At 59.4% G+C, this 57,671-nt stretch carries 48 protein-coding genes and 1 pseudogene (2 of these 49 cut by a window edge); 8 read left to right on the forward strand and 41 right to left on the reverse strand.

Annotation, left to right across the window (positions count from 1 at the left end; all coding sequences use genetic code 11):
• From infB to ABD112_RS10150, 17 genes and pseudogenes are all read right to left on the reverse strand, one after another.
• A pseudogene (gene infB / locus ABD112_RS10070) lies at positions 1-375 on the reverse strand (translation initiation factor IF-2) (its annotated part extends 2,445 nt beyond the left edge of the window); the annotation flags it as partial.
• A 90-nt stretch (positions 376-465) separates the two neighbouring features.
• Positions 466-756, reverse strand: a complete 291-nt coding sequence (locus ABD112_RS10075; RefSeq protein ID WP_343925513.1) for a YlxR family protein — start codon at positions 754-756, stop codon at positions 466-468.
• A 126-nt stretch (positions 757-882) separates the two neighbouring features.
• Positions 883-1,884, reverse strand: a complete 1,002-nt coding sequence (nusA, locus tag ABD112_RS10080; RefSeq protein WP_343925515.1) for a transcription termination factor NusA — start codon at positions 1,882-1,884, stop codon at positions 883-885.
• A gap of 74 nt (positions 1,885-1,958) precedes the next feature.
• Entirely contained in the window at positions 1,959-3,740 is a 1,782-nt protein-coding gene (locus ABD112_RS10085) for a proline--tRNA ligase (protein ID WP_343925516.1), read from the reverse strand.
• An 18-nt stretch (positions 3,741-3,758) separates the two neighbouring features.
• Positions 3,759-4,907: a flavodoxin-dependent (E)-4-hydroxy-3-methylbut-2-enyl-diphosphate synthase gene (gene ispG, locus ABD112_RS10090; RefSeq protein ID WP_343925517.1), complete on the reverse strand. Its 1,149-nt coding sequence runs from the start codon at positions 4,905-4,907 to the stop codon at positions 3,759-3,761.
• Positions 4,908-4,947: 40 nt separating this feature from the next.
• Positions 4,948-6,006: an alpha/beta fold hydrolase gene (locus ABD112_RS10095; RefSeq protein WP_343925519.1), complete on the reverse strand. Its 1,059-nt coding sequence runs from the start codon at positions 6,004-6,006 to the stop codon at positions 4,948-4,950.
• 49 nt (positions 6,007-6,055) lie between these two features.
• Positions 6,056-6,703 carry a CoA transferase subunit B gene (locus tag ABD112_RS10100; RefSeq protein ID WP_343925520.1) on the reverse strand — a complete coding sequence of 216 codons (648 nt, stop codon included), beginning with the start codon at positions 6,701-6,703 and terminating at the stop codon, positions 6,056-6,058.
• Positions 6,703-7,479 carry a CoA transferase subunit A gene (locus ABD112_RS10105; protein WP_343925521.1) on the reverse strand — a complete coding sequence of 259 codons (777 nt, stop codon included), beginning with the start codon at positions 7,477-7,479 and terminating at the stop codon, positions 6,703-6,705. Before ABD112_RS10105 ends, ABD112_RS10100 begins: the two co-directional genes overlap by 1 nt.
• Entirely contained in the window at positions 7,476-8,384 is a 909-nt protein-coding gene (locus ABD112_RS10110) for an alpha/beta hydrolase (protein WP_343925522.1), read from the reverse strand. The genes ABD112_RS10105 and ABD112_RS10110 overlap by 4 nt, the downstream gene beginning before the upstream one ends.
• A complete protein-coding gene (locus ABD112_RS10115) occupies positions 8,381-9,127 on the reverse strand; it encodes a 3-hydroxybutyrate dehydrogenase (RefSeq protein ID WP_343925523.1) in 747 nt (248 codons plus the stop codon). Before ABD112_RS10115 ends, ABD112_RS10110 begins: the two co-directional genes overlap by 4 nt.
• The gene (locus ABD112_RS10120; RefSeq protein ID WP_343925524.1) at positions 9,124-9,780 is read right to left on the reverse strand and encodes a TetR/AcrR family transcriptional regulator; all 657 of its coding nucleotides are present in this window, start codon (positions 9,778-9,780) and stop codon (positions 9,124-9,126) included. The genes ABD112_RS10115 and ABD112_RS10120 overlap by 4 nt, the downstream gene beginning before the upstream one ends.
• Positions 9,777-11,339 carry a class I adenylate-forming enzyme family protein gene (locus ABD112_RS10125; RefSeq protein WP_343925525.1) on the reverse strand — a complete coding sequence of 521 codons (1,563 nt, stop codon included), beginning with the start codon at positions 11,337-11,339 and terminating at the stop codon, positions 9,777-9,779. The genes ABD112_RS10120 and ABD112_RS10125 overlap by 4 nt, the downstream gene beginning before the upstream one ends.
• Positions 11,336-12,415 (reverse strand): branched-chain amino acid ABC transporter permease, encoded by a 1,080-nt coding sequence (locus tag ABD112_RS10130; protein WP_343925526.1) that lies wholly within the window; start codon positions 12,413-12,415, stop codon positions 11,336-11,338. Before ABD112_RS10130 ends, ABD112_RS10125 begins: the two co-directional genes overlap by 4 nt.
• Complete coding sequence (locus ABD112_RS10135; protein ID WP_343925527.1) at positions 12,412-13,287, reverse strand: branched-chain amino acid ABC transporter permease; 876 nt, start codon at positions 13,285-13,287, stop codon at positions 12,412-12,414. The genes ABD112_RS10130 and ABD112_RS10135 overlap by 4 nt, the downstream gene beginning before the upstream one ends.
• Positions 13,284-14,009, reverse strand: coding sequence for an ABC transporter ATP-binding protein (locus ABD112_RS10140; protein ID WP_343925529.1), 726 nt, complete (start codon positions 14,007-14,009; stop codon positions 13,284-13,286). The genes ABD112_RS10135 and ABD112_RS10140 overlap by 4 nt, the downstream gene beginning before the upstream one ends.
• Positions 14,006-14,761, reverse strand: coding sequence for an ABC transporter ATP-binding protein (locus ABD112_RS10145; RefSeq protein WP_343925531.1), 756 nt, complete (start codon positions 14,759-14,761; stop codon positions 14,006-14,008). Before ABD112_RS10145 ends, ABD112_RS10140 begins: the two co-directional genes overlap by 4 nt.
• A gap of 14 nt (positions 14,762-14,775) precedes the next feature.
• Positions 14,776-15,966, reverse strand: a complete 1,191-nt coding sequence (locus tag ABD112_RS10150; protein ID WP_343925533.1) for a substrate-binding domain-containing protein — start codon at positions 15,964-15,966, stop codon at positions 14,776-14,778.
• A 127-nt stretch (positions 15,967-16,093) separates the two neighbouring features.
• On the opposite strand from ABD112_RS10150, the gene ABD112_RS10155 reads away from it, so the two are divergent.
• Entirely contained in the window at positions 16,094-17,290 is a 1,197-nt protein-coding gene (locus ABD112_RS10155; protein WP_343925535.1) for an acetyl-CoA C-acetyltransferase, read from the forward strand.
• Between the two features lie 95 nt (positions 17,291-17,385).
• On the opposite strand, the gene ABD112_RS10160 is transcribed toward ABD112_RS10155, so the two are convergent.
• The 4 genes from ABD112_RS10160 to ABD112_RS10175 form a co-directional block, all read right to left on the reverse strand.
• Positions 17,386-18,714 carry a M50 family metallopeptidase gene (locus tag ABD112_RS10160; RefSeq protein WP_343925537.1) on the reverse strand — a complete coding sequence of 443 codons (1,329 nt, stop codon included), beginning with the start codon at positions 18,712-18,714 and terminating at the stop codon, positions 17,386-17,388.
• A gap of 89 nt (positions 18,715-18,803) precedes the next feature.
• Positions 18,804-19,886: a 1-deoxy-D-xylulose-5-phosphate reductoisomerase gene (locus tag ABD112_RS10165; RefSeq protein WP_343925538.1), complete on the reverse strand. Its 1,083-nt coding sequence runs from the start codon at positions 19,884-19,886 to the stop codon at positions 18,804-18,806.
• Between the two features lie 50 nt (positions 19,887-19,936).
• The gene (locus tag ABD112_RS10170; protein ID WP_343925539.1) at positions 19,937-20,920 is read right to left on the reverse strand and encodes an FKBP-type peptidyl-prolyl cis-trans isomerase; all 984 of its coding nucleotides are present in this window, start codon (positions 20,918-20,920) and stop codon (positions 19,937-19,939) included.
• Between the two features lie 132 nt (positions 20,921-21,052).
• Positions 21,053-21,523, reverse strand: coding sequence for an OsmC family protein (locus tag ABD112_RS10175; RefSeq protein WP_343925541.1), 471 nt, complete (start codon positions 21,521-21,523; stop codon positions 21,053-21,055).
• A 164-nt stretch (positions 21,524-21,687) separates the two neighbouring features.
• Between ABD112_RS10175 and ABD112_RS10180 the strand changes: the two genes are divergently transcribed.
• Complete coding sequence (locus ABD112_RS10180) at positions 21,688-22,671, forward strand: asparaginase (RefSeq protein WP_343925543.1); 984 nt, start codon at positions 21,688-21,690, stop codon at positions 22,669-22,671.
• A gap of 24 nt (positions 22,672-22,695) precedes the next feature.
• On the opposite strand, the gene ABD112_RS10185 is transcribed toward ABD112_RS10180, so the two are convergent.
• Positions 22,696-23,901: an ABC transporter substrate-binding protein gene (locus ABD112_RS10185; RefSeq protein WP_343925545.1), complete on the reverse strand. Its 1,206-nt coding sequence runs from the start codon at positions 23,899-23,901 to the stop codon at positions 22,696-22,698.
• Positions 23,902-24,071: 170 nt separating this feature from the next.
• On the opposite strand from ABD112_RS10185, the gene ald reads away from it, so the two are divergent.
• Positions 24,072-25,187, forward strand: coding sequence for an alanine dehydrogenase (gene ald, locus ABD112_RS10190; protein WP_343925547.1), 1,116 nt, complete (start codon positions 24,072-24,074; stop codon positions 25,185-25,187).
• Here ald and ABD112_RS10195 read toward each other — a convergent pair.
• From ABD112_RS10195 to ABD112_RS10240, 10 genes are all read right to left on the reverse strand, one after another.
• Positions 25,153-28,242: an FtsK/SpoIIIE domain-containing protein gene (locus ABD112_RS10195; protein WP_343925548.1), complete on the reverse strand. Its 3,090-nt coding sequence runs from the start codon at positions 28,240-28,242 to the stop codon at positions 25,153-25,155. The two genes, ald and ABD112_RS10195, sit on opposite strands and share 35 nt — an antisense overlap.
• Before the next feature lie 133 nt (positions 28,243-28,375).
• The gene (locus tag ABD112_RS10200; protein WP_343925549.1) at positions 28,376-31,051 is read right to left on the reverse strand and encodes an FHA domain-containing protein; all 2,676 of its coding nucleotides are present in this window, start codon (positions 31,049-31,051) and stop codon (positions 28,376-28,378) included.
• 82 nt (positions 31,052-31,133) lie between these two features.
• Positions 31,134-33,425, reverse strand: coding sequence for a transglutaminase-like domain-containing protein (locus ABD112_RS10205; RefSeq protein ID WP_343925551.1), 2,292 nt, complete (start codon positions 33,423-33,425; stop codon positions 31,134-31,136).
• Positions 33,422-34,855 (reverse strand): DUF58 domain-containing protein, encoded by a 1,434-nt coding sequence (locus tag ABD112_RS10210; protein WP_343925553.1) that lies wholly within the window; start codon positions 34,853-34,855, stop codon positions 33,422-33,424. The genes ABD112_RS10205 and ABD112_RS10210 overlap by 4 nt, the downstream gene beginning before the upstream one ends.
• A complete protein-coding gene (locus tag ABD112_RS10215) occupies positions 34,852-35,823 on the reverse strand; it encodes an AAA family ATPase (protein ID WP_343925555.1) in 972 nt (323 codons plus the stop codon). The genes ABD112_RS10210 and ABD112_RS10215 overlap by 4 nt, the downstream gene beginning before the upstream one ends.
• Before the next feature lie 9 nt (positions 35,824-35,832).
• Positions 35,833-41,745: an Ig-like domain-containing protein gene (locus tag ABD112_RS10220; RefSeq protein ID WP_343925556.1), complete on the reverse strand. Its 5,913-nt coding sequence runs from the start codon at positions 41,743-41,745 to the stop codon at positions 35,833-35,835.
• A gap of 18 nt (positions 41,746-41,763) precedes the next feature.
• Positions 41,764-43,191, reverse strand: coding sequence for a serine/threonine-protein kinase (locus tag ABD112_RS10225; protein ID WP_343925558.1), 1,428 nt, complete (start codon positions 43,189-43,191; stop codon positions 41,764-41,766).
• A 119-nt stretch (positions 43,192-43,310) separates the two neighbouring features.
• Positions 43,311-44,105, reverse strand: a complete 795-nt coding sequence (locus ABD112_RS10230) for a PP2C family protein-serine/threonine phosphatase (RefSeq protein WP_343925559.1) — start codon at positions 44,103-44,105, stop codon at positions 43,311-43,313.
• Positions 44,106-44,124: 19 nt separating this feature from the next.
• Positions 44,125-44,730: an FHA domain-containing protein gene (locus ABD112_RS10235; RefSeq protein ID WP_343925561.1), complete on the reverse strand. Its 606-nt coding sequence runs from the start codon at positions 44,728-44,730 to the stop codon at positions 44,125-44,127.
• 43 nt (positions 44,731-44,773) lie between these two features.
• Entirely contained in the window at positions 44,774-46,210 is a 1,437-nt protein-coding gene (locus tag ABD112_RS10240) for a gamma-aminobutyraldehyde dehydrogenase (RefSeq protein ID WP_343925562.1), read from the reverse strand.
• A gap of 122 nt (positions 46,211-46,332) precedes the next feature.
• Here ABD112_RS10240 and ABD112_RS10245 point away from each other — a divergent pair, with 122 nt between their 5' ends.
• From ABD112_RS10245 to ABD112_RS10265, 5 genes are all read left to right on the forward strand, one after another.
• Entirely contained in the window at positions 46,333-46,815 is a 483-nt protein-coding gene (locus ABD112_RS10245; protein ID WP_343925564.1) for an Lrp/AsnC family transcriptional regulator, read from the forward strand.
• 35 nt (positions 46,816-46,850) lie between these two features.
• Positions 46,851-48,233, forward strand: a complete 1,383-nt coding sequence (locus tag ABD112_RS10250; protein ID WP_343925565.1) for an aspartate aminotransferase family protein — start codon at positions 46,851-46,853, stop codon at positions 48,231-48,233.
• 49 nt (positions 48,234-48,282) lie between these two features.
• On the forward strand, positions 48,283-49,335 hold the full coding sequence (locus tag ABD112_RS10255) for a hypothetical protein (protein WP_343925566.1): 1,053 nt from the start codon (positions 48,283-48,285) through the stop codon (positions 49,333-49,335).
• Positions 49,336-49,428: 93 nt separating this feature from the next.
• Positions 49,429-49,941, forward strand: a complete 513-nt coding sequence (locus tag ABD112_RS10260; RefSeq protein ID WP_343925567.1) for a methylated-DNA--[protein]-cysteine S-methyltransferase — start codon at positions 49,429-49,431, stop codon at positions 49,939-49,941.
• Positions 49,938-50,540, forward strand: coding sequence for a DNA-3-methyladenine glycosylase I (locus ABD112_RS10265; protein WP_343925568.1), 603 nt, complete (start codon positions 49,938-49,940; stop codon positions 50,538-50,540). Before ABD112_RS10260 ends, ABD112_RS10265 begins: the two co-directional genes overlap by 4 nt.
• Here ABD112_RS10265 and ABD112_RS10270 read toward each other — a convergent pair.
• The 9 genes from ABD112_RS10270 to atpE form a co-directional block, all read right to left on the reverse strand.
• Positions 50,525-51,280, reverse strand: a complete 756-nt coding sequence (locus ABD112_RS10270; RefSeq protein WP_343925569.1) for a YaaA family protein — start codon at positions 51,278-51,280, stop codon at positions 50,525-50,527. The genes ABD112_RS10265 and ABD112_RS10270 overlap by 16 nt on opposite strands.
• On the reverse strand, positions 51,277-51,798 hold the full coding sequence (locus ABD112_RS10275; RefSeq protein WP_343925571.1) for a P-loop nucleotide/nucleoside kinase family protein: 522 nt from the start codon (positions 51,796-51,798) through the stop codon (positions 51,277-51,279). The genes ABD112_RS10270 and ABD112_RS10275 overlap by 4 nt, the downstream gene beginning before the upstream one ends.
• Positions 51,799-51,807: 9 nt before the next feature.
• Entirely contained in the window at positions 51,808-52,068 is a 261-nt protein-coding gene (locus ABD112_RS10280) for a F0F1 ATP synthase subunit epsilon (RefSeq protein ID WP_343925573.1), read from the reverse strand.
• A gap of 2 nt (positions 52,069-52,070) precedes the next feature.
• Positions 52,071-53,609 (reverse strand): F0F1 ATP synthase subunit beta, encoded by a 1,539-nt coding sequence (atpD, locus tag ABD112_RS10285; RefSeq protein ID WP_343925575.1) that lies wholly within the window; start codon positions 53,607-53,609, stop codon positions 52,071-52,073.
• A gap of 20 nt (positions 53,610-53,629) precedes the next feature.
• Positions 53,630-54,529, reverse strand: a complete 900-nt coding sequence (locus ABD112_RS10290; RefSeq protein ID WP_343925577.1) for a F0F1 ATP synthase subunit gamma — start codon at positions 54,527-54,529, stop codon at positions 53,630-53,632.
• Positions 54,530-54,594: 65 nt separating this feature from the next.
• Entirely contained in the window at positions 54,595-56,232 is a 1,638-nt protein-coding gene (gene atpA / locus ABD112_RS10295; protein ID WP_343925579.1) for a F0F1 ATP synthase subunit alpha, read from the reverse strand.
• 37 nt (positions 56,233-56,269) lie between these two features.
• Positions 56,270-57,064: a F0F1 ATP synthase subunit delta gene (locus tag ABD112_RS10300; protein WP_343925581.1), complete on the reverse strand. Its 795-nt coding sequence runs from the start codon at positions 57,062-57,064 to the stop codon at positions 56,270-56,272.
• The gene (locus tag ABD112_RS10305) at positions 57,064-57,621 is read right to left on the reverse strand and encodes a F0F1 ATP synthase subunit B (RefSeq protein WP_343925583.1); all 558 of its coding nucleotides are present in this window, start codon (positions 57,619-57,621) and stop codon (positions 57,064-57,066) included. The genes ABD112_RS10300 and ABD112_RS10305 overlap by 1 nt, the downstream gene beginning before the upstream one ends.
• Before the next feature lie 28 nt (positions 57,622-57,649).
• Positions 57,650-57,671 carry the 3' portion of an ATP synthase F0 subunit C gene (gene atpE, locus ABD112_RS10310; RefSeq protein ID WP_343925585.1) on the reverse strand. Its footprint extends 206 nt past the window's final position, so only the last 22 of its 228 coding nucleotides appear in the window; the start codon falls outside the window, past its right edge — the gene reads right to left on this strand; its stop codon occupies positions 57,650-57,652.

Here is a 57,671-nt window from a genome sequence, read left to right on the forward strand (position 1 = left end):
ACGCTCTGCAACTGTCAAGGGTGCGGGAGCCGCGCCCTCTTCTGGTTCGTGAGCAGGCCCTGAAACTGGCTCGGGTGCAGCAGCCGGAGCTTCGGCAGCATCGACTGCAGGAGTTGGAGCGCTGGGCATCGGGGTCTTCGGTTTCGGCGCAGCTTTAGGCGCGGCCTTGGGAGCAGCCTTGGGCTTCTCTGGCTCTGCTGGGGCTTTCGCGGCGTCTGCTTCTAGGGCAGCCTTTAGCCGACGTGCAACGGGTGGTTCAATACTTGACGAAGGGCCTTTAACGAATTCGCCCATTTCTTTGAGCTTCGCTAGTGCAGCCTTGCTATCGACGCCTGCTTCGGCGGCGACTTCGTGTACGCGTGGTTTTGCAGCCACTTTTCTCCTGTCTGGGTCTGCTCCCAGACAGGGGCAGACCACTAATTACGGACGGAACTCATTTAGAGCCGCTCATTAGTTGTCCATAGGTCAATCAGCCTGTTCGTTAGGGGACATCGGTTGATGTCCCGCCTCATATTCAGCTAACACTGAAAGAAGTGCTCCGGTATCTAGCGGTGATCCCACCTTCAACGCACGTGCGAAAGCTCTGCGTTTGACTGCAGACTCATAACACGTGGATGTGGGGTGGAGCCACGCACCGCGCCCCGGAAGTGCGGCCGAATGGTCGGCCACAACCGCACCGTTAGATGCGATAACCCTCAGTAACGAAGATCTGCTGCCGCTTGCACGACAGCCGATACACGTTCTTACTGCATCCATGATACCCCTACTCTCCGGTCATGCACTCCCCTCGCCTAACGTCGGCGTGTAAGCAGCACGTGTGAGCGGCGCGTGACCGCGGTCAACACTGTCTCGCTGGGAGCAGAGCCGGCCGCGGTCGTGCGACTACTCGTCGTCGAGAATAGAGTCTGGCTGAATGTCGATGCGTGCGCCGGTCAGCTTGGCTGCCAGGCGCGCATTCTGGCCTTCTTTGCCGATCGCCAGCGAGAGCTGGTAGTCGGGAACAAGGGCACGGACTGCTTTGGTCGCTTCGTCGATGACAAAAGAGCTTGAGACCTTGGCCGGTGAGAGCGCATTCGCAACAAACACGGCAAGATTCTCTGAGTAGTCGACGATGTCGATTTTCTCGTTGTTGAGCTCTGCTGTTACGGCGCGCACACGTTGGCCAAGCTCGCCAATGCACGAACCCTTAGCGTTGACGCCCGGCTCGGTTGCCCGAACAGCCATCTTGGTGCGGTGACCGGCTTCGCGAGCCACCGAAGTGATCTCAACAATGCCGCTAGCGATCTCAGGAACTTCAAGTGCAAAGAGTTTGCGTACGAGCGAAGGATGGGTGCGGCTGACCGTGATTTGAGGACCCTTGTCACCCTTATTCACAGCAGTGACATAGACGCGCAGTCGTGAACCGTGCTTGTACTCTTCGGTAGGCACCTGCTCCTCGGGAGGCATAATCGCCTCCACGGTACCCAGATCGATGTGGATCATCCGAGGGTTAGGACCCTGCTGGATGACGCCGGCAACGATGTCGCCTTCGCGGCCTTTGAATTCGCCGAGAACTTTGTCGTCACCGATGTCGCGAAGACGCTGGTTGATTACCTGTTTCGCTGCGAAAGCTGCGATGCGACCAAAATCACTGGGGCTGTCTTCAGCCTCACCAACGATTGCACCTTCGTCGTCGTATTCAGGAACCCACACACTGACGTGGCCGGTCTGGCGATCGAGGACGACGCGAGCCGTCGGCGCAATCTCTGCAGCCTTACCTTCAGGAGCCTCAACGTGCTTGAGATAGGCACTCATGATTGCCTGCTCAATGATTTGCACCAGTTCTTCGAACGGTATCTCTCGCTCGCGCTCCATCATGCGCAGCACGCTCAAGTCGATATCCATTGAGGGCCTCCGATATTCATTTAGGGGTGATAAACCGGAGCCTCACTGGCTCCGAATAGGCTAGTTTAGCCGCCTTATCCCAACAGCATCGCACCAACCTCATCGAGGCTTGTGCTGGTGCGCTCGTTTGTGATGCGATCCCAGACCTCGACCATTCCGCTGGCAGCATCGCGGCCAACGATCACGATCTTTGGCACGCCAAGCAGCTCCGCATCGCCGAACTTTACGCCGGGCGAGACCTTGAGTCGGTCGTCGAAGAGCACGTCGAGTCCCGCACTCTCGAGCGAGGCAACCAGGTTCTCTGCGGTTTCGAAAATGACCGGGTCTTTGCCCGCGGCCACGATGTGTACATCAAACGGGCTGATGTTCTTGGGCCACAAGAGACCCTTACCATCGTTTGTCGTTTCAGCAATTGCCGCCATCAGTCGCGTAACGCCGATGCCGTACGACCCCATCGTGACGGTGACGAGCTTGCCGTTCTCGTCGAGAACCTTGAGGCCGAGGACCTCTGCGTATTTGCGACCGAGCTGGAAGACGTGACCAATCTCCATCCCGCGAGCAGTCTCAATGGGGCCGCTGCCGTCGGGGGCGGGATCACCCTCGCGTACATCCGAAACCTCGACGGTGCCATCAGCCACAAAATCACGACCGGCTACGAGACCAAGCACATGCTTTTCATGGATGTTGGCTCCGGTGATCCACTGAGTGCCGTCAACAACACGAGGGTCGAGCACGAAGCGAACACCGGTTGCAGACTTCTCACCGATCACAGCGCCTTCAGGCGACCACGGACCGATGTAGCCCTTCACAAAGCCGGGGTTTCCCTCCAGCTTGGCAAGCGCTGCGAAGTCCTCTGCTGTTGCCGCTTCGACCTCTGCTGGCGCGAAGGCGACCTCGGCGCGCTTGAGATCAACATCGCGGTCACCGGGAAGACCCACGACGACGAGCTCACGGGATCCGTCGAGCGAACTCAATGCAAGAACCACGTTCTTGAGCGTGTCGGCGGCATTCCAGGCGCGGTCAGCACGCGGGTGCTGCTCGTTAGCCAGCGCGACAAGCGTGTCGATGGTTGGCGTGTTCGGCGAATCGAAAATCAGTGGCTCGGGCAGGCCCTCAGTCGACTGCACCTCAGGCGGGGTCGTGCGGTAGGCCTCAACGTTCGCGGCATAGCCTCCAGCCGAGCGCACAAAGGTGTCTTCGCCGATCGGGGTGGGGTGCAAGAACTCTTCGCTCTTCGAGCCACCCATGGCTCCCGCATCCGCCGCAACCACGACGTACTCCAGGCCCAAGCGAGTGAAAATTCGCTCGTAGGCGTCACGGTGCTGCTGGTACGAAACGTCGAGTCCGGCATCCGTGTAATCGAAGGAGTAGCTGTCTTTCATCGAGAACTCGCGCCCCCGCAGTAGGCCAGCACGCGGACGAGCTTCGTCGCGGTACTTGTCTTGGATTTGGTACAGCGCCAGCGGCAAGTCTTTGTAGCTCGAGTAGAGGTCTTTTACGAGCAGTGTGAAGACCTCTTCGTGCGTTGGCGCCAATAGGTAGTCAACGTCGCGGCGGTCCTTGAGGCGAAAGATTCCGTCACCGTATTCTGCCCAGCGACCGGTTAGCTCATAAGGCTCGCGCGGCAGTAGCGCCGGAAAGTGCACCTCTTGCGCGCCGAACGATTCGAGCTCGTCGCGGATGATCGCCTCAATCTTGCGACGGACCTTAAGCCCAAGTGGCAACCACGCAAACACCCCTGGCGCTTGACGACGGATGTAGCCGGCGCGCACCAAAAGGCGGTGGCTGGCTACCTCGGCATCGACGGGATCTTCGCGGAGCGTGCGGACAAAGAGTTGAGAGAGACGTGTAGACACGCCTCAATGTTAGTGCGGCTACGGGGTGAGCACTTGCGGGCTGCCGATCTCGCCAGCAGGCATCTCCGCAGCGATGCGGTTCGCCTCCTCGATCAGCGTGGCAACGATCTCCGATTCGGGCACAGTCTTGATGACTTCACCCTTGACAAAGATCTGGCCCTTGCCGTTACCACTGGCAACACCGAGGTCAGCTTCACGGGCCTCACCCGGCCCGTTGACGACACAACCCATCACCGCAACGCGCAGCGGCACTGTCATGCCTTCGAGGCCCTCAGTGACGTCGTTGGCCAGCTTGTAAACATCGACCTGTGCGCGACCACAGCTGGGGCACGACACAATTTCCAGCTTGCGCTCGCGCAGGTTGAGCGACTGCAAAATCTGCAGACCAACCTTGACTTCTTGGGCTGGCGGGGCGGAAAGCGACACGCGAATGGTGTCACCGATGCCCTCGGAGAGCAGGATGCCGAACGCCGTAGCGCTCTTAATCGTGCCTTGGAACTCGGGACCAGCTTCGGTGACGCCCAAGTGCAGCGGCCAGTCACCGCGCTCAGCGAGCATCCGGTAAGCCTTGACCATCACGATGGGGTCGTTGTGCTTGACAGAAATCTTAAAGTCGTGGAAGTCGTGCTCTTCGAAGAGACTTGCCTCCCAAACTGCGCTCTCCACGAGCGCCTCTGCTGTGGCCTTGCCGTATTTTTGCAGCAGGCTGGGCTCAAGCGAACCAGCGTTAATTCCGATTCGCAGGCTTACACCAGCGTCCTTAGCCGCCTTGGCAATATCGCCGACCTTGTCGTCGAATTTGCGAATGTTTCCCGGGTTTACGCGAACAGCGCCAACTCCGGCATCAATCGCCGAAAAAACATAGCGCGGCTGAAAGTGGATGTCGGCAATAACCGGAATCTGGCTCTTCTTCGCGATGATGTGCAAGACATCCGCGTCATCCTGGTGGGGAACAGCGACTCGAACAATGTCGCAACCCGACGCGGTCAATTCGGCGATCTGTTGAAGCGTTCCGTCGATGTTCGTGGTCTGCGTAGTAGTCATCGACTGCACGCTGACCTGCGAATTGCTGCCGACTCCGACCGAACCGACCTTGATCTGCCGGGTCTTGCGACGGGGAGCGAGGACTTCAGGAACTTTCGGCATTCCAAGATTGATTGCTGGCACGATTCCAGTCTAGAGCCGACTCCTGAACAACACCGGAACGCTAGCTCGCGGCGAGGTGCGCGCCCAGTGCCTCGACGAACTCCTTCGGGTGCTCGAGGTGGGCCGAATGACCGCAGTTCTCCCACGCCAACTCGGTGTATTCGCCGCCATTGGCCGCGTAGCTGTCGAAGACGGCTCTGGTCTGCTCGATCATCGGCTGCGGCGGAGCAACCTCCGCACCTGGCCAACCAGGAATCACGCCCAGCTGTCCCAAGAAGTTGAGATCGAAGCCCGAAGCATCCGAAACTATTGCGTCGCTGAGACCACGAATCCATAGCACTGGCGGCTTGCTCGCCAACTCGGTGATGCCACTGACGTTGTAGTGGTCGGGAGTCATGGTGTTGAGCACCCCGCGACCGCCAGGGCCGAAGCCAGGCCACGCATCCACAGCAACAGAATCTCCGGGGTAGTTGTCTTCGCCCGTTGCCGTCATGAGCATCGACTCCACCCACAGATCTTCGTGCTCGGCATGAGCTTCAGGGTTCGCGACGTAAGCAGTGCGGAACACCATGCGAGCGGATGCCGGAGAATCATTGCCACCATTGCCTGCGTTCAGTTGGGCAATAAAGTCGGGGTTCGCTCCCCCGCCACCCGTTCCCGGGCACTCCGGAGCCAGCAGCTCGCCGGATGCACCCTTGGTTCCGCCAAAGCCGTATGGTGACACCGGTGAGACGAAGGTTGCCGTGGCGACGCGCTCGGCATGGTCGATCATGAACTGCATCACCACGCCACCGCCCATGCTCCAGCCGACAAAGTTTGCGCGCTCTACACCGAGCGAATCCAGCACTGATGCAACATCGTCCGAGAAATCGCGAACGCCCCTGATGGCATCCACAGGCAAAGTTTCGCTGTCGCCGAAGCCACGAAGGTCAATCGCGAGAGCACGCACACTGCTATCGAGACCGAGCATCGTCGGCTGCCAGAACAATGATGAAGAAACATTGCCATGAACAAATACGACGGTGGAGGTTGCGGAGTCCGCTGGCCGTTCGAGCACTGACGCGACGAGTCGCGGGGTAGTGACGCTGTGCTGAACTATGCCGTCGAGAAGAGTAGCCATGGGGTGTCCTTTAGGTGGTGAAACTGCTGGAAATACGGGTATTCGGCGATTACAAGTGAGAAATAAGGTCGACGCTGAGCTCGGGCTCGGTAGCTGCTCGAACGGTGGCTTCGTCGACGCCGGGAGCGAGCTCGCGCAAAACGAGCCCATCGGCCGTGACATCGATTACCGCGAGATCGGTGATGATGCGGTGAACAACGCCACGACCGGTGAGCGGCAGCGAACACTCGTTCACGATCTTCGGGGTGCCGTCTTTCGCGACATGTTCCATGAGCACGATCACGCGAGCCGCGCCGTGCACCAGATCCATGGCCCCGCCTGGACCCTTGACCATCTTTCCCGGGATCATCCAGTTGGCAAGATCGCCAGCGGCCGAAACCTGCATCGCCCCCAAAATTGCCGCGTCAATCTTGCCGCCACGAATCATCCCGAAACTCATCGCCGAATCAAAGAAGGCGGTCCCCGGAAGGGTCGTGACCGTCTCCTTGCCCGCGTTGATCAGGTCGGGGTCAACGTTCTCTTCGGTCGGGTACGGACCGACGCCAAGAATGCCGTTCTCCGACTGCAAGACAACAGTGCGACCCTCAGGCACATAGTTCGGCACCAGCGTAGGCAGCCCGATACCGAGATTCACGTACGAACCATCAGCCAATTCAAGCGCGGCACGTGCCGCCATCTCTTCACGTGTCAAAGCCATTACGCCACCTCTTTCTGCACCGTGCGACGTTCGATTCTCTTCTCGACATCGGAACCGACCTCGATCACCCGCGTGACATACACACCGGGAAGGTGTACGGCATCCGGCTCAATCTCGCCAGGCTCGACCAACTGCTCGACCTGGGCGATACAGATGCGGCCAGCCATTGCTGCCAGCGGCGAAAAGTTGCGCGCCGACTTAGCGAAAACGAGGTTGCCGTGGCGATCACCCTTGAGGGCGTGCACTAGCGAAAAGTCTGTCGTGATCGACTCTTCGAGAACGAATTCCTTGGCGGTGCCATTCACGTCAAAGGAACGCACCTCCTTCGGCGGCGACGCAATCGCGACCCCGCCCGAACGGTCGTAGCGCCTCGGCAAGCCGCCCTCGGCGACCTGCGTGCCGACGCCCGTCTGAGTGAAGAACGCAGCGACACCAGAACCACCAGCGCGAAGCTTCTCGGCGAGGGTGCCCTGCGGGGTCAACTCAACTTCGAGCTCACCCGTCAAAAACTGGCGCTCAAACTCTTTGTTCTCACCAACATACGACGACGTCATCTTGCGGATGCGACGGGCTGCAAGCAGCACGCCCAGACCCCAGTCATCGACACCGCAGTTGTTGCTCACGATACTCAGATCGTCAGACCCCAACTCCAGGAGTGCCTGGATCAGCACCATCGGATTGCCGCAGAGGCCGAAGCCGCCCACCGCAAGAGATGCCCCATTCGGAATATCGGCAACAGCCTCAGCCGCCGACCCCACTGTCTTATCGATACTCACGCTCGGACCTCCCGCGATTGACTCGTCAATAGTTCGTCCATGACGCCCGCGACAACATCTGCGCCACGCTGCGACAAAGTAATTGTGTAGTGATTGACGTCTGGCGCCTCATGAAAAATCACCTGAGGAAACTCGGCCCGCCACTGGTCACACTGTTCCGGAGAATACAACGCGGGAACCTGATTGAGAAGACCCCGCGGTGCTCGAATGAAATGCACCGGAACCGTCAACCCACTAAGCGCACCAAGATACGTCTCATCGCCACTCAACTGCAACGCATCACAACTCACTGCAGCGATATTGCTTGCCGGATGAAAATTCGGCTCTGTGCCGACCAGATCGTAATCGACATAGTCGCGCACCGCCTGAGTGAAGTTGCCCTCGAACGCCGGATGCAGCGCCCAAAACTCGTCATAGCTCGCACGATCAGGAAACGTCATCGACAATCGATCAGCCGCCGGCCCCAAAATCGCCTGAGGCAGCTCCTCCATCGAAGTGCCCTCGGGCGCCGGAATCGGCAAGCCGCCATCAATGAGGATCAACCCGGTCACACGCTCCGGGTACTGCGCCGCCAAGCTTGCAGCGACGAAACCACCCATCGAATGCCCAACCACGAGCGCCAACTGAGTATCTGTCGCAGCCAACAAAGCGTTCATGTCTGCGGCGTGCTGCGGCATCCCGAAAGGCGCAGGAAGGTCACGGCTTGCACCGCGCCCGCGCAGGTCGGGAGCGATGACCCGATACTCCGGAAAAGCTGTGGCCACGAGCGGCCACGACATGTGGGACGCCGTGATGCCGTGAATGGCAAGGATGGTGCCTTTCGGTTGAGCGTCTGGCTCCCAGACTGCTGCCGTCAGTTCGCCGCCCTCGACGGGGCACGTGATGGTTCGATAGTGCTGAGTCATCGCGCGCTCCAGCCGCCATCCATCGTGTACGAGGCGCCGGTAACCATACCTGCGGTGTCGCCGGCAAGCCACAACACGAGGTCGGCAACTTCCTCTGGTTCGAGCAATCTCTTGATTGCGCTCTCGGTGAGCATGACCTTCTCGACAACCTCAGACTCGGGGATGCCATGAACCTTCGCCTGATCGGCTATTTGTTTCTCGACCAGAGGCGTGCGCACGTAGCCAGGGTTCACGCAGTTGCTCGTCACGCCGTGAGCTCCGCCTTCGAGCGCGGTGACCTTGGAAAAACCTTCGAGCGCGTGCTTGGCAGCGACATAGGCCGACTTGTATGGCGACGCCCGCAAACCGTGCACCGAACTGATGTTGATGATGCGACCGAACTCACGTTCGTACATGCGCGGCAAAGCTGCCCGCACGAGCAAGAAGGGAGCTTCAATCATGAGGTCGAGGATGCGGCTAAACATTGCCGGCTCGAAGCTCTCAATTGGGCTAACGTGCTGAATACCCGCATTGTTCACGAGAATATCGATATCAAGCGAGAGATCAGCAAGGGTGGCCGTGTCGGTCAAGTCGACCTGCCAAACCTCGCCTCCGACACGGTCGGCTTGAATCTTGGCTGCATCGCCATTGAGATCGGCGACGATCACGTGGGCTCCCGCTTTCGCGAGGGCTTCAGTGCATGAGGCCCCAATTCCACTGGCGCCTCCAGTCACAAGGGCCCTCCGGCCTGAAAGATCGGTCATTTCTCGACTCCCCCATTGCTTGACTCCGGCACAGCCAGAGCGCGGCGAATAAACGTGATCATGTGATCGAGAACGTCATCGGGAACCCGCGAGGTTCCGCTTGCGGTCGGATCGGCATCGTTTCCAGCATCAGCTGAATCGCCCCAGAGCACCCACCGCATCCCGATCATCTCGCCGATTCCCATGAGAGCCCAGGCGGCAACGGTCGGGTCGATATCGCCGACTTCACCCAGCAGCTGGGCCTCCTTCAGGCCTTCGATGTAGCCATCGACAATGCGCGAATAGTGCAGGCGCAGCGACTTGGGCGACACGAACTCTGCTTCGCGAACCACCCGATAGAGGGCTGGATGCTCGGCCGTGAACTCGAAGAACGCCCGAAAACCTGCACGCTCAGATTCGATCCGATTGGATGCCGCCCCCGAGGCTTCGCTCATTGCCCGGCGAACCCGGCGGTTGAGATCCTCAACGAGCTCCTCAAAGATCTCGAGCTTGCTCGCGAAGTACAGGTAGAACGTGCCCTGACCAACGCCAGCTTCTTCTGTAATGCGCACGACTGAGGCATCCGTGTAGCCGTAGCGCGCGAAGACGGTTTCCGCCGCTTCGATCAGTTTCGTCTTAGTGCGGGTGCCGCGAGCGGTAAGCGGAGTGCTCATGAACTGATCCGTCCTGATTGTGCGGACTGTTCTGTCCATTGGCCGAGCAATACACGACGGCGCACCTTGTCACTCGATGATCGCGGAATCGACTCCACGAACATCACACGCTTGGGTACCTTGAATTTTGCGAGGGCGGCACGAGCAAAGTCGAGCAGATCTGTCTCGTCGGTGGCAGCGCCCGAACGCACCACTACCCAGGCCACCGCGGCTTCGCCCCACTGTTCGTCTGGAACACCGACGACGGCGACATCGGCCACTGCTGGATGCCCAAACAGCACCCCCTCGATCTCAGCGGGGGCAACGGACTCTCCCCCGGTGATGAATATGTCTTTGATGCGATCGAGAACACGGTAGTAGCCCTCGGCATCCCGGCTTACTAGGTCGCCCGTGGCCAACCAGCCGTCGCGAAGCGCGAGCGCCGTCGCTTCTGGTGCACGAAAGTAGCCGCTGAAAACTCCGGGACCATGAACGAGTAGTTCGCCCTGACCTGCACCAGTGATGCGTTCTCCCGTTACCGGGTCAGCAATATCGACATCGACGTGCGGGTACGGCTTTCCGGCAGAGCCGATGCGCACGCGCGCTTCTTCGTCGGGCAGACACAACACATTGGGTGCTGCTTCGGTGAGCCCGTAGCCCTGAGTGAGCGCAACGCCCCGGCTGTGCCAGACCCGAAGCAACGGCTCCGGCATAGGAGCGCCGCCAACGATGGCGTGGGCCAGACTCGACAGATCGCTTGAGGCGAAACGCGGATGCTGCGACAAAATCAGGTAGTTCGCTGGCACGCCCATCATGGTGGTGATGCGGCGGTCAGCAATGAGTTGCAGCACCCGTGCCGGGTCGAAGGTGCGCTCGAGCACAACAGTTGCGCCCATCCACCAAGCCAACAGCGGCTGAATGTTCCAGCCGCCTACGTGGTATTGCGGCATGACCGCGAGCACCACGTCAGCACTCGTAATTTCGGCGGTGCGGGAAAGCGACAGGTTTGTCCAGAAGCAATTGGAATGGCTGAGGATGGCGCCCTTGGCCTGATCGAGGGTTCCCGAGGTAAATACGATGAGCAGCGCGTCGTCGTCGCGCACAGGGCGTCGCAGCGGCTGTGTCGAGTCGCGAAGAAGCGGGGCAACAATGTCACGCTCGATACCGTGGGTGCCCAGAATGTCGCGAGCGATAGGGGCGATCAAGCGATCGGCCGCTAGCGTCGCTAACGTTGAAAACTCATCCTCTACCAGCAGCAGTGCAGGATCGGCCTGCTCAAGTTGCTGAGCAATCTCCCGGGGAGAGAGCCGCCACGAGAGCGGCACAAGCACAAGCCCTGCCTTTGCGCAGGCGAAGAACACAACAACGTGGTCTGAGCTGTTTCCGGTAATCGTGGCGATGCGATCGCCAACGCCGTAGCCGCCATCGAGGAATGCGTTAGCGAGTGCGGTGGCTCGATCATCCAGTTGACGGTAGGTCAGCACCACGCCGCGGTCGTCGACGGCCACTCTGTCTGGCGTCGCGATGGCACGATCAGCAGTCCACCGCCCTAGCGTGTGTAGCCCATCAGACTCACTCATTCCGCCTCCTCAAGCTGCTTGCGCGCAGCCGGCGTGACGCGAGTGCCTGTTCCTAGGCGCTGCGCTGCACCGGCGATTCCTCCGGGAAGGAACAACACCACAAGGATAAACAACGTGCCCAAGATAAAGAGCGGTTCTGAAAGAGGAATACGCAGAACTGCGGGAAGTCCGGCAATCGCGTCGGAGCCTGCGAGCGCCGTGAGACGCTGGTCGAGCAGCGTGTAGATGATTCCGCCGACGATCGCACCCCACCGCGAACCAACACCTCCGAGCACCACAATCACCAGAATCGTGAGAGTGAAGTCTGCGGATGTTGCCCGCGGCGTTGTACCGCTCTGCAAAAGCAGGTGCACCATACCGACGAGTGATGCCAACACTGATGCGATAACGAAGGCCATGAGCTTGACGCCGAATGGACGCAATCCGAGCACTCGCACTCGCAGCTCGTTTTCACGCGTTGCCGTTACCGCATGACCGGCGCGGGAGTTCTCGAACCAAGCAACGATGACGAACACAATCACCAGCAGGGCGAGGGCGAGCCAGTAAAGGTTGCGGGTGTTGATCACACCGATGAAGAAGTCAGGAATGTGCTCGGTGTCGAGACGCAGGCCCTCTTCACCGCCGGTGACGGATGGATTGCGTCGTACGAGCACATTGCCCGCCTGAGCGAAGGCCAACGTGACCATCGCAAAGGAGATGCCCGTGACTCGAAGGCTGAGCGAACCGAGAAGGTAGGCGGCTGCGATCACAATCGCGAACGTGAGCCCCAGTGCAGGAATCAGAGTGAGCTCGGTCTGCTGCAACACAATGCCCAGGCCGTAAGCACCAAGCGCGAAGTACAGCGCATGCCCAAACGACAGCATGCCAGCGGTGCCAAACAGCAGGTGGTAGCTGAGCGCAAGGGACGCAAAGAGCAGCGCCAGGGCGAGCAACTGGAGGGTACCCGGGGTGTAGGTGGCTCCCGGCAGAACGCCCGGGATCGAGATGTTGAGCAGCGGCAGGATCGCAGCAAATACCACGAAGGCTCCACCCACGATCCACCACGTGCGTTGGCTGAGGTTCGCTAGCGACTTCATGCTTTCTTCCCCAAAATTCCGGTTGGGCGAACCAACAACACGACAGCGAGCAACAAGACAACCATCAGGTCTCCCGTTCCGCCGAGATAATAGTTGGCGAACTGCTGCAGGATCGCGACCACTACCGACGCAATCGCAGCACCGGCGAGTGAACCCAAGCCACCGATCACCGTCACGATGAAGGCGAAGATCAGCAGGGATCCGCCCAGCTGAGGTGAGACGTAACCGAAGTAGTGCGAGGCGAGCACACCGCCGAGGCCCGCTGCGGCACCACCAATGGCGAAGACCACAGTGAATGCCTTGCGAACGTCGATGCCCAAGGCGGTGACCATCGACCGGTTTTCAACACCGGCCCGAATGACGAGGCCGAAGCGGGTGTACCGCAAGAATGCGACGATGCCGAGCAACACGAGCACCGCTGCCCCGATCAACAAGAAGCGATCGTTGGGAACTCGTGCTCCCAAAATTGCTGTCGTGTGCGACAACCACGGAGGTGCGGTGACATAGATCGGGTCGGTGCCCCAGATGCCTTCAAAGAGAGCAACAGTGGCGAGCGCTAGACCGACAGTGACGAGCACCTGCTCAATGTGCCGGTTATACAGTCGCCGAATCAGCAAGAACTCGGTCGCGGCCGCAACGAGAGCGCCAACCGCCATACCGAGCAGCAAGGAGGCGATCAGGGTGCCCCAGCTTTCGCCGCCCATCCGCCGAGCCAACGCCCAGCCGGCAAAAGCGCCGAGCGTGAGGAAGGATCCGTGCGCAAAGTTCAGCACACCCATCAGGCCATAAATCAGCGAGAGACCGGATGCCACCAAAAAGTACAGTGCACCAAGCCCCAGGCCCGTGATCAGCAGGAGAACTATGGTGCTCATGCGACCCCCAGCAATTCTTTAGTCAAAGCCTCGTTGCCGAGGAGTTCTTCAGCGCTGCCGTCGTAGACGACGTGTCCCCCCTCAAGCACGATGGCTTTCTTAGCGAGCATCCGAACGACCTGAAGATTCTGCTCAACGAGCAAAACGGGCACGGTCTGGGCTGCGCGTTCAAGCGCGCGAGCCACATCCATCACAATCAACGGAGCAAGGCCCTTCGTCGGTTCGTCGACCAGGAGAACGCGATTGTCATTGACGAGCGCGCGAGCGAGAGACACCATCTGCTGCTGGCCACCCGAAAGGGTTCCCGCAAGTTGGCCAGAACGTTGAGTGAGATCGGGAAAGAGTTCGGCGATGAGTTCGCGATTCGGATTCGAGTCTCGCTCGGCGAGCCGCAAGTTCTCGGCCACCGTCAAAGACGCGAAAACTTCGCGGTCCTCGGGCACATAGCCAACACCGCGCTGAACAATTCGATGAGTAGGTTCGCGATCGACTCGCTCCCCCGCAAGCGTCACTTCACCAGAACGCTCGATTAGGCCCATGATGGCCCGCAATGTGCTCGTCTTACCCACACCGTTTCGGCCCAAGAGCGCAGTCACGCCAACAGGGAGCATTTCGAAGCTCACCGCCTCAACAACCTGCTGACCCTCGATGCTTGCGCTGAGATCAGAAACCGTCAGGATCGAATCCGTCACCGTCGGTGTCGTGCCGGTCGATTCGATCATAGTGAGGCCCCCAAATAAGCCTTCTGCACCGCTTCGTCTGCCATAACTGCATCCGGGGTGTCACACGCGAGCAACTGACCATGGTGCATCACCGCAACGCGGTCGACCAGGCCGAGCACGATATCCATGTGATGTTCGACCATCAACACGGTGCGTCCCGACTTATGAACCTGACGAATCACATCGCTCAGCCCGGCAACGTCGCCAGAAGCGACTCCCGCCATTGGCTCATCCAGCAGGATCACGCTCGGATCAGTCGCAAGCAACATCGCGATTTCAAGTTTGCGTTTGTCACCGTGCGAGAGAACACCGGCCAGAGTCTCGCTGTGGTGGCCCAAGCCAACTTCCTCGAGCCCCGCACGGGCAACGGTCGATGCGGCATCGTTCGGCCGCGGAAAGCGGAGTACCGAAGTGGCACCGCCAAGTTTTACTTGAGCGGCCAGTCGCACGTTCTCCAGTGCGCTCAGCGCCGGAAACAGACTGGATGTTTGAAATGTTCTGCCGAGCCCAGCCCGGGCTCGCGCGTCGATGGTCTGATTCGTGACGTCACGCCCCTCAAGGCTGACGGTTCCCGTGGTGGGAGTCATCACCCCGGAGATGAGGTTGAATAGCGTGGTTTTGCCGGCCCCATTCGGGCCGATCACACCGAGCATCTCACCCTGCGCGACCGACAGCGACACGTCATCGATAATGACGGCACCGCCGATCGTGAGGGCAAGATGCTCGACAGTGAGCACGGGCTGGTTCGACATATTTACGTAGTTACTTACTCTGCGATGGGTGGGGTTACGGCGTCAGCGTCAACGGCCGTGACCAGCTCAGGAGCCCATGAGTCGCCGTCAGCGACGAGAGTTACCTGGAACATCGGCTGGATCATTGCGTGGTCTTCAGCGCGAACCGTGATCGTGCCTTTCGCGGAGTCGAAGGTCCAGCCCTCAAGAGCCGCGATCATTGCGTCGACATCGTCTCCGCCTTCACGCACTGCCTGAACAACCATCTGAGCGGCAACAAAACCGTCAGGCGAGAAGAGGTCTGCCTGCTTGCCCTCTGCCTCAAGGTAGCTCACCATCGCGCTGTTCGCGTCGTTGTCTGTAGCACCGCCGAAGTAGTGGTTGAGGAAGCTGATCTTGTCGCTTGCGGGGCCATAAGCACCGTAGGTCGAGATGTCGCCAAGACCTGTTGCAACGGGAACGCTATCGAACACGCCCTGCTGGCTAAGTGCCTCCCACATTGCTCCAGAGGTTGCTCCAGCCCACGCGACGAACACGAGGTCGGGCTGGGCGTCAACGATCTGCTGCGCGAATGGCGTGAACTCTGTTGCATCTTCGGGCACGAGCAAGCTCGTTACGTCTGCACCCTGGCCGCCGAGTACTGCGGTCGCTGCGGCAACGTTGCCCTGTCCAAATGCGGTGTCCTGGCCGAAGACGAGAACCGACTTGCCCGCCGGGTCACCGATAAAGGTTCCCGCGGTGGCGACATCTTGGTAGCTCTGGCGCCCTGAACGGAAGGTGTAGTCGTTGACGCCGGTGATGGCATCAGCTGCTGCGGGGCCCGAGATGTAGAGCACCTTGTTCTGTTCGGCCTGTTCAGCCAGCGCCAAGGCGATTCCGGATGACACGGTGCCGATGATGATCTTCTGGCCTTGACCGATGACATCCTTGGCCGCCGTGACGGCCTTGTCGGCGTCGCCAGCGTCATCCGTGATCTCGATGTTGAGTTCGCGGCCGTCGACGGTGCCCGTGCCGTCGGTGGCATAGTCGAGGCCAGCGTCGAAGCCAGCAAGGTAGGCCTCGCCATAGGCCGCGAGTGGGCCGGTCTGGGAGGTAATAATCGAGATGTCGACTGGAGCAAGCTCATCGCCGCCCGAACCGGTATCTACGCTGGGGGCACAGCCCGCCAGTGTGAGTGCAACCGTCGCAATTAACGCCGGAGCAAGGTACTTTTTACTGACCCGCATGATGGGACCTTTCCTGCTGCCTTAGGAGGATTGTGATCTGAACCTGAGACCCGGTTCAGGTTTCATGTAGCCTATGGTTGCTCGACCACGCTGTCAACAACGGCACACAAATAAAGGAGTTTGCACAGTGGCCAACACCCCCGCACCCAACGATGTAGTAATCCTTTCCGCAACTCGCACCCCACAAGGGAAACTGCGCGGACAACTAAGCTCACTTACCGCCGTCGAACTCGGCGCTGTGGCCCTTCGCGCCGCCGTCGAACGCTCCGGCGTGGATGTCGACGACATCAACCAGGTCATCTTCGGCCAGGTGATTCAGGCCGGTGCTGGCCAGAATCCCGCACGACAAACGTCTATCGCGGCTGGCCTCGCCTGGAAAACTCCGGCCGTCACCGTGAACAAGGTCTGCCTTTCAGGGCTCGCCGCAATTGTCGATGCCGCACGTCTCATCCGCCTCGGCGAAGCCGAAGTTGTTGCTGCCGGCGGTCAAGAATCGATGACTAATGCACCGCACGTGCTGCCCGGATCGCGAATGGGCTGGGCCTATGGCACCGTCTCAGCTCTCGACTCCGCCGCCCACGATGCGCTTACTGACGCTTTCGACGCCGAGTCGATGGGTGCGAGCACCGAGCGCCACAACGGCCGCCTCAACATTGGCCGCACCGAACAGGATGAGATTGCTGCGGCTTCGCATCAGCGGGCCGCCGCCGCGATTGAGGCAGGCGTTTTCGTTGATGAAATCGCTCCAGTCACGATCAAGCAGCACAAAGGCGAAGACCTCGTACTCGACACCGATGAGGGCGTTCGCGCCAACACCACCGCCGAGACTCTCTCTGGACTACGCCCCGCGTTTGACCCAGACGGCACCATCACCGCAGGAAATTCTTCACCCCTGAGCGACGGAGCGTCCGCCGTGATTCTAGCGAGCCGCGCGTGGGCCGAAGAGAACGGACTCACGTGGCTTGCGGTTCTCGACCGGTCCGGTCACGTCGCCGGCCCCGATAATTCGCTGCACTCGCAGCCTGCACGCGCCATCGCTGCGGCACTCGAGAACGCCGGGTGGACAGCTGATGACCTCGACTTTGCCGAGATCAACGAAGCATTTGCGGCAGTGAGCCTGCGCTCCACCGCCGAACTGGGGCTGAGCCACGACATCGTCAACATTCACGGCGGAGCAATTGCGATCGGACACCCCGTGGGGGCATCCGGCGCGCGACTCGTCGTTCACGCAGCTCACGAGCTCGCTCGCCGAGGCTCCGGCCGTGCCGCTGTCGCCCTCTGTGGTGGCGGCGGACAGGGCGACGCGCTGTTGCTGACTCGCTAAGACGTCGCGTTGTGGTCCTGACGAAAGTCTGGACCACAACGCGGTCACGCTCGCGCGTTCAGGGTCGGCGCAGGTATCGGCCTGGCGTCGGCCTGCTAGAAGATCGAGATCGGCTTCACAATGTCTGCGTAGATCAATAGCAGCGTCATAGCCCCGAGAAGCACTACGACGACAAGCGTCAACGGGATGATCTTGGCGGTATCGACCGGGCCAGGATCAGGCCTACCGAACAGCTTCGCGAAAAACCGACGGATGCCCTCATAGAGAGCACCCGCGACGTGACCACCGTCTAGCGGCATCAGCGGCACCAGGTTGAAGACAAACAGGGCTACGTTGAGCGACCCAATCAAGCCGATAAGTTGGGCGACACGGCTGGCGACCGGAGCCGAATCGAGGCTCGCAATTTCTCCGGCAATACGACCGACGCCGACCACGCCGATCGGGCCGTTCGGGTCGCGGTCACCGGGACCAAAGGCGGCAGCGGCAACATCGATCATGCGCTGCGGAAGGTTCACGATCACGTTGGAAACAGCCACAACGTTGTCGCCAACCGCAGGCAGAACAGCGGTCACCGGCTGCGGTACGTTCTCGACGGCCGAGCCGATTCCCAAGAAACCGTACTCTTCGGTCTGGGGTTCGCCATCCGCGTTCTCTGCAATCTGGCCGCGATCGTCATAAACGTAGCGTTCGGTGAGCAGCGGTTCGGTCACGAGCGTGACGTCGGTTCCATCTCGCTCGACGACTACCGTCAACTCGGCGCCAGCGGCCGCCCGAATGTACTCGGTAGCTTCAGCCCAAATCTCAACCGGCTCGCCATCCATGGATACCAATCGGTCGCCAGGAAGCATTCCCGCGGCAAAGCCCGGCGCTGCCGGATCAGTGCTCTCGCATGTTTGACGCTCAGTCGTAGCCGGGATCACACACTCAGAGACGCTGCTGATCGTCGTCGTGGTCTGCGCGACGCCAAAACCCATGAGGAGAATCGCAAACATCACAATTCCGATGAGGAGGTTCATCACCGGACCGCCGAGCATGATGATGACTCGTTTGAACACGGGCAAGTTATAGAAAGCACGCGACTCGTCGACATCAACCAAGGTGTCAGCACTCGCGGTGCGAGCATCCTGAACCAAGGATTGGAAAACGCCAGTCGTGGCGGTGCGACCTTTATTGTTCGCCTTGCCTGGCGGGTACATGCCAGCCATCGCAATGTAACCACCGAGCGGAATCGCCTTGAGCCCATACTCGGTCTCACCGCGTTTGCGGGAGAAGATAGTCGGCCCAAAGCCGATCATGTACTGACTTACGCGCACCCCAAAGAGCTTTGCCGGCAGCAAATGGCCGATCTCATGCAGACCGATAGACACAGCAAGCCCAACGACGACCACAAGGATGCCGAGAATATACAGGAGCACGTTTTCCACCCGCTAAGAATAGCCACGAGCACCGACCTCCACCTGTGCCAGTGCTGTGCACGCCGCAGAACCACCCCGCACTGGGGGTTATTGGGTGCTCATCGACGCGTTGCGACGACCGAATCTGCTTCGCGGCGAGCCCACGACTCGGCGCCGTACAGCGCATCAAGGCTCAACTCCGTCGCCTCGTGAATCTGCACAACCTGCTCAACGACATCCAAAATGTCTAGGTAGCCGATGGCGCCAGCGTGAAATGCGAGCACCGCCTGTTCGTTAGCCGCGTTGAACACTGCGGGATAGGTGAGACCGGCAGCACCGACAGCTTTCGCCATTTCAACGGCCGGGAAAACTTTGCTGTCGAGAGGCTCAAAGTTCCACGTGCTCGCTGTAGTCCAGTCCAAAGGAGCGCCAACACCAGCAACGCGGTGAGGCCAATCCAGCGCGAGCGAAATTGGCAGGCGCATATCGGGTGGGCTGGCCTGAGCAATGGTGGATCCATCCACAAACTCGACCATGGAGTGCACAATCGACTGCGGATGCACGGTGACCGCGATGCTGTCGTACGGCACATCGAACAGTAAGTGCGCCTCAATGACCTCGAGGCCCTTGTTGACGAGCGTTGACGAGTTTGTCGTGACGGCGAGACCCATGTTCCACGTTGGATGCGCGAGAGCTTCTTGCGGAGTTACGTCACGCAGCGAGTCACGCGTGCGACCACGGAATGGACCACCGGATGCCGTTAGCACCAAGCGGCGCACCTCCGAGTGCTCCCCCGACCTCAGCGCCTGCGCAATCGCCGAATGCTCGGAATCCACGGGAACAATCTGCCCAGGCTTGGCTCGCGACATCACCAAATCGCCGCCAACGATCAGGCTCTCCTTGTTGGCCAACGCCAACACCGCACCAGATTCAAGCGCCGCGAGCGTCGGCCCAAGACCCACCGAACCGGTGATGCCGTTGACGACAACATCGGCCGCGACATCCCGAACCAGCTGGGCGGCCTGCTCAGCACCGAACGCGATGTGCTCGACGCCGAAACGCGCAGCCTGCGCTTCAACAAGGCCGCGATTCGACCCAGCGGCCAACCCCACTACCTCGAATTGATCACGGTTCGCGTCGATAACGTCGAGTGCCTGAGTGCCAATCGAGCCCGTCGAGCCGAGCAGAATTATCTTGCGCATTCCGCTACCTTAGCGAGCCTTCCTTGGCCAATGTCCGGAACGAACGCGTGCTAACCGATGCCGAGAATGTCGACGACAAAGACGAGCGTGTCAGTGCCACTGATACCTACATCTGGAGCACCTGCTTCACCATAGCCTTCGCTTGGTGGCAAAACGGCGATGATCTGCGAGCCAACCTTTTGGCCCTCGAGCGCAGTCTTGAACCCTGAAACTACCTGTCCGGTGTTGAAGTTTGACGGGGTACCTCGCGCCCAGCTCTCATCGAAAATTTCGCCAGTAGTCCAGTTCATCCCTACGTAGTGAACGGTGACATCCGAGTTCTCTTCTACGGTGGCGCCGTCGCCCTGCTTGAGCACGGCAACGCCAAGTTCAGCAGGAGGGTCGGTCGAGGGAATCGTGATCGTCGGGCGACCATCGTCGTCAAGCTCAACGGTGGGGAAACCATCGTCGGCGGGCTGGTCATCGCCATCAGCGCGAGGAAGCGCAGGATCGGCGGGCGCATCAACCGAGATGACATCAGCAACAAAAACGATGTCGTCGTCTGCCTCAACACCAAGCTCTAGGCGAGCACTTTCATCAGCGAATGACTCGTCGGGAGGAATCACGCCAACAACGCGCGAGCCTGCAGTCGAGCATTGAATGGTCTTGACGATGCCGACGAGGAACTGCTCAGCATCCACGGGAAGCGGAGCGATGCCCGCTTCGTCATACGACGTCGCGGAAAGTTCTTCGCCAGTGGCGCCACTGTACAAAGTGAAGTACACATTGGCGACGGCACCCTCAACAGCAACTTGGTCGCCGTCTCCCTTAATCGCAACCGAGCGCTCAGTCTCAGAAACGTCGGTCGGGAAGTTGATCTCGATTGTCGGCTTTGTGCCGAAGTCACCACTGGCGCTAACCGCTTCTGAAGCGGAGCCGGATGCGGTCGGTGCACAATCCGCCGACGGTTCAGCCGTTGTCGAATCGCCGGGGACACACGCGGCAAGCGATGCCACAACACCGAGGGTCAGGAAGAACGGAATCGCTTTACGCACAGGAACCTTTCACAGCAACAACAAGGAGCACCAATCCTCGCGCACTGTTGCTGTGTGTAGCGTGTGGAATCGCCGCCCGGTTCGCTATCGCCGAACAACTCTGAGCCACAACGCGTCGCTAGCCCTCAATTCTTAGTCCTCAATGATGATGCGTGGCTGGTGGAGCACCGGAAAGTTGACGGATGACGCGATGAAGCACTTCTGACTGGCTTCGGCGTGGGCATCCATTGCATCGTCAACGCTGCCGGCCGAGATCGTTACGACAGGCCGAAGGGTCACCGAGGTGAAATGCCCGCCACCGTTGTCGGTCTGTCTCATCGTGCCCGAGACTTCATCGTGGTAGGCGGTGACCACGATTCCCCGACTAACCGCGACATGCAGGTAGCTCAACATGTGGCACTGGCTGAGAGCCGCAATCAGCAGTTCCTCTGGGTTCCAGCGGTCGGCAGAACCGTGGAAGACGCGAGCACTTGAGCCATCGATACTGTGCTTTCCAACGGCGGTGATCTCATTGTGACGCGAGTACCCGCGGTATTCGCGCGTGCCCTCGCCCAGGTTGCCCGACCATTCGAGCCGCACTTCAAAATTGTGGTCGATATTCATCAGAATCTCCCTCGCAAGCATCCAGCCCAACGATAATGTCCGCAATACTTAGTCGCACTGCCGTGCACGACTCAACCGTAGCGTTCCCGTTGGGAAGTGACCGAGTCAACCGCGTTACTTCGCGCCATCACAGCCAAGAGCTGGAAGGCCACTAGCGTGGGATGGTGAATGTAGCCTCTTCGAGCCCAGCCAATGCCCTCACCGTCGATGACACGGTGCAACTCGCCGTGCTTGAGCGGTCGGGAATGATCGAATCCCGCCACCTCGGTGCCGCAGTAGTGCTCACCCCAGACGGCCGCGAACTGCGTCGACTCGGCAACCCCGCCGCGCTTATCTACCCTCGCTCCACTCTCAAGCCGATGCAAGCCATCACGGTGTTGCGCTCAGGAGTCACTCTCACTGAAGAACAACTCGTGCTTGCCAGTGCAAGCCACACCGGCAGCCAGCGCCACCAAGATGTCGCAGCATCAACCCTCGCCGCCTACGGGCTCAGCGTCGACGACCTGCGCTGCCCTCCTGACTGGCCAGCAGATTCGGATGCTCGACGCGCAGCCGAGGCTCCCACTCGGCTCGCGATGAATTGTTCAGGCAAACACGCGAGCTTTTTGGCGGCCTGTGTCGTCAATGGCTGGCCACTTGAGAGCTATCTTGAGCACGACCATCCGCTGCAATCTCGGATTCGCGAGACTGTTGTCGAGTTCACGGGCACAGAGTTGGCGCACGAAGGAACCGACGGATGTGGCGCGCCAGTTTTCGCGATGAGCCTTGTGTCGTTGGCTACCGCCATCCAGCGCGTGGTTACCGCCACCGTGGAAAATGATCCGCACTCCCACGCCCTCGTCAGCGCAATTAGGGCACATGCGTGGGGACTCGACATGCCTCAGGTCGCCGAAGCGATGGATGCGCTTGGCATTATCGCCAAGCGGGGCGCCGAAGGCGTTCTCATTGCGGCAGCCCCCGATGGCACTACTGTGACCCTTAAAATTCTTGACGGTTCGATCCGCCCACTCTTGCCAGTCGGCCTGTCATTACTGGCTGATGCTGGCGCAATTGATGCGGATGCTGCTGCCGCAGTGCTCGCCTCGACCACCGAAAAGGTCCTGGGTCGGGGCCTTCCGGTCGGCGAATTGCGCTTTCAACTCGCGTAGCATCCTGCTTCGTTGATCGGAGGTCTAGCCCTCGCCGGTGATGCGGCGGAACTCGGCGTTGAAGGCTTGGTCATCGGTTGTACTGAGCGTGCGGAAGCTGCTGGCACGCGACATCGCACTCGCATTCGGGAACGTGAACTGGTTTGTGGCTAGGTTCGGGTAGTTCTCGATTGCGTACTCGAGCGTGCCGTCAACAGGGCTCACGCACTGAATCCACTGCACAACTTTTGTCGCGTTCGCGGGGTCGTAGTAGAAGTTCATGAGCTTCTCAACGTTTTCCTTGTGCTGAGCGCCCGCGGGGATGACAAGCGAGTCCGTAAAGAACGTTCCCCGTGATCCAGGAAGCAAGAACTTGAACTTCTCGTAGCCCGCCTGCGCGTTGAGCACAGCGATATCTCCGGCACGAGCGAACCCGGCGATCGCTTCACCCGACTTGAACTTCTCGATGTAGTCGCTGCCCATGACGCCAAGAATGTGCTTTGAGGCAAGGTGTTTTTCGAGCACATCGCTCGCCTTCTTGAACTCGTCGATTCCCCAAATGTCTTTGGAGATGTCTACACCCTGGGCGAGCAACAGCATTCCCATTGTGTGTCGCATTTCGGCGAGCACAACCACTTTTCCTTTGAGGTCGTCGCGCCACAATTGCTCAACTGAGACGAGGCCCTTGGGATACTCCTCTGTGTTCCAAGCGAGACCTATGAATCCACTTTGCCAAGGCAACGAATAGTCGCGCTCGGGGTCGAAGCCTGGGTGTGCGAGCGTCTTATCGAGATTCACTTTATTAGGAATGTTCTCGGAGTCCAGCTTTTGGGCGTAACCAAACCTGATCAGGCGCGCGGCCATCCAGTCGCTAACAACGATCACGTCTGCGCCCGTGGGCTTCCCCAGAGATAGCTGGTCTTTCATCGTCAGATAGAACCCGACGTTGTCTTTGACAATGGCGCGGTACTCGACGCTAATGCCTGATTCTTTCTTGAATTCTTTGAGCGTCACGGAATGACCGCTGAGGTCCTCGTCGATGTACGACGGCCAACTTGCCCATACGAGCGAGCTGTCACTTTCAGATATGTCAATTGCACTCGAGCCGTCTGGTGCGGCACACGCTGCAAGGGCTAGCGCGGATACGCCAAGCCCTGCTCCCTGCATTAGCCGCCTGCGGCTGAGTTGAGATTGCTTCGCCTGCAGCACTAGCTGCTGGATCGTTGGATCCTGCGGAAGTGGTCTCGTCACGGTTTCTCCTTCGCCCCACCAATTACCCCGATGGTAGTGAGCGCAGTTTGCGTAGTTGTAGCCCCAGTTAGGAGGGGCTTTATGGGCGCGTGGTAATAATTCCACGTTTTGCTCTCAGATTCGCGCCATTATTGTGCCCAATTCGGGTACCGCGCAGTACGCTCTGGTTTATGAGGATTGCTGTTCCCGCCGAAGTAAAAAACAACGAGTTCCGTGTCGCGATCACCCCAGCAGGGGTGCACGACCTGGTCACACATGGACACGAGGTGCTCGTGCAGTCTGGCGCTGGCCTTGGCTCGTCTATTACCGATGAGCAATATGTCGAGGCGGGTGCGACACTTTCTCCGGATGCTGCGAGCACGTGGGCGGCAGCCGACGTCTTATTGAAGGTCAAGGAGCCGGTCGCTTCGGAGTATCAGTACTTCCGAGACGATCTTGTTCTTTTCACGTATTTGCACCTAGCTGCTGAAGAAGAGCTCACCCGCGCGCTTCTTGAGGCGAAGGTCACTGCGATCGCGTATGAGACTGTTCAGCTTCCTTCGCGTGCGTTGCCGCTGTTGGCTCCGATGAGTGAAGTTGCTGGCCGTTTGTCTGCGATTGTGGGAGCCAACGTCATGCTTAAGCCCAACGGTGGGCCGGGGATGCTGGTGCCGGGAGTTCCGGGAACCCACCCTGCGGAGATCGTCGTTCTCGGCGGGGGTGTCGCCGGCACGAGTGCTATTTCTGTCGCTGTAGGGCTCGGCGCGCAAGTGACTGTTCTTGACACCAACATTCAGCGCCTGCGGGAACTGGATGCTCTGTATGCGGGTCGCATCAAGACGATTGCATCAAACGGTTTCGAAATCGAACGTGCTCTATTGACCGCCGATTTGGTGATCGGTTCTGTTTTGATTCCTGGCGCAAAGGCTCCCAAGCTTGTGAGCAATGAGTTGGTATCACGCATGAAGCCTGGCAGCGTTCTGGTTGACATTGCGGTTGATCAGGGCGGCTGTTTTGCAGACTCCCGACCCACCACACATGCTGATCCCACCTTCGCGGTTCACGGTTCGGTGTTCTACTGCGTGGCAAATATGCCCGGCGCGGTACCTCACACCTCAACGTATGCTCTGACCAACGCGACCATGCCGTACGTGCGTGCAATTGCGAATTTGGGATGGCGTGCAGCGCTTTCTGCTGATCCTGCTTTGGCGCTGGGACTGAACACGTTCGGTGGCACCGCAGTGAATGCGAATGTTGCCCTAGCTCACGGTCTCACGCAGTCGCGTCTTGAGGATGCGCTGCGTTAGCTGGTGGCACCCGCACCCTGTCTGCTCCGTCTTCGGTGACTCTCCAGTAGTGGCCTAAGCCTGAAACAAGCGGGGGCGGCAGTTCGCGCGTGCGCGCGAGTTGACGGAAGTCGCTGACGTTACAGCCGTCGAGCAGAATAGTGGCGTGGGTTCTCAATAGAGCTAATGCGCCCCAGCGGGATTGCCATTCATCGATTGATGCGATGATCGCTATCGGGCGAGCAGCGTCGGCGATGAGCAGTTCGCGTTCGGAGCCCGGCGCGCCCTCGAGGGCTCGAACTTGCCAGCCTGCGGCTGTAAAAGCGGCTGCGGTTGCGGCGGGGCGGCTGCTGGCGATGGCGAGACTTTCGGAATGGCTAAGTATTTCGACTGCTGCAGGCCTCGGAAGAGGCGGGTAGGCGTCGCTTAACGCTATTTGCACTCGTGCGCCTTTCCACAGCCCACCTCCGGGCGGGAGCGCTGCGCTGAAGTCGGCGGAGACTCCACCAGAGAGCACGAACTCTTGTCTGCTGCCAAACCGAAGCCTCAGAGTGCATGGCATCAGCTGGGCGAGTGATTGCAGCGCTGGCGTGATGCGTTGAGCACTCGCGACTACCCAGATGTTGTGCGCTGGTCCTTCACGCAGTAGCCGTACTAGCCGGTCGAGCACTGCGGCACGGTAGTCGTCGTCGAACCGCGAGACGATCGCATCGAGGTCATCGACAAGCAACAGGGTTCGATGCGAGGAGCGCTCGCGCGATCCGGCATCGTCGAGTTGAGAGTGCAGTTCAGCAAGGGTGTCCCAGAATCCCGCGGGCTCGAGTCCCCCCGCTACTACGCGCAGGCCCGCCTCTGTGCCCGCGAGAGGCTGCGTAACGGCCCCTGTGGGGTGGATGGCCTTGCTGGCTGCGGATGTTTTTGCAGAGGCTGCAGCGGCGATCGTTGCGATCGCGACGCTCTTTCCGCTGCCGGGGGCACCCAAAATGAGCACGTTTCCGTCCCCCGATGGGGACCATTCGGCTAGGCCCTGCCTCTGTTCATCGGGTAGGTCTGTAAGCCCGAAGAAGACTGTGACACCGTCAGGCGTACTCGGCGTACCCCAAACGTTGCTCGTGTGTTGCTGGTTCAGTGCACTCTGCTCCTGGGCCGCGTCGCGTTGGGACTGCGCGATGCTGAGCTCCGCAACGGTGGCGAGTGGCACGTGTTCGGAGAGCGGCTCGCACCAGGGGCGACGAGGACTGTAGCTCGCGGGCCATCGTTCCGCGACGGCGAGTACGTCGCTGGGGGTGGCAAGCGCAAACTGCACTAACTCTGCAGAGGACGAGCCGTGGGCAACCCACGCGCGACCTTTTGCTCGTGAAGGAAGCTCGGCTGCGCGGTCGCTGCCGATCACCGCTGAACTGTCGGCACCGTTGTTGACGCGCAGCGAGATCCGCAAGTCGGCGTTTGCAAGCAGCGCATCTCGCACCACCCCGGAGGGTCGTTGGGTGCACAGGATGAGGTGCACCCCGAGAGAACGACCGCGGGCCGCAATGTCGCTAAATAGCGCGTGAAGCTGCGGATAGTCGGCCATCATTGCCGCAAACTCGTCGACGACGATCACTAGCCGCGGAACGGCATCGAGCTCAGAGATGTCTCGCGCGCTTGCCCGCGCGAGATCACGCTCTCGGTGCTGGAGTTCTGCTCGGAGGCTCGCAAACGCACGACTGGCTGCCGTCTCGTCGAGGTCGGTGATGATTCCGACAGTGTGCGGAAGTTGGGAAAGGTGAGCAAACGCTGAACCACCTTTGAAATCTACGAGAAGGAATGTGACGTCGTCGGGCGATGATTCTGCAGCCATTGCGAGCACCCACGAGATAAGCAGTTCGCTCTTGCCGCTTCCCGTGGTGCCACCAACGATCGCGTGCGGTCCGTGTGTCACGAGGTCGACCATAGTTCGACCATTCGCCCCCACAGCTGGTCTGCTCTCAAGCGAATGGGCGCGCTCGGCCACCGGCTCGGCAACTGGTCCAAGTTCGGCCAGAAGCTCGTGGAATTCGAGCGAATCTGGCACAGCACCATCAATAGTCGCCAAACCATCCCTGGAGGCGATTTGGTGAGCCGCGAGCGCCCACACTAAGGCTTGCTCTCGACCGAGGAATGACGGATCAAATTCGCGTCGCTGATGCTTGTCAGGATGACCGACAACGGCAACGGCGTAGCCACTGGCCCGAATGACAATCCGGTGGCCGCTAGGTGCCTGCTGTTCATTCGTGACGACGCTGATCGACACGCTCGGTGTATCGTCTCCCAGCTGCCCCCAGTGCACGCTAGCGTGCACGTGACCCGTGTTGGCCGCATCCGCACCACCATCTGAACGCAGTACGCGATGGGGAAGATGTGAACCCCACTGTTCTGCGCTGAATACTCCGCGCAGTCTCACCCAACTTGTCGTCGGAGCTAAAGTGCGAGCCAGCTGGATTGCCAGCGCTCGCGCCAACGAGAGCGCAATCAGCTCATTGCCAAAAATTGCGATACCCAGTCGAGCATTCACCGCGATGGGGGCACCCTGCAGAGTGGCGGCCTGATCGGTGAGCCGCTGGTAATGCCCGTCGACTGTTGAATCCACACGATCATGAGACCCGACCCGATCGATAACGAGGTTGCTGCGAACGCTGCCGTAGCCGAGGTGCACCGGCAGCACATCGCGGGGCTCGCGCATCCATCGGGATGAATCAGTGTGCGCGTCTCGCACCACAACGATTGCTGGTGGTGTGCGCTCAGCGAGGTCACCACTTTCGCGCCGGTGGTGCGCCTCAATTGCCGATTGTGTGGTTGAAACATCGTGCGAGAAGCGTGCGGTTTCGGCTCGCAGCTTCTTGCGTGCGGACACGCGCGAATCAATATAACTTCCTGTCGCGGCTAGCGGACCCAACACCGCAAAGATGAGAGCAAATACGGAACCTGTGATCAACCAGATCGCCAACGATGCAACGACGGGCACCGTTGCCGCGACGACCGGAAATCGAAACGGCGCGGCTGGCTGCGGCGCCATCGGCAGCATGATGCGTAGGTCGTTTGTGCGAGATTCGGTCACATGCCTACTCCACCAGCAGGCGGCATCCAGAGACCGGGTTCACCGTTGGCAGTGGAAAGTCTGCGTGTGCTGACCGCTGTGAGGGAGGGTTCGTGCTGACGCCTGCTCGCGACGAAGCCAACTAACGATGAAGCTAACTAACGATGAAGAACTGCTCGCCAATCTCGACGCGCGTGCCACGCATTACCCGGTAGCGTTTACCCGGCTCGCAGCGTTTGGGTTCCCCGCCGGGCTCCCGCACAACAGTTCCGTTGCCGGAGTATCGGTCGCTAATCCAGAACGCTCCCGCCATTTGGCCAAACTCAAGGTGAGTTTTGGATACGGATTTACTGGGGTCGGTAATCGGAACCGAAATGTCAAACTTCTCGGACGGCTCCGGAATCGGATTGCGCCCGACGAGTCCTGTGCCCGTCACAATCACACTGTCTCCCGTGCTGAACTGCAGCACAAAACGTGTTCCAGAGATGCTTCGTTCAACAATCCGGGTGTCTTCGATGTCCTCATCATCTGAAGCGAGAGACGCAAGCGGCGTGGGCGGCGCAATCGGCAGCTCGACTCGGTGCTGAGACATCGGAGGGGGCGCGAGAACTGAGAGATCTGGAATCGCTCCGGCCTCATTGCTAGTTGTTGTCGGCGCGTGCACATTACCGGCGACAGTCTGGTCGTTGCTCTCGACCGGGTACGGCACAGCACTGAGTCGCTCGAATGAACCGACCGTCCCGTCGCGATCCTCCGGCGCGGCCGAGGCCGGATCTGAGGCCTCGACGGAGTCGCTTGGAGCATCCGTAGTGGATGCCTCCGCTGCGGCCGAGCTCGAGGGCTCGGCTTCGGCTTCGGCTTCAGCTTCAGCTTCAGCTTCAGTCGAAGTCTCGCCAACAATCGCAGCTACATCGGCGTCATCCACACCGTCAATCGCCGCAGCGCTCTCTTGCTCGTCGTGCACATCCGGTTCAGGGCCCTGATCGAGCTCGACGGGTTTAGAGTGTGCCGGGTGCTCAGGGTGCGCGGCCGGCTTGGGCGTTGCTGCATCATCTTCCGGCACAGCAGAGGCTGCCTCGGGCGCTCGTTCTACGGCGTTGGCACGCGCGGTTGGTGTTCCCCACGGAAACGGGTCGAGTGCCGGCGCGCTGACCGTGCGGGCAGTCGGTCCAACTCCGTGTTTAACGAAGCCACACGATCCGCAGAAAATATCGGACTCGGAGAGCGACGCACCACACTGCGCACAGACTGCTTCAGTTGAGGCTGGCTCAGGGAAGGGTGCCCGCGGAGCTGCCTCGACACTTGCCGCAGCCTCAGTCGCGTTCGGTGCATCGATGTTTCCAGAGAGGGCGACGCGTGGTTGAGCACCGAAACTTTCGGATACGCGTGGGGTGGTTCCGCTCAGCGAAGCCACCTCGGACTCAGCGTCGCCCGCTGCCGTCGCAGGCGCGGGCTGGTCGCTCACACGCTCGGATGCCACTGGCGCGAATGCGGATGCCCTCAGCCTGTCGGCCGTAGTGAACACCGGCTCGTCACCGAGCGGACGCACTAACTTAACCGGAGAACGTTCTTGGACGGGAGTGACGGCTTCGGGCCGCCCGACCTTGCTCAGATCTGGCTCAAACGGGGAGCGCGGAAGGGGCGAGGGCTCGACCAGAGGCTCGGGCTCAACGGGTGCTTCAGGTTCCGGTTCCGGCTCGGGCTCGGGCTCGGCCTCGGCCTCGGGCTCGGCCTCAACTTCAGACTCTAGTTCGGATAGGTCCCCCGCATCGTCGTCTTGCGCAACAACGTCATCGGCCGGGTTTTCGGTTTCGATATGGGCGGCATCGCTGTATAGACCGCTAGGGCGCTCCGAAAAATCGTCGTCAGCACTCTCGGGTTCCCCGTCACCATCGCCCTCATCGTGAAGAGAGACTTCATCAGATTCGACGAATTCGCTGGCAGGAGCCTCATCATTCACGCGACCATCGCGATCGATATCTTCAACAACCTCGCCGTCGACCTCGGCCGGGTCTTCAGCTTCCGTCGCGGTCGCCGCGAAGTGCTCCGCGGAGTGCTCGGGGGCTGTTGGCTCATCCGCCGACACAGCGCCGGAATTGGGCCAGGCAATCTCCTGAGGTTTTGGCGCCGGAAGGTCGCGCCAACTTTCGTCTATCACCGGATCAACCTCTTGGCGCACTGTCTTTTCCAGAGCGGGCGCGTCAAAAGTAAGAGCTGCGGGGTCGGCCACTTCATCATAGGGACCGTCTTCGTCAAACGGCAAGACTTCGTCATACGGGCCCTCCTCGTCATACGGGGCAGTCTCGGAATCTGCGCCAGCGTTGCTGGGAAAATCGCCGACGTCGTGAGCCGCTAATTCGTCAGCACCCGCAGGATTCGATGACTCTGCTGATGCGGCTGGTTCTGATGACTCCGCAGGCTCAGCAGACTCCGCAGACTCCGCGATCGGGTCCGACGGACCGGTGTCGCGACCGGCGTGTGAAAGAACTAGCGGATCACCCTGTTGCAAAGCAGCCGGGGAGGACGCTGCGCGCGAAGGCTCAGAGCCGTCATGGGCGTCAGCGTCGACCTGCGTGCGGGGCGCTGCTGTCGCATCGGGAATGACATCAGTTGATGAGGTCAAAGTCGGGCTAGCTGCCCCGGCAGCTTGACTGCTGTCAACGGTCTGCGTGGTTTCAACAGCTTCATTAGTCTCGTTGCTTTCGGTCGCGAGACGGCGTCGCGCGCTCAATGAAGCCGCAATCTGAGCTTTCTTTTCAGCGCGTTTTGCACGCGCAGACTTCGACTTTTTGGGGGCTGCGTCAGCACTCCGGCGGGCGCGCCGGGACATCGCTGGCCGCCCACACTCGGCACAATAGACAGCATCGGCGGGCAGTTGCGTCGCGCAGAAAGAACAATTCACGGGTAGTCCTCTATCGCTTAAACAGACTTGTGACACTATAACCACCGAGCGATCGCAGTGATATTTTGGTCTTGAACCGCGCCCAACGCGACAGTCCAGTGTGGAGCTGATTTTCGAGATCGGTGACGTTCGTCCAGAACGCATCTACCTCGTCTGACTTCGGATCAGCGCCGGAGAAAATTGCGCGGTCAGCGTGCACCGCAAGATCATGTGCCGCGGGTGCCTGAGCAACCGCAGCGACCTCCGTTCGAGTTCCTGACGGTGGTGGCGAATAGCCGTGGTCAAGTAGTGAGTCTTCAAATTCTTGCCAACCACCGCTGATCTGTTCCAGGGCGGATTCGGCCCGTCGACGCAGGAGCCGTCGTCGAACTTTCGCTGCGATTATCAGCAAGAATGGCGCGGCAAGCACAAGGAGCACGAGCAGGCTCCAGCCGACGGATCGCAGAATAGCGAGCACCGCCTGCAGGAAGGGGTCGAGGTCGGGCTGAAGCGCCTGCTCGCTATCGGGATTCGACTGTCGATTGAGAGTGTCCGACTCAATCTCTGGGGGTTGCACAACCGTTTGCGGGCGCGCTACCTGTGCGGTGTCGTCAGGATCCTCATCCGGAATTTCTCGCAGCGGCGGGTTCGGGTCAAGAGCTACCCAGCCGTATGCTGCCGTATTGACTTCGATCCATGCGGTGACGTCGTTGCCACGAATCTGCTGGTCAGAGGTGACAAATCCAAGTACGACGCGGCTGGGGAAACCGAGCCCGTTTGCCATGATGGATGCCGCAACCGCGTACTGCTCTCCGTCACCAATCATGCGTGGCTCGGTGAACAACTCGGCCACACGATCCGCCGAGTGCCCGGATCTACTGGCCGGTTCATCCACACCCACGCCATGACTCACGTAGCCGTCAGCGGCGAGCCCAGCAAGCATTGCAGCCAGACGCTCGCCCGGTATCGTTATCCCGCGCACATACTGGTCCAACTTTTCGGTGAGCGCATCAGGGGACACGCCGAGGGGAGGCACCTCTGCGGTGCCGGGGGTGAGCGTCGAAATTTCTTCGGCGCTTGGCTGGGCAGGAATCACGCCCTCGAAGGTGTAGCTGTCGCCACTCTCGAGGCGATCTGTCACGGCAGCGGTTCCTGAAACCTTGTTGTAGTAGAAAGTGTCTAGAAGCTCTGAGGCTCGCGCACCCTCAAAATCAATCTCTTCGAATAGCCCGACAGTTGGCACCCAGACTCCCGAATAGCCTGCGATCGTAATCGTCATTGCGACTGAGTTCCCGTCGACATCTGACTGGTCAAAGCGGGACGGAACGCGAGCAAATGATCCGGATGCGCTGGTGGCACGACCGCTGCCGACCGCATAAACCACGCCGTTGTAGCTATCAAGAGTTGCAAGCCTGACGTGGGTTCCCAGCGGAACGCCAGCGACCTCAAACAGGACCGAATTCGCTGTGCTGGGTTGCCAGTAGCGCCTAAAGCCAGCCAGCGGGCTCACATAATCGCGCGGATCAAAGGGCTCAACAATAGCGGTACGCAAAACTGAGCGGTCATTCGTAGGAGGCAGCGCGTTCGCGACCCCAACGGCAACGCTCGCGGCGATCACCAAAACGACGATCGCACTGATCACCGTTCGCGCTCCAGCAAAGCCGAACTCTCGTTTGCGCCGAGCTTCACCATCCGTATCCATCGCCGCCTCGAGGGCATTGACAGTATCGCGTCGGCGTCGCCAACGAAACCACACCAGAATGAGCGCAACAACAACCAACAGTGCGATCGCTAGAGTCACCGGTCGGTCAGGATAGGTGGGACCGAACGCTACCGCCGCCAGAAACAGAACGACCGGTGGAATCACCGAAAGTTCGGGAACCTTCGTACGAAATGCGGTGCCGAGAGAAACAATCGCCGCAGTCAGTACCAAAACGAGAGCGGGCACGAGCAGCGCCCGATAGCTGCCTACCGGCAACGAAATGGTGAGAAGTTGCTTCCAACCGAGAGCGACGCCAAACACCAGATCGACAAGTCCGGCAAACGTGGGCAGCACCGAGTACTGAGATTCGGAGGGCACCGCAATTGGCACTCCGATTACAAGAAAAACGATGAATGTGGCCAGCGCAGTCGCAATAAACGACCACTTTCTCCACAGCGAAACTATCGCCACAAGAGAGCCAGCAATCACGCTAACCGCGATGAGGATGATCAGCTCAGAGCTGCGATAGATCGGCCAGAGCGCTGCCGCTGCGAGCGCGATTGCCAGCCAGAGCAGTGCTCCGGTGACAACGACGAATGATCGCGAGACTGTGCGGGTCATACTGCCGCCGATCGCGCGAGCGCCCGCTTGAGATCCTCAAGGTAGCCAATAGTCAGCACGCTCAGCCCAGCAACTTTGCGCAACCCCGGAACCGTCTCTGGGTCGCACACAATCGCGACAACTTCCACATTCGCAGCGAACTTCGTCGAGGCTGCACGCAGTTGCTTCGAGGTCACCGGAGAACCACAAATAAGGAAAGCAACCGACACGCCATTTGTTTGCTCGGAGGTGACGCGCGCAACATCCACAAGCCGAAGTGCCGTTTCAGTGTTCTGCACCCGCGTGAGGTCGTCGAGCAACCGCGTGCCTGTCAGCGTCGACAACGCGCGCACAGCAAAAATCTTGCGTTTAGCAAACTGCGGGGTCTGCGCACTCGCGACGACGGTGACCGTGCGGGCATCACGAATAGCTTGGGCGCCAAGAGACCCCGCGACGCTCACGGCCATCTCGAACTCGTATTCGCTCGCATAATCGGCGGTAGCCAGGCTCAGGGCGATCACTAGGTGACTGCGCCGAGTTTCTTCGAACTGACGCACCATGTACCGGCCGGTGCGGGCGGTCGTTTTCCAGTGGATGTTGCGCCGCTCGTCCCCCGGAAGGTACTCGCGCAGGGCGTGAAAAGAGATGTCGTTGTTGGCGAGATCTTTTGTCGGGTTTCCTTCAAGGTCTCGAATAAGTCCGGTGCTGAAACTCGGGATGCTGATGGTGCGCGGGTGAACAAAAACTTCTGCGGACTCAGTCCACACGAGTTCGCGACGCACCAGCCCCACTGGGTCAGCACGCACAGTACGTACGGGACCAACAGAAATGACCCCGCGACGATGTGTCGGGATGGGGAAATCATGAGTTGCAGAACCGCCCGGCCGGATGCTCGGAAGCACTGCCTCTGAGAAGGTCTCGGCAACCGGTATTTCGGCGACGACTCCGAGACTGCGCCGTTTGCCAGTGTTGATCCCACGCACTTCGCCGCTGGCTGCTTCACCGACGACTACACGCCGGTGATCCACGTGAAGACTGATCGCTAGCTGGCTGCGACCGAAGAGAAAAATTGCTGCCATGAGCGCGACGGCGATACTTGCGTAGCCGATGACAATGAGTTCTATCCACGCAATCGAATAGCCGGCGATGAGGGTTGTAGGGATCAGGGCAAGCACTATCCAGCCCAGCGGTGTCACGACTGACGTGATGCGCCCGGCATAGCGAGTGACAGTACTGCGTGCGAGCACCACAAAGCGCACGACGCTAACAATCAGATCAGCAAGAAAGCCGGTGCGGTAGCCAACAATTCGGGTGCGGGCGTTGTCGAGGCCGCGGATGCTTGTCGGAAAGTCGGCGTCAGAGCGTGCTCGTTCACCGCTCGGATCCTGATGTTCCGGCGCGGGCTGTTGAGGCGGCTCTCGTTTAGCCGGGCGTTTGAGAGGTGAACTCACACGGCTTGCCGTTCTGTAGGCGGAGGATTCTCAATCAGAATCTGGGCGATCACGCTCGAGGCGGTTACACCTTCGAACTCAGCTTCGGCGTCGATCACGAGTCGGTGGGCGAGAACGGGCTCTGCGAGCGCCTTGACGTCGTCGGGCACAACATAGTGTCGACCGTTGGATGCGGCCAAGGTCTTCGACGCACGCATGAGAGCGAGGGCTCCACGAACACTCACTCCAAGTCGAACCTCAGTTGCACTCCGAGTAGCTTCGACCAATCGGCTCACATAGTCATTGATCGTGGGGTCTACGTGCACAGTACGGGCAAGCTGTGCCATTTCTACAACGAGCTCCGCGCTCACGACTGGGTCAATTTTTACCGAGTGCGCGGCGACGCCTGCACCGTCAAGGATGCGAAGGGTGGATGCGCGATCCGGGTAGCCGATGGATGCCTTCATGAGAAAGCGATCCAGCTGTGCTTCGGGCAGTCGGTAGGTTCCTGCTTGCTCGATCGGGTTTTGGGTGGCGATCACCATGAAGGGCGCGCCAACAGGGTGGGAAATGCCGTCGACAGTGACTTGTCCCTCTTCCATCACTTCAAGCAGTGCGGCCTGAGTTTTGGGGCTTGCGCGGTTGATCTCGTCAGCGAGCACGATGTTGGCGAAAATCGGTCCGGGGTGAAACTCGAACTCGTTGTCGCGCTGATCATAGATACTCACGCCGGTGATGTCACCAGGCAGCAGGTCGGGGGTGAACTGGATGCGGTTCGTCGTTCCTGAAACGCTTTGTGCGATCGCACGAGCAAACGACGTCTTGCCCGTTCCAGGGTAGTCCTCGAGCAGCAGGTGGCCCTCGCTCAGCAGTGCAGTGAATCCCAGACGGACCACAAAAGTCTTACCGAGCAATATTTGCTCGACGTTAGTGACGAGCCTGTTGAAACTTTCCGCGAACCATGCGGCTTCATCGGGAGTCATGGTCATAGCGCACCTTTAGTCATAATCGAATCCGTTGTACGTTCTGTCGTAAGTTTGCCCGCCGTTGGCGATCACGCGCACAACGAGGGTCGGGGTGTCCTTAAGAGCCGCGTCGGCGTGGCAGCTACCACCTGGTGTGGTCGTAATAGCGGTCTGCCAGGGTCCAAGGGTTGCTCCGCCGCATCGATACTGCACGGATTCATAGGTTCCTGTGGGCCAGTCGAGCCACTCAAATGTTCCGCTCTGGTTAAGGAGGTCTCCATCCGTGGTGAACGTGAGGGTGCGCACTGAGGGGTTCACGGGAACGCCGAGTGCGAACGGTGCTGACCAGCTGGGCTGACAGATGGGTCCGGAACCATAGCTTCGGCAAGCGCGCACTTCGACAGAGATGTACTGTCCGTACTGTTGACCCCCATCCGCGGTCAAGAACGATCCGAGTGCGACGGGACCGAAGATTGTTCCGGGAACGCTGCCACCACTCAACCGGTAGTAGAGCGTGTAGTCGCTCGTCAGCGGATCGCTGCCCATCCTTCCGCCGTTGACGGTGAAATCGAACCGGTTGCCATTGGGCACTGGACCTGCCGTATTGAGCGCGGTAACGACTGCTGGCGGGGTATGCGCGATGACTGTAGGCGATGCGGTGCAGCCCTGGCCGTTGTTTGCGAACACGAGCATTGAGTATGTGCGGTTCGGTGAGAGCCCAGTGAACGTCGCGGAGGTTCCGCTTCCGACCGCAGAAAGCTCTGCACCATAACTGGTGATCGAACCATTTGCGGTACAAGTGGGAGCAGTTCCGGTGTAGGCAGCAGCCGTATAGGCGGTAATTGGTCGGCCGTTCGCGTTGAACGCGCCCGCCCAGGCGAGGGTGGCCGTGCTGTCGTTCACAACACTCGCCACGGGTGCCGCAAGCGCAATCGGCGGGCCAGCCGGAACGGCGCTGCGTGGCTCGCTGGTGTTCCAGACGGAAAGTGCGGTGTACGCGGCATTGCGAGGGCTCACTGTGTAGGTGACTGCTACACCGTTGTCGAGCACCCAAGTGGATGGGGTGTCCCACGTGCACGTAGTGCCATCGCACTGAGCCAATCCCAGTAAGGTCTCAAATCCGCCAACGACAACGCGATAGCGGTCAACTGGCGAACCGCCGGATGGCGTCGGGGCTGCATTCCAGGTCAGTCGCAGGCCGTGGTCAAGGGGAGCTGCGCTCAGCGCGGTTGGCGCAACGGGAATGATGTCTGACCAGACCGCGTCTGCCAACGTTACGGGATCGGACTCCCCGATCGCGTTGATGGCGACAACGGTCACCTTGACCGCGTTGGTTGGGCCGTTTCCTGTTGTAGCGATCGCACACGTTGTGCCTGCGCACTCCGTCGTATTGACGACGACTGTGCCCGCCTTCGTCGTTACCCGGTACGACGTAATGGCCGAGTTGTTGGCTGGACCAGCGTTCCAGCGCATCATGATTGTCTTGTCACCAAAGCCGCTCGGGCCGAGGTTCGAGACCGAATCGGGTCGGTCTTGAACTGAGACCACGACTATGCCCCACACGTAGCGAGTCACGTCGTTTGTGGCGTCCGCAACGCGATACTGAAGGTTCACGTCGCCGGGGACTGCTTCCGCCGAAACGGTGACGGTCAGAGTGCTGTTGTCACTGCTCGGCACGATGGAGAGCCCGGCGGGGATGGCGCCTCCACCGAGTCCGCGAATGTCGACCACGCGCAACGGTGCGCCAGGGAACGGATTGGTTGAGGCATCGTTAGCGAGCACATCGACGACAGTCGTCTGCCCGCGTTTGGCGATCGCGAGATCGGCGGCAGGGCTGGCGAGCGGTCGCGTCGAGGGAACCACGTTAAGTTCGATTCGCCCTGATTTGCCCTCAGAGAGGTCATCTCGAACGCCGAGTGAAATCGAGGTTCGCGTTCCCTTGAATGCACTGTTATTGGCTCGAAGAGTTAACGCTGTGCCGTCGAGCGAGTAGGTGAAACCTTCAGGCAAGGGGCTCAGCACTGAGTAAGCGAGTTCGTCGAGGTCATCCGGGTACGGATAGTTTGTCAGCTTGAGGAGATCAATCTCCTTCTCCTGACCCGGCTCAAAGTCAATGACCGCGCCACCAAATACTGGGGCTTGATTGTCACGCGGAAGCACATCGATCGGCAGCACAAGAATTGCGGTTCGGCCTTCGGGGTCCGTTGCCGAAGTACCATCGGTGACTTCAAACGCGATGGATGCTGGACCGAAGTACTTTTCGGCCGATGTGAACACCAGAGTGTCTTCGTCGCGCACGAGGTCAGAGCCATCGCCGTGAGTGGCCAACACTGTGCTGGAGTCGGTGAGCCGAACCGGTTTTTCCCCGACCGCAATTATGTAGTCGTTGAGGTCGATCACAAGAGTGCTCTCGCTATTGACGCTCAGTTTCTGGGCGCGACGATCAATCTGTGGCAAAGCATCGTTGTAGCCAGGTACCTTGATGAAGGCGTAACTGAATGCGGTGGGATCGACCGGGTTGGTCACACGGAACGGGATGATCTGGCCCGCATCCTCGACGGAGACCTCGATTTTCTTGTCTGAGGTCACACGCGCGACATCGCCGAACCCCGAATAGATCGCAAGCGAGAGTGTGCGCGGGTCGCCATCCGCAAAGAAGACATCGCCAAGGACATCGACCGTTACGCGGTTGCGGTCGAGCACGTCAGACAGCGTGAGCACACTGTCCGTTGCCACCGGGTAGGCAGGCTTCGCCTCAGGGTCGACCGTTACGCGGATGAAGTTCTGGCTCGAACCTCCCGTTTCGTTTTCGATCACGTAAATGATTCCGTAGTCGCCGGGCGCATCCGGCGGAGTCACTTTGACAACATCACCGTCGATCTCGGCGACAGTTACCGGATCATTCGGCTCAACGGAGACGACCGACAGTGGGCTTCCGTCGGGGTCAGAGTCATTGGCGAGCACCTGAACCGACACGGTAATGCCCGGCTTTACCGTAACCTCGTCAATGATCGCAACCGGATTTCGGGCACCATCGATTCGAGGGCTAATGCCGATATTGATTTCACCGTTCGCTCGCGCGCCCAACGAATCGATCAGTGTGTAGCTAAAGGTGTCTGTTCCAGCCGAGTACTCTCCGGCCTGATAGACGAAGGTGTTGGAGTCAACTTCGATTACGGCACCCTTGCTGGGGTTAGTTGCTTGCCCAAGAAGTTGCACCGAGTCACCATCGGGGTCGGCTGATGTCAGCGGGATTTGCACTCGAACGGTGTCACCGGCAAGTACACGTGCGGTAACCGTTGGCGGCACCGGTGGATTATTGCTTGCTGGGTCGAGTTCACGCACGGCGATACGAACGATCGCGGTTGCTGACTGACCGTCTGGTCCCGCAACTTGATACGCCGCAGTGAAGTTTCCGGTGCGATCTGGCGCTAGATAGCGCAATACTTCACCAGACGCGAACAATAGGCCCGAGTCTTCGGGCAGATCTTGAGCCAGCTTCGGCACAAGGGTTAGCTCAAGACCATCAGGATGTTCGTCGTTGTTAAGCACACGGATGTCGATGGCTTGTCCTACGCGAACCGTCACCGAATCATCGTTTGCAATGGGCGCTTGAAGCCGGGACGGAGCAGGGATCTCGACAACGGTAATCACGCCGACGGCATCCGCGAGTCCGTTACTGATGCGGTAGTTGAAGCTCACCGGCCCACCATCGAGCGGGGCTTCGAGGCTCACGCGAACGAGTCGCTGTTCCAATATTTCGGCGCGCACGCCGGAGCCAGAAGGAAGGTTCATGATTTCAGTGACGAGGAGAACTCCGCCGGCGGGGTCGACGTCAGTTCCGGCGACATCGATTCGTTCGTTCTGAAGTGTCTGCACAAAGATCGTTTTTGGCACCGTAATCGGTGACGTGTTCGCGTCAGGCGGTGCGACAACGTCGATGCGTACTAATGCCGTGAACGTCAGGTTGCCATCTGTGACCACGTATTCGAGATTGTGGCTGCGAATCTCATCACTCGTGAAGCGGAAGGTTCCGGTCTCGTAACTGGGCAGGACTTGCGCGCCGGTCTTAGCAGGAACGCTATTGAGGCGGATGTTACCGTTGCCACCCCGAACATGACTGAGCGGCGAAACGGTGACTTCTTTACCCGCATATGCGAGCACTACGAAGGGATCGGCCTCGATTGGCACTTCGCCTGGTGGCTTGACCGAAACTGAGATGCTCCCCGAGCTCTCGGCGTCTCCATCAGAGACCACCAGCGTAACAATTTTGAGTTCGCCACCGGCGCCAGAATCAGAGAATACGACGTCGCCGCCCGGCTTGTAACTCACGGCATCGGGAACTGCTACCGATGCGCTCGTCAGATAGAACGGATCGCCGTCGGGATCAACCCAATCCCCAAGAATCTGATCAGTAACGCGGCCGCTCGTTTGTACTGTGAACTTCGTGGCACGCACCTGTTGCGGTGGAGAATTCTCGGAATCCGCCCGGACCTCTACGACAACGTTTGCGGTGGCAGTGCCTCCGCGACCGTCGCTGACTGTGTAGCCAAAGCTAATCTGACCGCTTGCTCCCGGTTCGAGCGTGATTTGAATCTGTTGACGTTCGTTAATGCGGTCGATTCGGCCGATACCGGCGCTAATAGTTGGCAACGCTTCAACGACAAGAACGTCGCCGTTCGCGTCATGGTCGTTTAACAGCACAGGAAGAACAGTTGCGCGCCCTGGCCTAGCTCCGAAGACATCATCGACTGCCACTGGCGGCTGCTGCACTTTGTCGACCTCAGGCTCAAGATCGAGAAGGTTTTGCTCTACTTCAGGTTCTTCCTCGTCAGTAGTGATGAGTTGGTTCCAGTTGTTGATCAATTCGCCGTCGTACTGCACAGCCCACGTGCGGCCGGTGAGTCGGTCGTTGAGAACGGCACGCGTGCCATTGACGGAATACGAAAGCTGCGCATTGGCCTCCATCTCCGCCAATTGCAGCATCACACCATCGCCGGCATCAGTAGGACAGCGTCGCCAATTCTCGCCACTTGTCCAGGCGGCGAATTCACAATCACCAATCCGAAGTGGAGCCGCAGCCAATCCTGACTGGCCGGTGGCCAAGCCCACTGCTGCCGCACCGCTCAGCGGAACGCTCAATACGCCATCGCTATAGCCGACAAGCACACGCTCTCCCCCAACAGACGGGAGCTGGAGAACTGGGCCGTTACCACCGTCGATTAGACCGGTGAGGTCAACGGTTCTGCCATCCATATACAGCAGTTGAGCATCCGCATCGAGGATCGCCCACTGGCCCGCTACCGACGTGATGCTGAGTTCGGCCGTGGTGTCGAGATCGAGGGTGACACTTGACTCCGCGGTGTCAGAGATCGCCGCGTTCACCCGGAACAGCTGACTCGTCGATGGGGAGAACGCGAACAACAGTCCGTTCTCGTCGACGCTCACAATGGCGTCGGCGCCGAGACTCAGCGACGCGGCTGATTCGGCATCAAAGTTGAGAAAATCGTCGTAGGAGCGGATCCATATTTCGCCCGTGCCATGTTCGAGCACAACAACATTGTCGGCTGCAAAGTAGACCTCGGGTTGGTTAGGCGGCAGCGCAACGCTCTCGGCGACCTCCGACAGCGCAGGGTCGACAACATCGATCGCGCTCTCAGAGCGATCGAACAGCAAGACGTTCTCGCCGTGCTGAACAACTTCGAGGTCAGCACTTTGAGCGCCAACCACCGAGTTAATTTCAAGCACTTCCGTGCTCGCACGGCCAATTGCCTGCTGTTGGTTGTTCGCAACCCACACTGCGCCGTCGGCAAGGTCAACTCGCTGAGCTGTATACCCCGTCGACACAACTGCGACCGTCGCTATCAGTGCGACGATCGCCGAGGTACTCACCGCGCCAACAACAGTTGAACGACGCGCCCCACGCCACCCCTTAGCCACAGCCACGACCAGAGTTACCTATCGTCATGGCAGCACCGCACACTTCTGAGCGCTCGATGGTCCCGATTTGCCGTCGCGCGTGACCGTCACTGAAATGCACACGTTCTCGCCTGATTCCGCGTCGACCACGAAATTGGGTTCACGTTGCTGCACCGGCGGTTGTCCGTCGGTCGTGGTGATCTGGTACGAGTCTGCCGCTTCGAGTCCTGGGTCAGCCCACCTGAATTCCACGACATCGCTGGACACAGTTGCCCCAATGTCACTAACCGTAGGAATTCCGCTTGACCGTGATTGCAATTGCGCGAAGGTCACTGTCGCTCCGAGAACCACAATCAGTGCGGCGACGACCACACCCACCCAGGCGACCAACTGCATACCGTTGCTTCGGGGAAGTGGGTTTGATCCCGTCTTTCGCCGTGCCTCCTTGCCGTCAACGGCATCGCTATCGAAGGAGCCGAAGCTGTCGTCGATCGCGGCCGGACGACGACGCTTACGACGCTGGGCGGATGAGACTGGCAGAGTTTGACCTGGTCGAACGCGAGTTCGATCCTCGAGCTCTGCAACTGTCGCGAGCGCCCAATCATCCATCGCAACTTCAATGGGAGTTTGGGAAAGACCGAGCTCAGACTCCACAGCTTGAAGTTCGTGCACCAGCTCTAAGACGCTGCCCTGACGCGATTCTGGCTTGCGCGACATCGCGCGGTTCAGCGCACGTTCCAAACTTTCGGGAACATCGCCGCGGCCCGTAGATCGAGGCTTTGCCCGATTGATTCGCGAAATGAGGTCAGTCGACTTATTCGACTCCCCCTGCACCTCAAATGGTGAGCGGCCGGCCAAGAGCGAGTACACGGTCGCGGCATACGACCACAGTTCAGATTCAATCGTGCCCGCGGTCTCATCCATCAACACTTCGGGGGCAGACCACGGAATGGACATGCCAACTGCTTCAAGATTCTCGGACTCGCTGAGAGTCGCCGCGATGCCAAAGTCTGAGAGCACCGGATGCCCGTAAGCGGTCGTCAGGATGTTCGACGGCTTGATATCGCGGTGCAGTACGCCGGCGCGGTGGGCAGTCTCAATCGCGCTGCCGATCTTGATGGCGATGCGCAGCACCTCTGGCACAGGTAGTCGTTCTGCTCGATAGCGTTGGCTGAGGGTTGAGGAACAGAGTTCCATCACCAAGTAGGGTCGCCCATCTGATGACACGCTCGCCTGGTACACCGTGAGGATCGACGGATGCGCGCTGAGCTGGGCCATAAGGTTCGCTTCGGCCTGAAACATCTGGCGAACCTGATCGTTGACAACCTCGCTCAACATGACCTTGACCGCCACTTGCCGTCGTGGCATGTTCTGTTCATAAAGAAAGACGTCGGCAAAGCCGCCGGAGCCGAGAACGTGAACGTGCGAAAAACCCGGAAGCGCAGGGGGATCAGAGGGCAGTCTTCGAGCCACAGCACACCCCTAACATGTCGACGAGTTCGACCATTCTAAGTGAGCAATTAGCTCAGTATCCGGATTCTGCCCCTTGTCTGGGGCCAGAATGTCTGTCCCCAGTATGGAGGACCGACCGCCTAGTCCACTGTAGGTACTTCTAGCACATCGACGATGATCGCCGTGATGTTGTCTCGACCACCACTATCGAGTGCAGAGTCGATCAAGGTCGAGACCGTCTCGGCCGGGTCACGACGCTCGGCCAGCTGCCGCGAGAGTTCTCCCTCTGGCACCTCCCGAGTGAGCCCATCAGAACAGATCAGTAACCGTTGTCCGCGCTGAATCGGCACCATCCAAAAGTCTGGCGAAGGTGCCGCGTTGAATCCGATGGCGCGCGTGATGATGTTGGCATCAGGATGATCGTCAGCTTCGTCGCGCGAGATAAGACCCGCATCCACGAGGTCTTGCACGACAGAGTGGTCACGAGTTATTTGGGTAAGAGCATCGCCCTCAAACGAATAGACACGGCTATCGCCCACGTTGAACACGGCGAAGCTTGCCGATTCGTGGTGCTCGGTAATTATGGCGCCGGTGACTGTGGTGCCGACTCCAAGTTCGCTGTCTTGGGCGATCAAGCCGATATAGTCCGTCGCTCGCTCGAGCGCACGTTCAACGGCACGGGCAGGCAAGAAGTCGCCCGTGATGGCATCGTCGAGTCGTTCGACGACGGCGGCACTAGCGAGATCACCCGCAGAATGTCCGCCCATACCGTCAGCGACGGCGAACATGGGTGATCGAGCGACATAGCTGTCCTCGTTTGCGGCACGCCGATGGCCAGTGTGCGTGCCTGCAGCCCAAGCAAATGTAAATGTCTGGTCTTCTCGCCCTGGCAATGCGATGGTGTGGCCCGAGTTGTTGCCGCCGATTTCTGTCACGGCTACCTTCCTGCGTGATTTACTCCAGACGCCGCCGGGGCAGAATCCGAATAATGTTTCCGTCTCCAATATCCACTAGCGTGCCAGCAGATACGACTACCGACTCACCCTGCCGGAGTTTTCTCGCAGCATTTCCCGGTACTTGAACAACCGAACCATTGGTAGAGCGAAGATCTGTCACGATAACCGAAGCACCGAGCTGACGTATTTCGATATGGGTTTCCGACACTTCCCTAGTCGGTGAATTGACCGCAATAAGCCGCGGCCCCACTCCCCTAACGATGCGGGGTGGGCGTGGGTCCCGCCCGAAGACACAGGGGTATTCAAGGTTGTGGGTGCCGGCGGCGCCATCCAATTGCACCCGGTAATGAAGCGCTGAGGTCTCAGCTGAGTTTGCCGGAGCAGGGCGCGACTGAGTCACTGGTTGGGCGCTCACTTGCGTCGGCATGCGAGACGACGGCTGAGCAGACGATTTGCTGCGAGCAGCGGCAGGGCGCGCGAACGGTTGCACTGCGGCCGGCCGCTTTCTCGACGCAAGAATAATCGTGTCTTCGAGGTCAGGCTCAGTCGGCTGCACGCTGGGGCGTTGGCCCGCGGTAATCGTATCGTCGAAGTCTTGCTTCACGCCGCAAGTTTAGGCACGCTTGACGATTTCTCGCGGGAGAACGTCACGCTTGTCCGATAAAACTCATTACGTGTTTGATGCGGGTGTAGTCCTCAAAGCCGTAACTTGAAAGGTCTTTTCCATAGCCGGAGTGTTTGAAGCCACCGTGGGGCATCTCGGCAACAATCGGAATATGGGTGTTGATCCACACGCATCCGAAGTCCAAATGTTTGGCGAAGCGCATAGCGCGGCCATGATCTCGAGTCCAGACACTTGAGGCTAGGCCGTAGTCCACGCCGTTCGCCCACTCGAGTGCCTGCGTCTCATCTCTGAACTTCTGCACAGTGATGACCGGCCCGAAAATTTCGTTCTGCACTGCCGAGTCATTTTGCTGGAGCCCCGAGATAATGGTCGCCTCATAGAAGTAACCTCGCTGACCTTGGCGTTGGCCGCCCAGTTCAATCTGCGCGTGCGACGGCAGTTCGTCAACGACGCGCGAAACCTGGGCGAGTTGGTTGGCATTGTTCACGGCGCCGAAGTACACGTCTTCGTCTGGCGCACCGGTCTTTGCATTCGCCCGAGTCCAGGTCACCAGTTCGGCGACAAACTCATCATGCACGTCCTCATGCACAATCACGCGCGTTGCCGCCGTGCAGTCCTGCCCCGCATTGAAGTAGCCGGCCGCGCCGATTCCCGCAACAGCCGCCGCGATGTCAGCATCGTTGAATACCACCACCGGCGCCTTGCCGCCCAGTTCCAAATGAACTCGTTTGAGATCGACGGATGCCGCCTTAGCAACTTCCATACCGGCACGCACCGAGCCAGTGATTGACACCATCTGCGGTGTTTTGTGGTCGATCATGAGCCCACCAGTCGTTCGATCTCCTGTGAGCACATTGAATACACCAGCGGGCAGGAACTCGGCGGCGACTTCTGCGAACAACAGCGTTGACGATGGTGTCGTATCACTCGGCTTGAGCACCGTCGTGTTTCCCGCGGCGATCGCCGGCGCAACCTTCCACACCGCCATGTTGAGCGGGTAGTTCCACGGTGCAACCTGACCGATGACCCCGATCGGCTCCCGACGGATCGACGAGGTGTGGTCTTTCATGTACTCGCCAGAGGCCATCCCCGAAAGGTGGCGGGCTTCCCCGGCAAAGAATCGAATCTGGTCGACCGACAACAGAATCTCATCGGCCACCAGACTCGCGCGGGGCTTGCCAGTATCTTTCGATTCCAGATCGGCGAATTCATCTGCGCGTGCTTCCATCGCGTCAGCGATCCGGAACAGGGCGAGCTGGCGTTCTGCCGGAGTGGTCTCGCCCCACGTCTCGAACGCTGTGGCAGCCGCGCCATAGGCGGCGTCGACATCAACGGATGAGGACACCGGTGATGCCGCGTAGCTCTCCTCAGTTGCAGGGTCGACCACATCGAAACTGTTCTCAGTGCGGGCGGCAACGTATTCGCCGTTGATAAAGTTTTGGATCTCAGAAGCGCTCATGCCACCAAGATACCGACCACGCCGTCAAGAATCCACTGTTGAACTGATGATTTCCGCTGTGAAATCACTATTTTGATACGGAATCGCTTGCAGAAGACTGATTCAACTGACAAAATCGACCCATGAGCACCCCTTCGCGCAGTTCCGCAGTAAAACCTGCGAATATCGATGACGTCTCAAAAGCGATCATCGAACAATTGCAAAACGACGGACGCCGCTCCTACGCCGAAATCGGCAAAGCGGTCGGGCTCAGCGAAGCTGCGGTGCGACAGCGCGTTCAAAAGCTTACCGACTCCGGGGTCATGCAGGTTGTCGCCGTCACCGACCCCATGCAGTTGGGCTTTTTTCGGCAAGCCATGATCGGCATCCAGGTGTCGGGCGACGCCGCCGCAGTTGCTGAAAAGATCGGCAAACTCCCGGCGGTCGACTACCTGGTACTCACGGCCGGCAGCTTCGACCTCCTCGTTGAGGTCGTCTGTGAAAACGACGATGACCTCATCGATCTCCTCAACCGCGACATCCGTGGCATCGAAGGCGTTCGCTCTACAGAAACCTTCGTGTACCTGCGACTCCACAAGCAGTTCTATAACTGGGGCACACGCTAAACCTCGTTTCCATCCCAATCAAGAAAGTATCTGCCATGCCAGAGTTCGACGAAGCCGATCTGCAGCAAAAAGCAAAAGATCACCTGTGGATGCACTTTTCTCGCCAGTCGGTGATGGAAGACGGTCACGGCGTGCCCATTATTGTGCGCGGCGAGGGCCACCACATTTATGACAGCAAGGGCAAGAAGTACTTCGACGGCCTGAGTGGGCTTTTCGTCGTCAATGCTGGTCACGGCCGCAAACGCCTAGCCGAAGTTGCCGCTAAGCAGGCTGAAGAACTCGCGTTCTTCCCACTCTGGTCTTACGCGCATCCGAAAGCCATCGAGTTGGCTGACCGTTTAGCCGGTTATGCCCCCGGTGATTTGAATCGCGTCTTCTTCTCGACCGGTGGCGGCGAGGCCGTCGAGACAGCGTTCAAGCTGGCAAAGCAGTATTGGAAACTTCAGGGGCGTCACACTAAGCACAAGGTGATTTCTCGTGCAGTGGCCTATCACGGCACTCCTCAGGGTGCGTTGGCGATCACGGGCATCCCCGGAATGAAGGAGATGTTCGAACCTCTCGTTCCTGGCGGATTCCGGGTGCCCAATACCAACTACTACCGCGCAGAAGAAATGGGTTTCCACGGAACCGAAGAAGAGTTCGGACTGTGGGCGGCAAACCGCATCGAAGAGATGATTCAGTTCGAGGGTCCTGAAACTGTGGCCGCCGTGTTCTTGGAGCCGGTACAGAACTCGGGTGGATGCTTCCCGCCACCGCCCGGGTACTTCCAGCGCGTGCGCGAGATCTGCGATGAGTATGACGTGCTGCTCGTGAGCGACGAAGTGATCTGCGCGTTCGGCCGCCTTGGTCACATGTTTGCCTGTGACGCCTACGACTACATTCCGGACATGATCACGTGCGCCAAGGGTCTGACGAGCGGCTATTCCCCCATGGGGGCGACGATCGTCTCAGATCGAATCTACGAGCCCTTCAAACATGACACCACGACGTTCTATCACGGGTACACGTTCGGTGGTCATCCGGTATCAGCTGCTGTTGCGCTCGAGAACCTCGACATCTTCGAAGAGGAGAAGATCAACGAGCACGTTCGCGAAAATTCACCGAAGTTCCGCGCTGCACTTGAGCGCTTGCTTGACCTGCCGATCGTCGGCGATGTTCGTGGCGATGGCTACTTCTTCGGTATTGAGTTGGTCAAAAACAAGGCGACGAAGGAAACCTTCAACGAGGATGAATCGGAGCGACTGCTGCGCGGCTTCCTTTCCAAGGCTCTCTACGATGCTGGGCTGTATTGTCGTGCGGATGATCGGGGCGATCCTGTGATTCAGCTGGCACCGCCATTGACGATCGGGCCGGCTGAGTTTGACGAGATAGAATCGATCCTGCGTTCGGTGCTGACCGAAGCATGGAGCCGCCTCTAGAACCGCAGCAGGTTCGCCCTCTTACCCGCGGCTCAGTTAGAGTAGTTTCGTGAGTACTGAGGATAATTCGCCGATACTGCGCGAGCGTGATCGCCGATCTCCCATGACGGTGTCGCGCGCCGTTGCGATTGCGTTTGCGCTCCTACTCAACGGTGCGGTACTTTTTTCCGGAGTATGGGCGCTCACCAACCAGCAGCTCATCGCCGATCAGTTCACTGTCTGGCAATTCGAACCTTCAGCGAGCGTGCAGCAGTACGTCACCTCATCAGACATGTCCGATGAGGGCAAGTTCTTGTTCTACGCAAGCCAACCAACGATTCAGTCAAACCCCACCTTCAACAACACCTGCTCAAACGTCGAAGAAGACTTCGGAGTGCTTGGCTGTTACTTCCCCAGCGAAAAATCGATCTATCTCTTTGACGTAACGGATGATCGTCTCGCCGGCATCGAAGAGGTCGTCGCCGCGCACGAAATGCTGCACGCCGCGTGGGACCGAACCTCCGCCGACGAACGGGCGCGACTGGCTCCGCTGTTGGAAGCCGCAGCGGAACGCATGAAGGACGATCCGGAGTTTGCCACGACGCTCGAGTTCTATGCAAAGACTGAGCCTGGCGAGCGCTCCAACGAACTGCACTCGATTATTGGAACTGAGTTCTCAGACCTCAGCCCCGAGCTTGAAGAGCACTACGCCGAGTACTTTACCGACCGTTCCGTGGTGGTAGCCCTACACGAGAAGTCAAACGCCGTCTTCACCGCGCAGCAAGACGCCAGCAAGAAGCTCGTCGAGGAGCTCGATGCTCTGCGCGCGAGCATCGATGACGACTACGACTCCTACAACGCGGGATATGACGGCCTCAATCGCGATATCGATGACTTCAACGCCCGCGCTGACAATGGTGACTTTAGCTCCTCGGAACAGTTCAACTATGAGCGCGCATCGCTCATTGATCGTCAGAACTCGTTGAACAACCTGTACGACGCTATCGAGGCAAATGTAGCCACCTACGACGACATGGTGACTCAACTCGAGGCGCTCAACGCCACCATCAGCGACCTCAACAAGAGCATTAATATCGAACCGCGTAACGATGAGGAACTCTAAGACTCGTCCTCAACATGAGCGCATCGAGACCTCTGCATCGCGATGTCCGAAAATAGCCAGCGGAACATCTAGAGTCAGGATTACGCTCGAACCATGCAATCAGGCAATACACTCCACGATGAGTCCCCCTACTTGCGCCGTCTGCTGTCTCCGATTGGGCGCATCGAACTAACCAGCGATGGCGAAAGCGTTACCGGTCTTGCTATTGAAAACACGGGCACGCTACCTCGTGACAACGAAGACGAGCACTCGTGTGCCGTACTCGACGATGCTGCAGCACAGCTCACCGAGTACTTCGCCGGAACACGGCGTTCATTTGAGTTGCCGCTCTCAGCAGCAGGCACCGAGTTTCAGCGTTCCGTGTGGCACGAACTCAATCAGCTGCCCTTCGGTTCGGCGGTGTCCTACGCCGATATTGGTCGCGCAACCGGTCGTCCGACCGCGGGCCGAGCAGTGGGAGGCGCCGTTGGTGCGAACCCAATCCCGATCATCGTTCCGTGCCACCGCGTGCTCGCGTCCAACCAGCGCATCACCGGGTATAGCGGTGGTGACGGCATTCCCACTAAAGTCTGGCTGCTCGAGCACGAGGGAATCACTCACCGATGAGTGATCGCGAGTCGATTCTCGTCGGCCCTGATGGCCGCGGACGCTGTGGCTGGGTTGGTGACGATGAGCTCTACCGCAAATACCACGATGAAGAGTGGGGCACTCCCCTGCGCGGCGACCACAAGCTGTTTGAAAAGATCATGCTCGAGGCCTTTCAAGCCGGGCTTTCGTGGATCACCATCCTGCGGCGACGCGAGGGGTTGCGTGACGCGTTCGACCAGTTCGATCCTGCTGCGATTGCGAACTACACCGATATAGACGTGACACGCTTGCTCGGCGATGCCCGCATCATCCGCAACCGCCTCAAAGTTTCAGCAGCCATCACGAATGCGCAAGCAACACGAGAACTTACGCGCGAGGCACCAGGGGCGCTAGACGCGTTGCTGTGGCAGTTCGCTCCCACGCCTCGGGCGCAGCGGTTGACTTCGCTTGCTGACGTGCCTGCTGTTACTTCCGAGTCAACGGCAATGAGCAAGGCGCTCAAGGCTCACGGGTTCCGATTCGTGGGCCCCACGACCATGTATGCCCTCATGCAGTCCGCGGGGATGGTCGACGACCACATCCAGGGTTGCTGGCGAGCGGCTTACACGCCGACGTGAGGCACGACGAGATCAAGTTCTCCTGTAGCGCCGTGCTCAAGCTGGAATCCAGCACCTCGCGACCACGCGATTAGCGACTCGACTGTTGAGTGATTGATTCCCGAACTGATGAGTGCCCGCGAAAAGACGCCCTTCGATTTCTTGTTGAAGTGGCTCAGCGCCACGCGCTTTCCCTCGGGTCCCTCAGTGACGATCCGGAGATAGACACTGTTCGGTGACGCCGCCCCCAATTGTGCGTAGGCCTCGGAGCGAAGATCCAGTTGCAATCCCTCAACGGCGCGCAACGCTTCGGTGACCGACCTGCGCCAGTGTGATTTGAGCGTCAGCCCAGGAAGCCGCGTGTTGTGGGATAGCCGGTAAGCCGGAATCGGGTCTCCAGCCCCCACGGGCCCGAAGAGTGCCGAATGCACCACCACCGTTTCGTGGGCGAACGAACGCTCCGATGGCGTCATGCTGCCTGCATCGAGTCCGTCGAAGAGCACGCCGGTGTAGCGTTCGAGCGCAGGCATGACTGGCGCAGTCTTGAAGGAACGGTTGCGCTCCACCTCAAACTGCTGTTTGACACTGAGCCCTAATGCACGTCGTGCAGCGTCGGAATCGCCAGTGAGTTCTGTCAGCCGTACGGCAACCGACTGTCGCCGCTCGGTGAGTTCAGGAAAAGACAACTGCGACCAGTCGAGCGTCGAGCCTCGGACTCCCCCATCACGCTTTGTTTCAGAGGGGGGAAGGAGAACGATCACGCGTCAAGAAAGGCAACGGCGCGTTCAACATTGACGCCAATCGCGCCGGCAGAGTCGAGCGTGATCCGCGCAACGGCGCCGCTTGCTCCAGTCCACGGTGAGTACTCATCCAAGTTATGTTCCACCGCGTTGAGTGCGGCCGCACCTGTCAGTTCACGTTTCGCAGCGCGCTCGACGAGCCGAGCTTTGTGTTCTTCTCTGTCTGAGCACACAATTTCGATAAACCGCACGCCTGACCCTGTGCGCTCCGCCAGATTTACCCACTGCTCACGGGCCGGGTCCACAGCGTTCACGGCGTCGATGATGATGTCCCGATCGTGCATGAGCACCGATTCAGCAAGCGCTTCGGCCACCAAATAGGCGGCCAGACCGGTCGGTTGGCCGGCGCTGATTCCTGCTTGTAAAATCGCAGTCTCAATCTGATCAACCGACAACACGGTGATCTTGCGCCGGGCACCGACGACCTCTGCGAGAGTCGACTTTCCGGCGCCCGGCAAGCCGGCCATAGCAATCAGCATGAGAGAAAACTAGACCAGTTCTGCGGAACTTGCCACGACTGTTACCGTGTTGTTCTCCACTGAGAGGAATCCGTTGTCTGCATTCGCGGTGATCTGAGAACCATCGGCGGCGGTCACACGAACTTCGCCCTTTGCCAGAATCGCTAGGAGCGGTTCGTGGCCGGGCAAAATTCCGATTTCGCCTTCGGTGGTCCGCGCAATGAGCTGGCTCGCCTCTCCCGACCATAGTTCCTGGTCGGCAGAGACGACGCTCACCTTGAGAACGGCCATTGTTAGGAGTTCTCTTTCTGAATCTTTGCCCACTGCTCTTCGACATCGTTGATACCACCGACGTTGAAGAACGCCTGCTCTGCAACGTGGTCGAACTCGCCCTTGACGATCGCGTCAAACGACTCGATGGTCTCCTTGAGCGGAACGGTCGAACCGTCAACACCAGTGAACTTCTTCGCCATGTAGGTATTTTGCGAAAGGAACTGCTGGATGCGGCGTGCACGCGAAACGGTGATCTTGTCTTCCTCAGAAAGCTCGTCAACACCAAGAATCGCGATGATTTCCTGGAGTTCCTTGTTCTTCTGAAGAATCTTTTTCACGTTCGTCGCGACACGGTAGTGGTCATCACCTATGTACCGGGGGTCGAGGATACGACTCGTTGAGGTGAGCGGATCAACGGCGGGGTACAGGCCCTTCGACGCGATTTCACGGCTGAGCTCAGTCGTGGCGTCGAGGTGCGCGAAGGTCGTTGCCGGAGCCGGGTCGGTGTAGTCGTCAGCCGGAACATAAATTGCCTGAAGCGACGTGATCGAGTGACCACGCGTCGAGGTGATGCGCTCCTGAAGGATACCCATCTCATCGGCGAGGTTCGGCTGGTAACCCACGGCCGAAGGCATACGACCCAGAAGAGTCGAAACCTCGGAACCGGCCTGCGTGAAGCGGAAAATGTTGTCGATGAAGAGCAACACGTCTTGCTTCTGAACGTCACGGAAGTACTCAGCCATGGTGAGAGCCGAGAGCGCAACGCGGAGACGCGTTCCTGGCGGCTCATCCATCTGGCCGAAGACTAGAGCGGTCTTCTCGAAGACGCCTGCTTCATCCATCTCGGCAATGAGGTCGTTACCTTCACGGGTACGCTCACCAACACCGGCGAATACGGAAACTCCACCGTGGTCCTGAGCCACACGCTGGATCATTTCCTGGATCAGAACGGTCTTACCGACACCGGCACCGCCGAACAGGCCAATCTTTCCACCCTGTACGTACGGGGTGAGAAGGTCGATGACCTTGATGCCGGTCTCGAAGAGTTCCGTCTTCGACTCGAGCTGGTCGAATGCCGGGGGCTTGCGATGGATGGGCCAGCGCTCAGTGATCTCAACGGTCTCGCCGTTGACCTTGCCGTCTTCATCCGCGTTGAGGATGTCGCCGGTTACGTTGAAGACTTTCCCCTTGGTGACGTCACCAACGGGAACCGTGATCTGCTCGCCAGTGTCGCGAACTTCTTGGCCACGAACGAGCCCGTCAGTCGGCTTGAGCGCGATGGCACGAACTACGTCGTCGCCGAGGTGCTGCGCAACCTCAAGCGTGATCTCAGCGGTCACGCCACCAATGGTGACGTTGGTCTTGAGAGCGTTGTAGATCCCGGGGATCGAATCGTGCGGGAATTCAACGTCCACAACGGGACCGATTACTCGCGAGATGCGACCAATACCGGCAACAGTTGCGGCAGCAACCGTCTTGGCAGCAACCGTCTTGGCTGGCGCCTTCTTGGCTGGTGTCTTTTTGGCTGGGGCCTTCTTGGCCGGGGCTTTTTCAGTCATGGCTTCCCTATCTATGGTTCTTACTTAGCCGAGCTGAGGGCGTCCGCGCCGCCCACGATCTCGGAAATCTGCTGGGTGATCTCCGACTGACGCGCGTTGTTTGCTAGGCGCGTGTAGTCATTGATGAGCTTGTCTGCGTTGTCGCTTGCCGACTTCATTGCCTTCTGCGTTGCAGCGTGCTTTGCAGCAGCAGACTGAAGCATGGCGTTGAAGATGCGGCTCTCGATGTAGACAGGCAGCAAAGCGTCGAGCACCTTGTCTACCTCTGGTTCGAATTCGTAGAGCGGAAGGATGTCGTTTTCGTCGGGTGCTTCAACACCTTCAACGATCTCCAGCGGGAGAAGACGCACAACCTCGGGAACCTGCAGAAGCATGCTCACTAAGCGGTTGTAGACGATGTGAATCTCGTCGACTCCGCCTTCGCTTGCGGGCTGCAAGAACTTGCCCACTACGGCGTCGCCAATTTCCTTAGCAATTTCGAATGCGGGCGAATCGGTTCCGCCGGTCCAAATCTGCTCAGCATCACGCTTGCGGAAGGCGAAATACGCTGCGGCCTTGCGACCGACGAGGTAATAAACAACCTCTTTACCTTCGCGTTCAAGCCGAGCTGCGAGTTCGCCAGCCTCGCGAAGAACGTTCGTGTTGAACGCTCCCGCGAGTCCTCGGTCACTCGAGAAAATGACTACCGCTGCGCGGTCGACAGTCTCTGGCTCAGTTGTCAGCACGTGATCGACGTTTGAGAAAGTCGCCACCGCCGAAACAGCACGCGTGACCGCACGTGAGTACGGACCCGATGCAGCTACCCGCTGTTTCGCCTTTTGAATGCGCGACGCGGAGATCAGCTCCATCGCGCGTGTGATCTTCTTGGTCGTCTTGGCAGAACTAATTTTCTGCCGGTAGACCCGAAGTTGCGCTCCCATAGCTATCTAACTTTCTCTGTCGTGTTGGTCGATGATCACTGGTTCGCTTATTATTGGTGCAGAGCTCAGCGCTTCTGCTTGACGATCTTCTCTTGAGCGATGTCTTCTTCAGCGATCTCTTCGAACTGTTCGGATCCGACGGAGTTGAGTGACTTGCCCTCACCCGTCTGGAAGCCCAGCTTGAACTCTTCGACTGCAGCATCCATGTCAGCGATTAGCTGGTCGTCGAGTGCCTTCTTCTCGCGAAGGGTGTCGAGCACCTTGGTGTTGCGAGCGAGGTAGTCGTGCAGTTCGCTCTCAAAACGAAGAATGTCTTCCACCGGAACCTCGTCGAGCTTGCCGTTGGTGCCTGCCCAGATCGATACGACCTGGTTCTCGACAGGGAACGGCGAGTACTGCGGCTGGCGAAGCAGCTCGGTGAGGCGGGCGCCTCGCGCAAGCTGGCGACGGCTTGTCGGGTCAAGGTCGGATGCGAACATCGCGAATGCTTCGAGCGAGCGGTACTGAGCAAGCTCAAGCTTCAGCGTTCCCGACACCTTCTTGATCGATTTGACCTGGGCGTCACCACCAACACGCGATACCGAGATACCCACGTCAACAGCGGGGCGCTGGTTGGCGTTGAAGAGGTCGGACTGCAGGAAGATCTGGCCGTCGGTGATAGAGATCACGTTGGTCGGGATGTAGGCAGCAACGTCGTTTGCCTTGGTCTCGATGATGGGAAGGCCCGTCATCGATCCGGCACCGAGCTCGTCGGAAAGCTTGGCACAACGTTCGAGCAGACGGGAGTGCAGGTAGAACACGTCACCGGGGTATGCCTCACGTCCTGGCGGACGGCGAAGCAGCAGTGATACAGCGCGGTAGGCCTCAGCCTGCTTGGAGAGGTCGTCGAAGATAATGAGTACGTGCTTGCCGCCGTACATCCAGTGCTGGCCAATGGCCGAACCGGTGTAGGGGGCGAGGTACTTGAAACCTGCGGGGTCGGATGCGGGGGCAGCCACGATAGTGGTGTATTCCATGGCGCCGGCCTCTTCGAGTGCGCCCTTGACGGCAGCAATCGTTGAGCCCTTTTGGCCGATAGCAACGTAGATGCAGCGAACCTGCTTCTTCTCGTCGCCCGACTCCCAGTTCTCTTTCTGGTTGATGATGGTGTCAATCGCGATCGCGGTCTTACCGGTCTGGCGGTCCCCAATAATCAGCTGGCGCTGGCCACGGCCGATCGGGATCATGGCGTCGATTGCCTTGATTCCGGTCTGCATGGGCTCGTGGACACTCTGGCGGTCCATCACACCGGGAGCCTGTAGCTCGAGTGCACGACGGCCTTCAGCCTTGATCTCGCCGAGACCATCGATCGGGGCGCCGAGTGGGTCAACCACGCGACCGAGGAAGGCGTCTCCCACGGGGGCAGAAAGTACTTCGCCTGTGCGAGTTACTTCCATGCCCTCGACGATGCCGGCGAACTCGCCGAGGATTACAACACCGATCTCGTCTTCGTCGAGGTTTTGGGCGAGGCCCAAGGTGCCGTCGGCGAAGCGGATGAGTTCGTTGGCCATAACGCCGGGGAGGCCGTCGACGTGCGCGATGCCGTCTGCAGCGTCTACGACGGTGCCGGTCTCGGTTGTCGAAGCTTTGCCAGGCTCGTAGGCCTTGACGAAGTCCTTGAGCGCGTCGCGGATCTCGTCCGGACTAATGCTGAGTTCTGCCATTGTGTTTTCCTATTCCGTGGAAAGGTCTGCTAACTCGCTAGCCCGCGAGTTGGATCCTGAGGTCGTTGAGCTTGGTGGAAACGCTGCCGTCGATGACTTCGTCACCGATTTGAACGCGTACCCCACCGATGAGCGAGGGGTCGAGGCGGACGTTGAGATTGAGTTCACGTCCGTAGTTCTTGGTGAGGCCAGCGCGCAACCGTTCGAGCTGCGCTGCGTGGAGCGGCGTAGCAGTCGTAATTGTTGCGACTGACTGACCCGCTTCGTTGGCTACAATGTCTGCTGCGGTGGAGATCAGTTCCCCAATGCGGCGGCCACGCGGCTGCTGAACGAGTTGGTCGATGATAACGACAGCCTGTTCTGAAGCCTTGCCCTTGAGCAGGTCATGAATCAGCACTGATTTCGACTCAGCCGAGCCGAGTTTGCTGCCAACAGCGAGTTCCAGCTCGGAATCCGAAGAAACCGTGCCGCCGAACGCGAAGAGTTCGCCTTCGATGGCGAGCTTCGCCGGAGCCGACTTTGCAATCGCGCGAATGCCGATCTCCTCGATCCCTGCGAGCAGATCGTCAGCGTTCGACCAGCGAGCGCTGACAACGGCTGACAAAACGGTGCGCGCTGAGGCGCTCAGCGACGAGAAAACCGAACCGACTATTGCGGTCTTGTCTTTCGCAGCGGCGGCAGGATCAGCCAAAGCGGAACGCAACTGGGCAGAACCGCCCAGTACACGCCCTGCTTCGAGCAGCTCTGCGCCAGTGGCCAGAGAGTTCTTGACTGCGACCGATGCCAGAGCATCTTTCGCTGCAACAAGCGCTTCTCTCGTAGCTGATCCCATTACTTCTTCGCCTTCGCCTTCTCTGAAGCCTCAAGGTCAGCCAAGAACTGGTCAACGAGTGCGGAAGACTTCTTGTCGTCGGTCAGGCTCTGCCCGATAACGCCCGATGCGAGGTCGATGGCCATTGAGCCAACCTCGGTGCGGAGCGATACGAGAGCCGCCTGGCGTTCTGCCTCGATCGTGGCTTGGGCGTTCGCAGTAATGCGTGCTGCCTCGATCGATGCCTGCTCTTTGAGCTCGTTGACAATCGCGGTGCCCTCAAGTCGTGCCTGTTCGCGAATCTTCGCGGCCTCAGCACGGCCCTCAGCGAGCTGCGTCTTGTACTGCTCAAGTGCCTCAGCGGCTTCAGCCTGAGCGATCTCAGCCTTCTTGATGCCACCTTCGATCGCCTCGGCGCGAGCATCCAGAGTCTTCGTCAACGCAGGAAGGAACTTCTTCCAGAAGAAGAACAAGATGATAGCGAAGACAACCGCTGACCAAATAATGTCGTAACTCGCAGGAAGGAGCGGGTTAACTACGCCACCCTCTTCTGCGGCAGCCAGTAGTGCGCTATGCATCCCAGCCTCCTCAATCAATTGTTAGTCGTTAGCCGGGGAACGGGATGAAT

The sequence above is a fragment of the Rhodoglobus aureus genome (assembly GCF_039527955.1).
Classification (GTDB): Bacteria; Actinomycetota; Actinomycetes; order Actinomycetales; family Microbacteriaceae; genus Rhodoglobus; species Rhodoglobus aureus.

Excerpts from the sequence above, each read along its gene's own strand:
- ABD112_RS10075 (WP_343925513.1), bottom strand. The coding sequence starts at position 756 with ATGGATGCAGTAAGAACGTGTATCGGCTGTCGTGCAAGCGGCAGCAGA.
- nusA (WP_343925515.1), bottom strand. The coding sequence starts at position 1,884 with ATGGATATCGACTTGAGCGTGCTGCGCATGATGGAGCGCGAGCGAGAG.
- ABD112_RS10095 (WP_343925519.1), bottom strand. The coding sequence starts at position 6,006 with ATGGCTACTCTTCTCGACGGCATAGTTCAGCACAGCGTCACTACCCCG.
- ABD112_RS10100 (WP_343925520.1), bottom strand. The coding sequence starts at position 6,703 with ATGGCTTTGACACGTGAAGAGATGGCGGCACGTGCCGCGCTTGAATTG.
- ABD112_RS10110 (WP_343925522.1), bottom strand. The coding sequence starts at position 8,384 with ATGACTCAGCACTATCGAACCATCACGTGCCCCGTCGAGGGCGGCGAA.
- ABD112_RS10115 (WP_343925523.1), bottom strand. The coding sequence starts at position 9,127 with ATGACCGATCTTTCAGGCCGGAGGGCCCTTGTGACTGGAGGCGCCAGT.
- ABD112_RS10120 (WP_343925524.1), bottom strand. The coding sequence starts at position 9,780 with ATGAGCACTCCGCTTACCGCTCGCGGCACCCGCACTAAGACGAAACTG.
- ABD112_RS10125 (WP_343925525.1), bottom strand. The coding sequence starts at position 11,339 with ATGAGTGAGTCTGATGGGCTACACACGCTAGGGCGGTGGACTGCTGAT.
- ABD112_RS10130 (WP_343925526.1), bottom strand. The coding sequence starts at position 12,415 with ATGAAGTCGCTAGCGAACCTCAGCCAACGCACGTGGTGGATCGTGGGT.
- ABD112_RS10135 (WP_343925527.1), bottom strand. The coding sequence starts at position 13,287 with ATGAGCACCATAGTTCTCCTGCTGATCACGGGCCTGGGGCTTGGTGCA.
- ABD112_RS10140 (WP_343925529.1), bottom strand. The coding sequence starts at position 14,009 with ATGATCGAATCGACCGGCACGACACCGACGGTGACGGATTCGATCCTG.
- ABD112_RS10145 (WP_343925531.1), bottom strand. The coding sequence starts at position 14,761 with ATGTCGAACCAGCCCGTGCTCACTGTCGAGCATCTTGCCCTCACGATC.
- ABD112_RS10150 (WP_343925533.1), bottom strand. The coding sequence starts at position 15,966 with ATGCGGGTCAGTAAAAAGTACCTTGCTCCGGCGTTAATTGCGACGGTT.
- ABD112_RS10165 (WP_343925538.1), bottom strand. The coding sequence starts at position 19,886 with ATGCGCAAGATAATTCTGCTCGGCTCGACGGGCTCGATTGGCACTCAG.
- ABD112_RS10175 (WP_343925541.1), bottom strand. The coding sequence starts at position 21,523 with ATGAATATCGACCACAATTTTGAAGTGCGGCTCGAATGGTCGGGCAAC.
- ald (WP_343925547.1), top strand. The coding sequence starts at position 24,072 with ATGAGGATTGCTGTTCCCGCCGAAGTAAAAAACAACGAGTTCCGTGTC.
- ABD112_RS10200 (WP_343925549.1), bottom strand. The coding sequence starts at position 31,051 with ATGTCCCGGCGCGCCCGCCGGAGTGCTGACGCAGCCCCCAAAAAGTCG.
- ABD112_RS10205 (WP_343925551.1), bottom strand. The coding sequence starts at position 33,425 with ATGACCCGCACAGTCTCGCGATCATTCGTCGTTGTCACCGGAGCACTG.
- ABD112_RS10215 (WP_343925555.1), bottom strand. The coding sequence starts at position 35,823 with ATGACCATGACTCCCGATGAAGCCGCATGGTTCGCGGAAAGTTTCAAC.
- ABD112_RS10240 (WP_343925562.1), bottom strand. The coding sequence starts at position 46,210 with ATGAGCGCTTCTGAGATCCAAAACTTTATCAACGGCGAATACGTTGCC.
- ABD112_RS10245 (WP_343925564.1), top strand. The coding sequence starts at position 46,333 with ATGAGCACCCCTTCGCGCAGTTCCGCAGTAAAACCTGCGAATATCGAT.
- ABD112_RS10250 (WP_343925565.1), top strand. The coding sequence starts at position 46,851 with ATGCCAGAGTTCGACGAAGCCGATCTGCAGCAAAAAGCAAAAGATCAC.
- ABD112_RS10260 (WP_343925567.1), top strand. The coding sequence starts at position 49,429 with ATGCAATCAGGCAATACACTCCACGATGAGTCCCCCTACTTGCGCCGT.
- ABD112_RS10265 (WP_343925568.1), top strand. The coding sequence starts at position 49,938 with ATGAGTGATCGCGAGTCGATTCTCGTCGGCCCTGATGGCCGCGGACGC.
- ABD112_RS10275 (WP_343925571.1), bottom strand. The coding sequence starts at position 51,798 with ATGCTGATTGCTATGGCCGGCTTGCCGGGCGCCGGAAAGTCGACTCTC.
- ABD112_RS10280 (WP_343925573.1), bottom strand. The coding sequence starts at position 52,068 with ATGGCCGTTCTCAAGGTGAGCGTCGTCTCTGCCGACCAGGAACTATGG.
- atpD (WP_343925575.1), bottom strand. The coding sequence starts at position 53,609 with ATGACTGAAAAAGCCCCGGCCAAGAAGGCCCCAGCCAAAAAGACACCA.
- ABD112_RS10290 (WP_343925577.1), bottom strand. The coding sequence starts at position 54,529 with ATGGGAGCGCAACTTCGGGTCTACCGGCAGAAAATTAGTTCTGCCAAG.
- atpA (WP_343925579.1), bottom strand. The coding sequence starts at position 56,232 with ATGGCAGAACTCAGCATTAGTCCGGACGAGATCCGCGACGCGCTCAAG.
- ABD112_RS10300 (WP_343925581.1), bottom strand. The coding sequence starts at position 57,064 with ATGGGATCAGCTACGAGAGAAGCGCTTGTTGCAGCGAAAGATGCTCTG.
- ABD112_RS10305 (WP_343925583.1), bottom strand. The coding sequence starts at position 57,621 with ATGCATAGCGCACTACTGGCTGCCGCAGAAGAGGGTGGCGTAGTTAAC.